Annotated in this window: 32 protein-coding genes (1 of these 32 running past the window's edge); 27 read left to right on the plus strand and 5 right to left on the minus strand. The window is 58.5% G+C overall.

Annotated features, from left to right (window positions below; all coding sequences use genetic code 11):
- Positions 1–44, minus strand: the beginning of a protein-coding gene (locus ABIB48_RS13885) for a helix-turn-helix transcriptional regulator (protein WP_354213360.1). 175 nt of this gene lie to the left of the window's left edge; only the first 44 of its 219 coding nucleotides appear in the window; it begins with the start codon at positions 42–44; the stop codon falls past the left edge of the window.
- A 420-nt stretch (positions 45–464) separates the two neighbouring features.
- Between ABIB48_RS13885 and ABIB48_RS13890 the strand changes: the two genes are divergently transcribed.
- From ABIB48_RS13890 to ABIB48_RS13905, 4 genes are all read left to right on the plus strand, one after another.
- Positions 465–1,106: a CpaB family protein gene (locus ABIB48_RS13890; protein ID WP_354213361.1), complete on the plus strand. Its 642-nt coding sequence runs from the start codon at positions 465–467 to the stop codon at positions 1,104–1,106.
- The gene (locus tag ABIB48_RS13895) at positions 1,103–2,893 is read left to right on the plus strand and encodes a CpaE/TadZ family protein (RefSeq protein WP_354213362.1); all 1,791 of its coding nucleotides are present in this window, start codon (positions 1,103–1,105) and stop codon (positions 2,891–2,893) included. The genes ABIB48_RS13890 and ABIB48_RS13895 overlap by 4 nt, the downstream gene beginning before the upstream one ends.
- Positions 2,894–2,949: 56 nt before the next feature.
- Positions 2,950–7,824 (plus strand): NAD-glutamate dehydrogenase, encoded by a 4,875-nt coding sequence (locus tag ABIB48_RS13900; protein ID WP_354213363.1) that lies wholly within the window; start codon positions 2,950–2,952, stop codon positions 7,822–7,824.
- A 102-nt stretch (positions 7,825–7,926) separates the two neighbouring features.
- Complete coding sequence (locus ABIB48_RS13905) at positions 7,927–9,405, plus strand: sensor histidine kinase (RefSeq protein ID WP_110106541.1); 1,479 nt, start codon at positions 7,927–7,929, stop codon at positions 9,403–9,405.
- A 66-nt stretch (positions 9,406–9,471) separates the two neighbouring features.
- Here the strand turns inward: ABIB48_RS13905 and ABIB48_RS13910 are convergent, their stop codons facing one another.
- On the minus strand, positions 9,472–9,720 hold the full coding sequence (locus tag ABIB48_RS13910) for a WhiB family transcriptional regulator (protein ID WP_038469266.1): 249 nt from the start codon (positions 9,718–9,720) through the stop codon (positions 9,472–9,474).
- A 231-nt stretch (positions 9,721–9,951) separates the two neighbouring features.
- Here ABIB48_RS13910 and ABIB48_RS13915 point away from each other — a divergent pair, with 231 nt between their 5' ends.
- Complete coding sequence (locus ABIB48_RS13915) at positions 9,952–10,431, plus strand: hypothetical protein (protein ID WP_110106542.1); 480 nt, start codon at positions 9,952–9,954, stop codon at positions 10,429–10,431.
- Between the two features lie 2 nt (positions 10,432–10,433).
- Here ABIB48_RS13915 and ABIB48_RS13920 read toward each other — a convergent pair whose 3' ends face one another.
- The gene (locus tag ABIB48_RS13920) at positions 10,434–14,936 is read right to left on the minus strand and encodes an FtsK/SpoIIIE domain-containing protein (protein ID WP_354213364.1); all 4,503 of its coding nucleotides are present in this window, start codon (positions 14,934–14,936) and stop codon (positions 10,434–10,436) included.
- A gap of 314 nt (positions 14,937–15,250) precedes the next feature.
- On the opposite strand from ABIB48_RS13920, the gene glf reads away from it, so the two are divergent.
- The 12 genes from glf to ABIB48_RS13980 all read left to right on the plus strand — a co-directional run bounded on the left by glf (position 15,251) and on the right by ABIB48_RS13980 (position 30,705).
- Entirely contained in the window at positions 15,251–16,435 is a 1,185-nt protein-coding gene (glf, locus tag ABIB48_RS13925; RefSeq protein ID WP_354213365.1) for a UDP-galactopyranose mutase, read from the plus strand.
- Positions 16,432–18,486 carry a glycosyltransferase gene (locus ABIB48_RS13930; RefSeq protein WP_354213366.1) on the plus strand — a complete coding sequence of 685 codons (2,055 nt, stop codon included), beginning with the start codon at positions 16,432–16,434 and terminating at the stop codon, positions 18,484–18,486. The genes glf and ABIB48_RS13930 overlap by 4 nt, the downstream gene beginning before the upstream one ends.
- The gene (locus ABIB48_RS13935) at positions 18,483–19,388 is read left to right on the plus strand and encodes an ABC transporter permease (protein WP_354213367.1); all 906 of its coding nucleotides are present in this window, start codon (positions 18,483–18,485) and stop codon (positions 19,386–19,388) included. The genes ABIB48_RS13930 and ABIB48_RS13935 overlap by 4 nt, the downstream gene beginning before the upstream one ends.
- Positions 19,388–20,116, plus strand: coding sequence for an ABC transporter ATP-binding protein (locus ABIB48_RS13940; RefSeq protein WP_354213368.1), 729 nt, complete (start codon positions 19,388–19,390; stop codon positions 20,114–20,116). Before ABIB48_RS13935 ends, ABIB48_RS13940 begins: the two co-directional genes overlap by 1 nt.
- A gap of 127 nt (positions 20,117–20,243) precedes the next feature.
- The gene (locus tag ABIB48_RS13945; protein ID WP_354213391.1) at positions 20,244–22,208 is read left to right on the plus strand and encodes a DUF6541 family protein; all 1,965 of its coding nucleotides are present in this window, start codon (positions 20,244–20,246) and stop codon (positions 22,206–22,208) included.
- Positions 22,209–22,230: 22 nt separating this feature from the next.
- Positions 22,231–24,348, plus strand: coding sequence for an acyltransferase family protein (locus ABIB48_RS13950; protein WP_354213369.1), 2,118 nt, complete (start codon positions 22,231–22,233; stop codon positions 24,346–24,348).
- A 149-nt stretch (positions 24,349–24,497) separates the two neighbouring features.
- Positions 24,498–25,787 (plus strand): nucleotide sugar dehydrogenase, encoded by a 1,290-nt coding sequence (locus tag ABIB48_RS13955; protein WP_354213370.1) that lies wholly within the window; start codon positions 24,498–24,500, stop codon positions 25,785–25,787.
- A 29-nt stretch (positions 25,788–25,816) separates the two neighbouring features.
- Positions 25,817–26,413: an acyltransferase gene (locus ABIB48_RS13960; protein WP_354213371.1), complete on the plus strand. Its 597-nt coding sequence runs from the start codon at positions 25,817–25,819 to the stop codon at positions 26,411–26,413.
- Positions 26,410–27,501 (plus strand): DegT/DnrJ/EryC1/StrS family aminotransferase, encoded by a 1,092-nt coding sequence (locus ABIB48_RS13965; protein WP_354213372.1) that lies wholly within the window; start codon positions 26,410–26,412, stop codon positions 27,499–27,501. Before ABIB48_RS13960 ends, ABIB48_RS13965 begins: the two co-directional genes overlap by 4 nt.
- Positions 27,502–27,503: 2 nt before the next feature.
- On the plus strand, positions 27,504–28,496 hold the full coding sequence (locus ABIB48_RS13970) for a Gfo/Idh/MocA family protein (RefSeq protein ID WP_354213373.1): 993 nt from the start codon (positions 27,504–27,506) through the stop codon (positions 28,494–28,496).
- Positions 28,496–29,668: a glycosyltransferase family 4 protein gene (locus tag ABIB48_RS13975; RefSeq protein WP_354213374.1), complete on the plus strand. Its 1,173-nt coding sequence runs from the start codon at positions 28,496–28,498 to the stop codon at positions 29,666–29,668. Before ABIB48_RS13970 ends, ABIB48_RS13975 begins: the two co-directional genes overlap by 1 nt.
- A complete protein-coding gene (locus ABIB48_RS13980; protein ID WP_354213375.1) occupies positions 29,665–30,705 on the plus strand; it encodes a D-glucuronyl C5-epimerase family protein in 1,041 nt (346 codons plus the stop codon). Before ABIB48_RS13975 ends, ABIB48_RS13980 begins: the two co-directional genes overlap by 4 nt.
- A gap of 146 nt (positions 30,706–30,851) precedes the next feature.
- Here ABIB48_RS13980 and wecB read toward each other — a convergent pair whose 3' ends face one another.
- A complete protein-coding gene (gene wecB / locus ABIB48_RS13985; protein WP_354213376.1) occupies positions 30,852–31,916 on the minus strand; it encodes a non-hydrolyzing UDP-N-acetylglucosamine 2-epimerase in 1,065 nt (354 codons plus the stop codon).
- Positions 31,917–32,009: 93 nt separating this feature from the next.
- Between wecB and ABIB48_RS13990 the strand changes: the two genes are divergently transcribed.
- Genes ABIB48_RS13990 through ABIB48_RS14000 form a run of 3 tightly spaced genes read left to right on the plus strand, consistent with a single transcriptional unit; the run spans position 32,010 to position 35,327 of the window.
- Positions 32,010–33,119 carry a glycosyltransferase family 2 protein gene (locus ABIB48_RS13990; protein ID WP_354213377.1) on the plus strand — a complete coding sequence of 370 codons (1,110 nt, stop codon included), beginning with the start codon at positions 32,010–32,012 and terminating at the stop codon, positions 33,117–33,119.
- 34 nt (positions 33,120–33,153) lie between these two features.
- Positions 33,154–34,275 carry a glycosyltransferase gene (locus ABIB48_RS13995; protein WP_354213378.1) on the plus strand — a complete coding sequence of 374 codons (1,122 nt, stop codon included), beginning with the start codon at positions 33,154–33,156 and terminating at the stop codon, positions 34,273–34,275.
- 53 nt (positions 34,276–34,328) lie between these two features.
- Positions 34,329–35,327: a glycosyltransferase family protein gene (locus ABIB48_RS14000; protein ID WP_354213379.1), complete on the plus strand. Its 999-nt coding sequence runs from the start codon at positions 34,329–34,331 to the stop codon at positions 35,325–35,327.
- Here the strand turns inward: ABIB48_RS14000 and ABIB48_RS14005 are convergent.
- Positions 35,324–37,183, minus strand: a complete 1,860-nt coding sequence (locus ABIB48_RS14005) for an ABC transporter ATP-binding protein (protein ID WP_354213380.1) — start codon at positions 37,181–37,183, stop codon at positions 35,324–35,326. The two genes, ABIB48_RS14000 and ABIB48_RS14005, sit on opposite strands and share 4 nt — an antisense overlap.
- A gap of 146 nt (positions 37,184–37,329) precedes the next feature.
- Between ABIB48_RS14005 and ABIB48_RS14010 the strand changes: the two genes are divergently transcribed.
- The 7 genes from ABIB48_RS14010 to ABIB48_RS14040 all read left to right on the plus strand — a co-directional run bounded on the left by ABIB48_RS14010 (position 37,330) and on the right by ABIB48_RS14040 (position 44,748).
- Positions 37,330–38,292, plus strand: coding sequence for a hypothetical protein (locus ABIB48_RS14010; RefSeq protein WP_354213381.1), 963 nt, complete (start codon positions 37,330–37,332; stop codon positions 38,290–38,292).
- Between the two features lie 77 nt (positions 38,293–38,369).
- On the plus strand, positions 38,370–39,638 hold the full coding sequence (locus ABIB48_RS14015; RefSeq protein ID WP_354213382.1) for a glycosyltransferase: 1,269 nt from the start codon (positions 38,370–38,372) through the stop codon (positions 39,636–39,638).
- Between the two features lie 538 nt (positions 39,639–40,176).
- Positions 40,177–41,301: a glycosyltransferase family protein gene (locus tag ABIB48_RS14020; RefSeq protein WP_354213383.1), complete on the plus strand. Its 1,125-nt coding sequence runs from the start codon at positions 40,177–40,179 to the stop codon at positions 41,299–41,301.
- Positions 41,302–41,375: 74 nt separating this feature from the next.
- Positions 41,376–42,041, plus strand: a complete 666-nt coding sequence (locus ABIB48_RS14025; RefSeq protein WP_354213384.1) for a glycosyltransferase family 2 protein — start codon at positions 41,376–41,378, stop codon at positions 42,039–42,041.
- A 4-nt stretch (positions 42,042–42,045) separates the two neighbouring features.
- Positions 42,046–42,462, plus strand: coding sequence for a DUF2304 domain-containing protein (locus ABIB48_RS14030; protein ID WP_354213385.1), 417 nt, complete (start codon positions 42,046–42,048; stop codon positions 42,460–42,462).
- Positions 42,459–43,568: an acyltransferase gene (locus ABIB48_RS14035; protein ID WP_354213386.1), complete on the plus strand. Its 1,110-nt coding sequence runs from the start codon at positions 42,459–42,461 to the stop codon at positions 43,566–43,568. Before ABIB48_RS14030 ends, ABIB48_RS14035 begins: the two co-directional genes overlap by 4 nt.
- 31 nt (positions 43,569–43,599) lie before the next feature.
- Positions 43,600–44,748, plus strand: a complete 1,149-nt coding sequence (locus tag ABIB48_RS14040) for a glycosyltransferase (RefSeq protein ID WP_354213387.1) — start codon at positions 43,600–43,602, stop codon at positions 44,746–44,748.
- Positions 44,749–44,887: the final 139 nt, after the last annotated feature.

Below are 44,887 nucleotides of genomic sequence, written 5' to 3' on the forward strand. Positions count from 1 at the left end.
TGCAGCTGTTCGGCCACATCGGCCAAGGTTAAGAATCTGGGCATGCACTCATTATCCCCCCTTTGATGTGCTTTGACGAGCTTAATCATCCTTATCCACAGCCTAGGAGGCCTTGCCGGTCACTACGAGGTGCTGGTGCATGACTCCACGCTGCTTGTCACCGCGGATGGCTTGCCTTATGCAGCGCGAGCATGCCCGCTACCTGCACTCACGGCTAAGTTCGTCGCTATAGGGCTGGCCAGGCTCTTATCCAGAAGCCCAGGTGTCAACGATCAAAGCACGAGCGGGACAACGCAGACCAACGTGAGGAGGTAGTGGCAACTTGTTCCATCGCTGCTGAAGTTGTCCACAGTTTTAGTCGGTTTTTGAGGAAGCCCTTTCAACCGTGGCCAATCAGCGGTAGAAAGAGTAGACGGCAGCGTGGCTCGCACCATCGCTGCCAGATTCCTGAAGGGGGCGGGGCTATGGCGATGGAAATGCCGGGGCAAGCACCACGGCTGAGCAAACCGTCGTGGAAGGATCCACGTCTGCTCATTGGCATTCTTTTAGTGCTGGCGTCCGTGGCCGGGGTGGTGGCATTGGTGGGCAACGCAGCCAAGACAGTGCCCATGTATGTGGCCAAGGATGCGCTGGTGGTAGGTCAGAAGATCACTCCGGATTCCTTCACCATTGTGGATGTCCAGCTTGGAGACGTTGATGGGAAATATCTTGATCCGGCCGACGCGCTGGATGCGAACGCCGTCGCCATTCGCATGGTTCCCAAGGGTGAACTGGTCTCCCGTAGCAGCATTGGGCGGATCGATGCGCTGAACCGAAAACCAGCTCCTGTCACTATCACTGAACCCTTGCCCAAAGAGGTAGTGGTGGGCGCTTATGTTGACGTTTGGGTGGCCCTGCCCGATGACCGCAACGGCTTTGCTGAGCCGGTGCTGATGCTCCCGGGAGCCGAAGTTGCGTCCCTGGCGTCAGCCTCGGGCTCCTTGGGATCGAGCAAGAACACAGCCCTCATGGTTCTGGTCAGTGACGCTCAAATGCCAAAATTTCTTGGTGCTGTGGCCAACAATGCCAAAGTTTCCGTGGTGTGGAATCCCGGTGCGGCGCCATGAGCCCAGTGACAGTGGTTGCGGTGGGGGACACCCCGGCAGCGGTGATTGCTGAGCTGGAAAACAACAGAGGCGCACTTCATATTGTCCGCCGCTGTCCTGAGCTGGCCGAGCTTCTGGCAGCGTGCCAAAATGGGCTGGCCCAAGCGGCTGTTGTAGCCGAGGGGGCGGATGAACTCAGCGCAACGCTTGTGGACAGGCTGGCCGCGGTTGGTGTCAGCGTGGTGGCCGTTGCCACCACGGCAGAAGCGGCTCAGCGCCTACGTTCGATCGGTGCCGGCGTTGTCACGGAACACGTGAGCGCGGAACTGCTCGCTCAGGTAGTCACAGCCGCCGTGCAATCACGCAAGCAGTTGGATGGGGTAGGTGGGTACGCCGTCCCTGCGCGAGCCCCCACAGATGTGGCAGCTTCGCGGGGCGCGCACGCTAGCACTCCCACGAAGTTGCAAGCAGCTGCACTGGAGCTCACTGGCGCGCCGGAGCCCACAGTTCCAGTCACCGCGGGGCATTCAGACACCACCGGCGAAGAAGCGGGCCACAACGCTGTCAAGCACAACACTGTCAAGCACAACACTGCGGACGCCACGGATCCAGCGCAGCACGCGAGTCTGTGGGAGCGGACGCGGCGCCGATTACGGCGTCGCGACTGGACCCAGGAAGACGAAACAAAGCCCGAAACCACTAAAGAAACCGAAACGGATCCTAGCCCCGGATCCACGCCGCTGCCAAGACCAACTCCGGACCCGCCGAAGTCAGCTCTGCACAAGCCGGACCCGTTAAAGCCGGCACTGTCCAGACCTTCGCAGTCCAAGCCGGCCCTGTCCAGAGCTGCACCGTCAGCGCCAGAACCAGCAACGGCTCCCGCTGCCCTGTCTTCACCTGCGGCGGCACCTGCGGTCACAGCTGAAGCAACACCGGCACTGCCCGGCCGCACAGGCATGCTCGTGGCGTTGTGGGGTCCCATTGGATCGCCCGGGCGCACCACAGTGGCCATAAATCTGGCAGCCGAACAGGCGGCTGCCGGCCGCAGTGTCTTGGTGATAGACGCAGATAGCTACGGAGCCAGCATTGGTGCCGCGCTGGGCCTGCTGGAGGAATCCGCGTCCTTTGCCCAGGCATGCCGGGCAGCTGACCAGGGAACCTTATCCGCAGTTCACTTCACGAACATCTTGACTAAGGTTGTTTTTTCAGCAGGCACGTTTTCCCTCTTGACGGGCCTGACCAGGGCCGATCGCTGGCCGGAGTTGCGGGCGGCCGCCGTGGCCAGGGTTGTAGCTCTGGCACGGGAATCGGCAGACTTGGTGGTGGTGGATTGCGGATTCTCGCTAGAGAACGATGAGGAACTCAGCTATGACACCGTAGCTCCGCGGCGCAACGGCGCAACGCTGACTGTGCTGGCCCAGGCGGACATCATCTACGCGGTGGGCAGCGGGGACCCGGTGGGGATCCCGAGACTGATCCGAGGCATGAACGAACTCCAAGCGGCCTTCCCTGCTGCACGGATAGATGTGGTGGTGAATAAGGTGCGCCGTCAAGCTGCCGGGCGGGCACCGGAAAAGGCACTGGCACAGGCTTGGGAACGGTTTGGCCCCACCGCGCCGATCAGGCATTTTCTCCCCTGGGACCCGGAAATAACTGATAGGGCGTTGCTGGAAGGGCGGCTCCTGCTGGAGGTGGCTCCGGACTCGCCGCTGCGCCGGGGCATTAGCCGGATCGATTGTGCAGCTGTCCAAGAGAACTCTGAATCCGCTGTCACAAGCACCACAGCAGCCCTGCAGAATCAGGGCTAGGCTCAGAACAGGCCTGCAAAGAAGCGGTCTCATCTCTTTGACGGAGGCGTTAATTCATGTCATCGCACACTTCAAGCCACGAGCCTGTGCAGGAGCACCCACAGTTTGGTGGACAGTCATTCCATAATGACTACTTTGTGCAATTGTCCGTAGAGGACGCCGCTCGCTATGACCCGGACGTACTTAATGCGCGGGCCCTGCTCCACCAGCAGATTGCAGCCATTAGAACTCCCGGCCATTCCACGGTGGATATCCGCGACGAACGCGATGCCAGCGTGGTTTACATTGTTTCCGATGACATGCCCTTCTTGGTTGACTCGGTCAGTGCCGAATTGGTGCGCCAAGATCTCGCCATCCATTTGGTCACGCACCCCGTTTTTGTGGTCTCCCGGGATAAAAAATCCAACGTCTTGAGCGCTGTCACGAAGGTTCCTTCCCACGCGGGCATCGCCAGCGGGGACACCTCAGCAATGCCCAACATTGCCCACCTGCTGGGGGATGGGGAGAATTCCTCCTTCCTGGAATCATGGATTGCCATTGAAATTCCCAAGATCGACGACGAGCGCAAGTTGGCGCTCTACTCAGGCCTCGCCAAGGTGCTGGCCAATGTACGGGCAGCGGTTGAAGATTGGCCTGCCATGCGTGAGAAGGCGCTGAGCCGGGCAGAAATTCTGGCCACCGTGCTGGCAGGGGAAGATCTTGTGGACCTGCGCGAAGCCGAAGATTTACTGCACTGGATGGAGGCAGATAACTTCACTTTCCTTGGCTACCGCGAATACGATCTTGAAAAGCGTGACGGTGAAGACGTACTCGTCAATCGTGAGGGCAGCGGCCTGGGCCTGATGCGGGATGGCTCCAGCCACCCTACCGTTCAGCACCTGACTACAACGGGGCAGCGCAAGGCCCGTGAAAAACGTGTCCTTGTCATTACCAAGGCCAACTCACGCTCCACAGTGCACCGCGGCGCGTACTTTGACTACATTGGTGTGAAGTCTTTCGATTCCCAGGGCAATGTCAACGGTGAGCAGCGTTTCATCGGCTTGTTTTCCTCTGGGGTTTACACCGGTTCCGTGCGTAACATCCCTGTGGTTCGGGAAAAGGTTGAGGCTGTGCTGCGGCACTTCGGTTTCCCGCCCAACTCACACTCCGGCAAAGACTTGTTTGCGGTTCTGGAGACCTACCCCCGCGATGAGCTGTTCCAGATTGAGGTTTCGGACCTAATCGAGATCGCGGAAGGGATCCTCAGGCTGGCCGAACGACGCCGCACGCGGTTGTTCTTGCGCCCTGACATCTATGGACGCTTCATGTCCGCGTTGGTCTACATCCCGCGTGATCGCTACACTACCGCTGTCCGGCACCGCATTGAGGATGAACTCACCCGCACCTTCAGCGCCGTGTCCATTGATTTTGAGGCGCGCATGAGCGAATCGGCGCTGGCCCGGCTGTTCTTCCGCATTCGCCTGCCCAAGGCCTACATGGTTCCGGCGGATCTGCAGGCTGCCGAACTGGAGCAGCGGCTGGTGCGTGCGGCGAGGTCCTGGCCCGAGGGGATCGCCCAGGTGTTGCGCGATTCGGAGCAGCGCGAGGTGGCGGACCGTTTGGAAGCCAAGTGGGCTCATGCATTCCCGCAGAGCTACCGGGTGGACTTTGAGGTTGAGGACGCTCTGGCGGACATTGCCCGCTTTGAGGAATTTGATGCCCGTTACAAGGCTGCAACAGCGGCCGGGCTAAGCCCCGATAAGTGTGCCCCCGGCATGCACGTCTACCTGCCCAAGGGCAGCGGCGGGCTCCTTGAAGGAGATGCCCGCGTCAAGCTGTATATGGCACATCCGCAAAGCCTGAGCAAGATCCTGCCCTTTTTCCACAGCTTGGGACTCGAGGTGCTGGATGAGCGGCCCTTTGACATTGAAACTGCTGATAAGCGTGACTTCTTCCTCTACGATCTTGGCCTGAAGTACCCTGCCGGAGTTGACCCGTTGACAACGGCGGACCTGCTGACGGAGGCGTTTGGTGCAGCGATTACGGGCCGCAGCGAGTCGGATAACTTTGATCGCTTGGTGCTGACCGAGGGTATGCATGCACGCCAGGTAGTCATTCTGCGCGCCTATGCCAAGTACACGCGCCAGATGGGCAATACCAACTCCTACGGGTTCATTGCCAACACGCTTTTGGAAAATGTGGATGTTACCCGCGGGTTGGTGGAGCTTTTTGAGGCCCGCTTCAACCCTGCCATTGAGGAGGGGGCCCGCCCGGCCTTGCAGGATGAGATCCACGCCAGGCTCAATGCGGCGCTGGAAAGCGTCCCAACACTTGATGCCGATCGGGTCCTGCGCACTTTCACCAACTTAGTTGATGCCACCTTGCGCACCAACTACTACCGTGAACGGGATTACCTCAGTCTGAAGCTGGATCCGCTAGCCATTGAGGGTTTGCCGGCGCCGAAGCCCATGTTTGAGATTTGGGTTTACTCCCCGCGCGTGGAAGGCACGCACCTGCGCTTCGGTAAGGTGGCCCGCGGCGGGCTGCGTTGGTCTGACCGGCGTGAAGATTTCCGCACCGAGGTGTTGGGCTTGGTCAAGGCGCAGACCGTCAAGAACGCTGTGATTGTGCCCACCGGGGCCAAGGGCGGCTTCTTCGCCAAGCAACTGCCCAACCCGGCAGTGGACCGCGGCGCCTGGATGGAGGAAGGGCGGGAAAGCTATAAGACCTTCATCCGCGGGCTGCTGGACGTCACGGATAACCTGGTGGCTACCGACGCCGGTGAAGTGGTGGTGCCGCCGGTGAATGTGGTCCGCCATGACGGTGATGACACGTACATGGTGGTAGCGGCAGACAAGGGTACGGCGTCCTTCTCGGACACGGCCAACGCCATTTCCGCGGAGTACGGATTCTGGCTCGGTGACGCCTTCGCCTCGGGTGGTTCCGTGGGCTATGACCATAAGGCCATGGCCATTACCGCCCGTGGCGCGTGGGAGTCCGTCAAAGCGCACTTCAGCGAGTTTGGTGTAGACACCCAGACCCAGGAGTTCACCGCCGTGGGCGTTGGAGACATGTCAGGGGACGTGTTTGGCAACGGGATGCTGCGTACCCGCCACGTCAATCTGGTGGCAGCTTTTGACCACCGTGATATTTTCCTTGACCCCAACCCTGTGGCAGGTGTGGCGTTCGATGAGCGCCAGCGCCTATACGATCTTCCGCGATCATCATGGCAGGACTACAACAAGGAGCTCATCAGTGCCGGTGGCGGGGTGTACTCACGCACACTGAAATCGATCCCGATCTCACCGGAAGTTGGCGTGGCGCTCGGCCTGGCCGCCGGAACCACGAAGCTCAGCCCGCCGGAGCTGCTCCGGGCAGTGCTGCTGGCCCCCACCGATCTGCTGTACAACGGTGGCATTGGCACCTACATCAAAGCCAGCTACGAAAGCAATGCCTCGGTGGGAGATAAAGCCAACGATCCCATTCGTGTTGATGGTGCGGATCTTCGGGTCAAAATCATTGGCGAAGGCGGCAACTTGGGCATGACCCAGCATGGCCGTGTGGAGGCTGCTCTGCATGGGGTCATTCTGAACACTGACGCCATTGACAACTCTGCCGGCGTGGATTGCTCCGATCATGAAGTGAACATTAAGATCTTCGTTGATCGCATGGTGGCCGCAGGCAAGCTGGACCCCGCCGAACGCACCGATTTCCTGATGTCCATGACCGATGAAATTGGACAGCTGGTGCTCGAGGACAACATTGCACAGAACATCTTGTTGCTCAACGATCGTCAACGAGTGGTTGAGTGGAGCCCCAGCTATGAGCGCTTCATGGACTGGCTGGAAGATCACGGGGACCTGAACCGTGAGCTTGAGGCGCTGCCCAGCAACGCCGAACTGCAAGAACGCCTGGCAACCGGGCAGGGACTGACCTCCCCGGAACTTGCCGTGCTGCTGGCCTACGCCAAGATGGAACTGGCCAAGTCACTCACCAACAGTGACTTGGCCGATGATCCGTGGTTCAAGACAACACTGCGCCGTTACTTCCCCGCCCAGGTGGCGGCACGTTTCGATGCGGAACTGGACACGCACCCGCTACGCCGGGAAATCATTGCCACCGTGGTTGCCAATGACATGGTGAACCTGGGCGGCATCACCTTTGCCTTCCGGGCCATGGAAGAATCCTCGGCCAGCGAAGTGGTTGTTGCCAAGGCCTTTGTAGCCCTGCATGAGATCTTTGATCTGAAGTCCATGACCACCATGCTGGGCGAACTCCCGCCCAGCTTCCCCACGGAGCAGTGGAGCACGGTTCACCTGGACATGCGCCGCCTGCTGGATAGGGCCGTGCGATGGCTGGTCAATGAGGGGATTGGGCAGCAGAGCATTGCGGAGCTGGTGCAGCGCTTCAAGCCTGGGGTCAGCAACCTGGCCCCACGCCTGAGTGAGTTCGTCCAAGGTGTGGATGTGGAGCGGGTGGAGAACTGGTACAGCCAGGCCACATCCTTTAACATGCCGCTGGCCTTGGGCCGCCGCTGGGCGGAACTCTTTGAGACGTTCCCGCTGCTGGATGTTGCCAAGGTCAGTGAAGCATTGGCCGAACCACAGGACACGGTGGCGAGCGTGTACTACACGCTTTACAACCGCTACGGGGTGGACTCACTGCTGGAACGGATCACGGCGTTGCCACGTAATGACAGGTGGCAGGCGCTGGCGCGTGCAGCCTTACGTGATGACCTTTACGCCACCACGGCGGACATGACCAGTAATGTCCTGGACCGGACCGAGAAAGGCGCCTCCACCCTGGCGCGCATTGAAGCCTGGGAGGCACAGAACGCGGAGCAGCTGGAGAGGGCTGTTCGGATGTTTGCCGAAGTCAACGAGCTCGAACAGGACGACATGGCGTCCTTGTCGGTAGCATTGAGGCTCTTGCGTTCAATTGTGCGGCGGTAACCGCAGCACACCATCTGTGTAACTGGCGCCCTCGAATGCGCCAGCTAGTGCGGTGCCCGCTGTTCGCAGCGGGCACCGCCACCCATTTTTAAAAGGAGCCCGATGGCAATTTTTGCCGACATGATCAGGGACAATCCCGGGCTGGCCCCGGGCGACGCCGAATGGCTGCACCTTTTGGTGGGGGACTGGCAGATGATTGCTGACCTTTCCTTCGCCGACCTGGTCCTGTGGTTCCCGGCCAAAACCGGCACGGGGCATGTGGCGCTGGCCCATGTGCGGCCTTCCACTTCTCACACCATGTTCCACGCAGACTTTGTGGGCGAACAGATTCAGCCTTCTCTGGAGCCGTTGGTGAAGGCGGCCTGGAAGAGTCAAAACATTGAGCGCTCGCATGAAACCAAAATCTGGAGCCCGGACATGGCCATGCGGGTTGAAGCCATCCCCATGGTGCGCAACGGGCGCACACTGGCTGTTATCACCACACATATGGACCTCTCCAGCTCGCGGATGCCCTCCCGGCTGGAACTGACGTACCGGCAGTGCGCCTACGATTTGCTGAAGATGGGCACCTTGGGTTTGTGGCCCGATTTTGCCTCGCCCACAGGATCCCGCCGCGGTGCGCCGCGTGTTGGTGATGGTTTGCTGCGTCTGGACGTTGACGGGATTGTGCAATACGCCAGCCCCAACGGCGTCTCGGCTTTCCGCCGGCTAGGAGATGGCGAGTCCTTGGAAGGCCGGTCCCTGGCCGAGGTGACCACGGGGCTGCTCAAGGACCGGCGCATGGTGGATGAATCGCTGCCACTGGTTGTCACGGGCCGCATGCCGTGGCGCACCGAGATTGAATCACGGGGCGTCAGCTTGTCATTGCGGGCCATTCCGTTGCGTGATGGTGTGGAACGCTTTGGAGCACTGGTACTGTGCCGCGATGTTTCCGAGCTGCGGCGCAGGGAGCAGGAGCTGGTGACCAAGGACGCCACCATCCGCGAGATCCACCACCGGGTGAAGAACAATTTGCAGACAGTGGCGGCTTTGCTGCGGATGCAGTCGCGCCGCATGCACAGTGAAGAGGGAAAGCAGGGGCTGGAACAGGCCATGCGCCGGGTCGCCACCATTGCGTTGGTGCATGAGACGCTGTCCCAGGGCCTGGCTCAGAACGTTGACTTTGATGAGCTGATTGACCGGCAGTTCCGGCTCTCCGCCGAGGTTGCCTCCCCGTCCCAGCGGGTGCGCACCGAACGCGAGGGTGCCTTCGGTGAGCTGCCCAGCGATTTCGCCACCCCGCTGGCACTGGTGATCAACGAGCTGGTGACCAACGCCGTCGAACATGGTTTGCAGGACCGGGAGGGGACGGTGTGGCTGATGGCGCACCGGTTCAAGAATGATTCAGGTGATGACGCGCTGACCGTGAAGATCGCGGACGACGGCGTGGGGTTGCCGCCGGGGAACATTGCTGAGGGTCTGGGGTTGCAAATTGTGCGGACCCTGGTGACCAGTGAATTAGGCGGCACCATTGACTGGTCTGTGCGTGAGGGTGGCGGCACGGTGGTTGAGATGCAGATGGCGCTCATTTCCCGGCATTAAAAAACTGACCCGCAGCAATCTGTGATTGCTGCGGGTCAGTTGCCTATGCGCTTAGCTTGCGTGCGCTTAGCTTGCGCGGCGGGCGCGGGCTGCGCGGCGCTTCATAGCGCGACGCTCGTCCTCGCTAAGACCGCCCCACACGCCTGCGTCCTGTCCGGATTCGATGGCCCACTTCAAGCAGGTGTCAATCACGGGGCAGCGGCGGCATACGCTCTTTGCTTCCTCGATCTGCAGCAAGGCCGGACCTGTGTTTCCCACGGGGAAAAACAATTCCGGGTCCTTGTCGAGGCAGGCTGCGCGACTACGCCAGTCCATGCTGATCACTCACTCCTTTTAAAACGGGGGCGTCTTGTGAAAAAATTCACTTTAGGCCACATAAGAAAAGGCCCACAATGGGCCCTTCAGGTCATTTACTTAAGATTGTCATGTTAACTCAACGTAAACAAGGGGTAATGGCGGAAATAATTGTCTCTAACCGTGAGCGATGCGTCACAATGCCCCGCGGGTTCCCGGCCCCCACCCGGCAAACTCCGATAAGGTGCTCTTGTGCAAAACGATCCCCAAACCCCAGCTGACATGCCCCGCCCAGAGGACGCTGATGCGTTGGAAGCGAGCCTTAAACGCGGTGAGTTAGTCCGCCCGGCAGGCGTTTTTGTCATTGCGGGCGTGGTGGGATCAGAAGCGTTGGCATTGGCCGTGTTCGGCATCTGGTCGATCTTTTCATTGCTCACACAGCCGAGTAATTCCTTTGCGAGCGCCATATTTTTGACTCTCTTGCTCTTGGGACTGTCCGCAGGCTTGGGTGCGGTAGCGTTCAAGGCTTTCCATGGTTTCAGGTGGACACGCTCGGCTGCGTTTGTGTGGCAATTGCTTATGGTGGCCATCGCTACGCCGGCCTTGTTGGAAGGTGAGCTGATGCTGGGCTTGCTGCTCCTCTTGCCGCCGCTGGCGGTTGTTTACTTCCTCTTCACCCCCAAAGTGGTGGCCTTTTCATTGCGTACGGCGGCGGAGGAAACGGTCCTTTAGCTTCACAGTCCCGGGAACTGAAACCATTCCCGGTGGCCGCCGTTGATCAAGACTGCCCGCCCCGGTGGTTCTGAGCCGGCAGTGTCTAGGCGGATGCCGAACATCTCCGCGTCCATGGCCCGCTGGGGTCGCACAACCACTCCTTGGCTGGAGGTTCGTAAACCCCACTCCAAGGGCAGCCGTGACAGTGCGGGACCTGGATACGGCACTGCCACAATGAGGACAGCGCCGGCAGCCAGTAATTCATCCGCTGTATGAATCTGCTCGGCAGTGGTGGATAAGGGATTATCCAGCAACACCACGGAGCTCTCCGCGCACCGCACTGAAGGGGGGGTGCTTGATTCAAGCCAGCTTGCGCCATTGAGGTGAGCCAAGGTCTGCAGGAAAATACTCTTGCCCGTTTGGGGCCCGCCAAAAACGGGCAGAACCGTTCCGGGAGGGAGGCAGACGCTCACGGGGTCGCTGCCGTCGCCGCCCAAGCCCAGGATCAACGGCGCGGCTGGGCCGTTGCCGGGCTGTGCCAGCTGAGCCTTCCGTTCCTGCCGGGCCAGAAGCGCCCAGTCAACTAGTTCATGCCTCTGTTGCGCTGAGATGGACACTGGTAACGTGCCAACGCGCAGGATCCCCGCCGCGAACCCTTCCGATTCAGGGGAGTCTGGCCCGGACCAGCGTTGGGTGCTCAGTTGCAGTGTGCTCGTCCCCAACTGGGCCACGTGCATGAGATTCACCGGTAGGTGGTTCCCCTGTTCTGGGTTCGCCGGGGGTGTGCCTGAGACTGTGGAGGCGCTGGCGTTGATGGGTCCATCCAAAGCACCCCGCCCGGGCATCGGGGAGAAGTGCGGAATGCGGGGCCACAGCATGGTGGTTTCGGCAGGGCTCCCATGACTGAGATAAATCCTGTTGGGGATGGCAGCCATGAACCCGGTGGTGAGCAGGTCACGGCTACCGCCTATAACAACTATGAGATTTTTTCCGCCGAAGCGGATCAGCTCGGACACGGCGTCTTCACCCTCGTGCCATGGCCCGGATCTGAAGGCCGTGGACCAGCGGCCCCAATCTGTCATGCACAAAATCAAAGGGCGAACACTACTGGGGGCAGCCTCGGCCAGCCTTTGCATAAGATGCGCCACAGTGCGCAAATCCGTGGGCGTTAAATAGCTGCCCACCCACGGGTTGTCCGCAAGATCCTTCAGGGAACCATCGGCATCGAGGAGGTACAGCACAGGGGCCGTGGAAAAATTTGCTGTTGCTGTTGCTGTGTGCGCTAGAACCCTGGTGGCCACAAGGGCCACGGCGCAAGAAGATTCCGTTACCGTCCCAAAGCACGCCAGATGTGAATGATCGCGGGGGTGCCATACAAGGACTTTCAAGCATTGCTGTTCCGGCAGATCAACTATGCCCAGCACCACAGTTCCTGGTTGCCTTGCAGGATCTTCGCCAGATAGCTGAACGCTGTCCCTGCCTGGCTCAGCTTCGCCAAGGCCATCAAGGGCTATCTCGGTGGGTAGTTCAGGTGCCACTACGGCAGGGGCGCAGACTAGCGCGGGTTGGAGGGTGCAAGCATTGCGCCAGGCCTGATTCATGACTGCCACCACGGCCTCAACATTGCTGGTCACTGCTGAGCTGGTCATTCCTGACTTGGTCACTGAAGCGGCGATTGGTGGTTCGCCCTGTTCTAGCTGCATCAGCACAGGCACCACGGCCTCTCCTGACGGTGGCACACCCAGAACAGCACTTTGAAATTCCGTGGGAGTCCCGCCTGCCCTGCTGATGTAGGCGCGGCCGGGAGTCTCCACAGCGATCTCAGCGGCGGCCGCAGTGCCAATGACGTCAATGGAATCAAAACTTGACTGCACCCGTAGACAAATTGAACTGGTCACATTGGCGCGGATGTCCGCATTGATGGCGCCTTGCGGACGCTGGGTGGACAGGATCAGGTGAATGCCCAAAGATCTGCCCACAGCGGCGATCCGCATGAGTTCTGCCATGGCGTCAGGGAATTGGTCAACAAGAACCCTGAATTCATCAACAACAATCACCAGGTGCGCCATACCGTAGCGTGTGGGCTCGTGGGTGTTGGTTTCTCTGCGAGTGGCACGGGCGCGGTAGGCCAAGCTGTCGGCAACATCTGCGGCAGAAAGCGCTGCTTCACGCCGGTGCAGTTCGGCACGCAGGGATGCCAACGTTCTTGCTACCCCATGCCCTCCCAGATCGGTGACCAGTGAACTGGTGTGAGGGAGCTTGACCAACGCGCCCAACCCGGCACCGCCCTTGAAATCAATGAACAGAAATTGGAGATCGGCGGGGGAGTGTGAGGCGGCCAAGCTGCCCACCAGGGCCTTCAGGAACTCGGACTTCCCGGAGCCAGTGGTGCCACCCACCAGCAGGTGCGGTCCGTCATGCACCAAGCTGAACAAGGTGGGGCCCGTTGCTGAGCTGCCAATAGGGATGGCAAGTAGCGGCCCTCCGCCCGAGGCTTCCCATGCTGCTGCCACGGACGATGCCGTGGACTGCCCCGGCCGCGGCACAAAATTGGTGGAGAGAGTTCCGGGAGCCTCTGATAGAGCAGAAGCGGCTGCCATCGCACGGCGGCGGGCATGGCTTGCAAATACTTGCGGCGGCACCCCGTCGGGAATGAAGTCATGCCCCGCGCAGTGCCCCACAATCCGTAGGCCTTGGGCGTGAAGGTGCACACTGCTCGGGTCTGCGCTCGCATTGGCGCCGGGCTCGGTGGCGTCCACCATGACGTGGATGGTTCTGGTAGGGGAGGGAAGGGAAAGTTTGGTGCTGCCAACACCTCCCAGCATGATCAGCACGTTAGTCGCTGGAGCGGCACCAACTCCGGGATCGGTACCAGCTGCGGTGGGCCATTGCATGGCAGCAAGTGCGTTCTGCGCAGCCGCAGTGCATTGAACAATTTTGGTTCGGGGTAGAAACCTTGCTGCCCAGGGAACGTCCTCCGGTGACCCCAGCACAACAACGGGAATGGCTGCAGCATCCAACTGCACTAAGAGAAAGTTCAGCAAAGCCTGCACAGCCCCGGAAGGCCCCCTAATGGTCATTCCCGCCGGTCCCAGTGGGACAGTAAAGGGCTGCGCCTGCACCACAGGAGCTATGAACCCCGGGGCAGGGGGAGCGGGGGCCACTTGTGCGCTGCGAGAAGCGGTTCCTAAACGAAGCGCCAAGTCCCTAGGCGGCGACGCTGTAGATTCGCCTGCGCTGGTAAGTGTGCCCGTGAACGCCACAGCGGGTGCATTCGCGGGTACCTCCAGGAGCAATGTTGCAGCATCAGGAAAAGAACTGGCTGCCCGCTCGGCGTCCTGGACAACCGCACGCGCCACGTCATCACGGAATTGTCTGCGCCGTTTGGCACCGCCAAGTAGCGGAACCAAAACGGTGACGGCCCCCATGGCGGCAAAGGCCAAGAACATCATAGAACCGGTAAAAACTGCCAACGCGGTGCCCATCAGGAGAGGGAGCAGCCCGGTCAGCACCATAGCTAGGGAGGCGCGGGTGGAACCGGCCGGCTGTGGCACCACTAGGGGAGCAGAGTCAGCAAGGAACAACGGAGACGTGGCGGATGCCCGGGCTGATTCCAGATTATGACGAAGTGCGGACAGTGGAGCAGAGCCAGTACCAAGAACCAGGCCAGTGCCAGAAACTAAGCCAGTGCCAGAAACAAAGCCGCGGGCAGAAAAAGAACCGGGGGCAGGAACCCCGCTAAGGTACTGCCCGGGCAGTCGCAGCTCCAGTACACTATTCCCGCAGATAATGCGCTTGCCGGTATCAACGGTGATGGTCCCCTTGAACGGTTGGGCGCTCACCGTAGGGCCCTCTTTGATCCGGTGAATCAGGAATCCTGAGGAGCCGGGGGATGCCGTCAAGGTGATGCTCTGGGATCCAACAATCAAGGTTCCGTGATGCCTGGACAACGCAGGATCGGGCACAGGCAATCGGCACTTCCCGCGGCCTAGGCTGTAGTTTCCGCGATGAAGTGTGAAGATGGTCCCTGCCGCAGGGCCAGCGGAAACACACAACAGTGCCACAACCCCGGATCCGGAAACTAAGGAACCAGCAACTACGGAACCGGAAGCCCAAGGATCAGCAGGATCTGGCGCTTCGCCTACGGATGCGTCGCCGGCGGAAGCGCCGGACGCAGCGCCGGTCCAAGCGCCGGAAGAAGCACCACGCGCGGGGACGGGTTGAGATCCGGCTCGGCAGGCAACCACTACCGCTCCGTCGCAGAGTGGGGCGCAGCCGGGACGCAACGTGTTCAGTGCTTCTCCGGAGACCGCAAATGCAAGCCCTGGCCATTTGGTTGCCAGTGCCCGAGCCAGGGAAGCCCCCGTGCAGCTCTCGAGGCCCACACCCGGTGGCCACAGAGCGCTGAGTTCAATAGGCGGGAACCAGCAACTACTCGGCTCACCTATTTCAGGTACTGCACTCCCCGTGGAGGCAGACGCAGTTGAGGAAGGTCCCGCAACCAGCGTGAATTCCAGCCGCATGGCACCTCCCCTCCAGCCTCTCTGGCTCTCCTACGCTTCCGGCGCTCCCCAGGCTGACTTAGCGGGCACTGGCGCATCGGTCCAAAACTGCTCTCACACGGCCGAGCCTAGGTGAGTTGGCAGCTATGGAGGGGCCCGGTGCCGTACTTTGTGGGCAGGCTAGGGGCGGGTGCACGCTGTGGGGGAAGAGCGGCGGGCTCTTGTGAGCATTGCCACGTATGCAGTGCCCTGAGATAACACTCAGGTAACCTAGGGAGGTAGACCATGGCACTGCTGTGCCCAATACATCGCTACCAAGCACCGCAGGAGAGTTTGTGAACGCTGACTTAGTTGTCGTTGGTTCGGGTTTCTTTGGCCTGACCATTGCAGAACGTGCCGCCACCGAGTTGGGGTTGAAGGTTGCTGTCCTTGACCGCCGTCACCACATCGGCGGAAACGCCTACAGCGAGAACGAGGCCCAGACCGGGATCGAGGTGCACCGCTACGGTGCGCACCTGTTCCACACCTCCAACGAGCGCGTCTGGGAGTACGTGAACCGTTTTACCGCGTTCACCAGCTACCAGCACAAGGTGTATACCTCCCACAACGGTGAGGTTTACCAGATGCCCATCAACCTGGGCACCATCAACCAGTTCTTCCGTTCCTCCATGGGCCCCGGTGAAGCGCGTGCGCTGATCCAGGAACAGGCGGGCGAGCTTGCTGGAACCGATCCGTCCAACTTGAACGATAAAGGCATTCAGCTGATCGGCCGCCCGCTCTATGAGGCGTTCATCAAGCACTACACGGGCAAGCAGTGGCAGACGGACCCCAAGGACCTGCCGGCCGAGATCATCTCCCGCCTGCCTGTCCGCTACAACTATGACAACCGCTACTTCTCCGACACCCACGAGGGCCTGCCGGTAGATGGTTACACCGCGTGGATTGAGCGCATGGCGGACCACCCGAACATTGAAGTGGTGCTGAACACCGACTTCTTTGACGATGGAGTGTACGGCCGCAAGGCTGTCACCGGCCAGGTCCCGGTCATTTACACCGGCGCCGTGGACCGCTATTTTGACTACGCCGAAGGCGATCTGTCCTGGCGCACCATTGACTTGGAGCAGGAAGTTCTGCCCATCGAGGACTTCCAGGGCTGCTCGGTCATGAACTACCCGGATGAGGCGCAGAAGTACACGCGCATCCACGAGTTCCGCCACTTCCACCCGGAGCGTGCTTACACCAAGGACGCCACGGTCATCATGCGCGAGTACAGCCGCTTCGCCGAGAAGGGCGATGAGCCGTACTACCCGGTCAATACCAGCGATGACCGCAGCAAGCTGCTGGCCTACCGCGATCTTGCCCGCGGTGAGAAGGACGTACTGTTCGGGGGCCGTCTGGGCACTTACAAGTACTTGGACATGCACATGGCCATTGGTTCAGCCCTGAACATGTATGACAACAAGATTAAGCCCCACTTCACCGGTGGTGCGAAGCTGCAAAGCGGAGGAGTTGACGCGTGAGCGTAGCGAAGAAGACTAAGAAAAGTGAAACCGAAGTGGATGCCACCGTCTGGAAGACTGTTCACCGAGTAGTTTTTCCAATTGACGGGGACACTGACACACTGCCCCTTTATGTGGACTTCAATGCCGCGCAACGTGTGGTTTCCACCGAAGAGTCGACCGCTAAGTCAGGGGCCAAGTCTGGCGCTAACGCTACAACTGCAGCAGCTTCATCAAATGTTTCCGGTTCACGCCAGCGCACCGACTACATCAAGGGCCGTCGCGAAATTCGTCTTCCGGCGTTCCGCAGGGTTTCCCTTGGTACCTACTTCAACGCCTTTCCGGCCAGCTACTGGCGCGCCCACACCGACGTGGAGCAGGTTCGCCTGACGGTCGAAACCGACGGCGATGCCACGGTGATCGTGTACCGTTCCACCCCCCGCGGCACGGCAAACCGTGTGGAGAGCCTGCAAGTTAGCCAGGGTTCCCCCGTCACTATTGACCTGTCCATCATGAACTTTGCCGACGGTGGCTGGTACTGGTTTGATCTGGCAACGAGTGAAACCGCAATCACCCTGACCAATGCGCACTGGTCTGTTCCGCAGCCTGAGGGCTTCCAAGCGGGCACGCTTTCTGTAGGCGTCACCACGTTCAACCGTCCCGACTTCTGTGTCAAGCATCTGCGTACTTTTGCCGAATCACCGGACCTTACCGAGGTCCTGGATGAATTAATCGTTACTGACCAAGGCAACCAGCGTGTGCGCGATGAGGAGGGTTTCGAAGAAGCTGCGGCGAATCTGGGCCACCGCTTCAGGCTCGTGGAGCAGGCCAACCTTGGTGGGTCAGGCGGCTTTGCCCGCGGTATGCAGGAGACAGTCAAGGCTGGCAAGAGCAAGTACGTCATGTTGCTCGATGATGATGTCTTGATTGAAACTGAGGGCATCTTGCGTGCGGTACAGTTCGCCGATTTTACGCGCCGTCCCACTATTGTTGGTGGACACATGTTCAATCTGTACGAGCGTTCGGTAGTGCACAACTTTGGCGAAACGATTAACGAATACCGTTTCCGATACGAATCGGCAGGCGCCAGCCAGGAAGTTCATGATTTTGGTGCCAGTAACCTGCGCACCACGCCGTGGATGCATCGTCGCATTGACGTCGACTACAACGGCTGGTGGATGTGCTTAATCCCCACCTCCATCATCGAGGAAATCGGCCTATCGCTGCCCGTCTTCATCAAATGGGACGACGTCGAATACGGCATCCGCGCGAAAGCGCACGGCTTCACAACTGTCACACTTCCCGGCGCGGCTGTCTGGCACATGCCCTGGACCGAGAAAGATGACACCATTGACTGGCAGGCATACTTCCACCAGCGAAACCGCTGGCTTGCCACGATGCTGCACTCCCCTTACAGTCGCGGAGGACGCATGCCTATTGAAAGCATGATGGTGGATCTACGCCACCTGCTCTCCATGCAGTATTCCGCCGTTGAACTGCGCCTGCAGGCCCTCGAAGATTTGCTCGATGGACCCGACCACTTGCACCGGAACATTGGCACTAAACTCCCTGAAATTCGCAGAGTTCGCAGCACCTTTTCTGATGCGCAGGTCAGCAAGGATCTTGCCAAATTCCCTCCGGTCAAACGAGTCAAACCACCGAAATTCGGACATATCCCCTCTGCGCCAGCCACTATGCCTGCCATTGTGACTCAGGCCTTATCAGCAGTGATCAATGCTGCGCGCGATCAACGCGAAGGTGCGGTAGATTTCCCTGAGGCCGTTGTCCCCGCGATGGATGCCCGCTGGTGGCGTTTGGCGAAGCTGAACTCGGCGCTCGTCTCGGCATCTGATGGCGCCGGCGCCTCTTGGTATAAGCGAGATGCCAAAACCTTCCGCAAGTACATGATCCGTAGTGTTAGCTTGCATCAGAAGCTAATGCGCCGCTGGGACGAGCTATCCAAGACCTATCAGGATGAATTGCCCAACTTCACCTCGCCTGAGGTGTGGGAGAAGACTTTCGCAGCTAACCCCGCGCCAGTGCTCCCCGTAGAAACGGTGACAGATAAGTGACCCTCCGTGTAGGAGGTGACGGCAATTCAAATGCCGTCCCGCCACTGACAAGTCCAGGCCATGGCAGCGGCCTTCTGGATGTTTTCCGGTCGCGGTACCTCTTGAACTTATTGGTCCAGAAGGAACTGAAGGTTCGTTATCGAGGATCAGTGCTTGGCATCCTTTGGTCCTATGTGAAGCCGGGAATGCAGTTCGTGGTTTTCTACATTGCTTTGGGCGTTTTTCTGGGCCTGGAGCAAAGCCCCACCAACAGAAGCGGCGTGCCCAACTACGCCATCTATCTGTTCTCCGGTATTGCTTTGATAAATTTCTTTACCGAAGCGTTGGGTAATGCAGCACGCTCGGTGGTTGGAAACTCGGGCCTCATTCAAAAGATCTACCTGCCACGGCAGCTGTTCCCCGTGGCGTCCGTTTGGGTTTCCGCTGTCCATTTCCTGCCGCAGGTGCTGATCCTCGCTGCTGTGTGCTTGTTCAACGGCTGGCGACCGGGATTTATTGAGATTGGTGTGGCCCTGGCATCCTTTCTCATGGTGGCCTTGCTGGCTACCGGACTGGGCCTGTTTTTTGGTGCTGTCAACGTGTACTTCCGTGACGCGGAGAACTTTGTTGACATGCTGTTGCTTGTTGCCACCTGGGCGTCTCCGGTTCTCTACTCCTGGGACATGGTCTCCAACAAACTGGGCTCCACCTGGTTCACCGTGTACCAGTTGAACCCGTTGACGGTTGCCGTTGAGGGTTTCCACCTAGCCTTTTGGTACCCCACCACTGCTGAAAACGTGGCCATGGTGCCGAACCTGATTTCGTTGTGGATTCCCGTAGGATTGTCCATTTCGGTTGCAGTCCTTCTCCTTGGCCAGCTGGTCTTTCGACGGCTTGAAGGCCGTTTTGCGCAGGAGCTCTAATGACAACTAATTCAATTGAAGTCAGGGACATCAGCAAGAGGTTTGTGCTCCGCCATACTCGTTCTCTGAAGGAAGCGTTTGTTTGGATCATGAAGGGGCGCAAAGGCGATCTTTCCAAGAAGTTCTTTGCGTTGAACGGCGTCACACTGGACGTTGCAGCGGGGGAATCCGTGGCCCTGCTTGGTCTCAACGGATCAGGTAAATCAACTTTATTGAAACACATTTCCGGTGTCATGTTGCCTGACACCGGGAGCGTGCAGACTCGAGGAAGGGTGGCGGGCCTGATTGAGGTCGGGGCTGGATTCCACCCAGACCTCAGTGGTCGGGACAACGTCTATCTCAACGGTGCCATCCTTGGAATGAGCAAGGATGAAATCGATGCCGCATTTGATTCCATCGTTGAGTTCTCGGAGATCGAGGATTTTATCGACACTGAGGTGAAGTTCTATTCGTCGGGGATGTACCTGAGATTGGCGTTTTCCGTTGCTGTTCACACGGATCCGGATGTGTTCCTCATTGACGAGATTCTTGCCGTGGGCGACGAGCCGTTTCAAAAGAAGTGCTTGGCTAAGATCAAAGAATTGCACGCCGCGGGGAAGACCCTGATTGTTGTCAGTCACGACTTGGATGTTGTGGCTAAGGTTTGCGATCGAGGAATCCTGATGGAACAGGGCCATACCGTCATGGATGGTCCAGTAGCCGATGTGATTGCCAAGCTTCGCAGCTGATGATTATGAAAAACCCTTAGAATCAATATCGCCGCGGTCCAATTGAGGACGTGGATAGTGTGGCGGGCGGAGGCGCAGCCAATACGTAGGCATTAACTTGGAGGAAATCGTGTCCTGGTGGGTAGCTGTGCCAGTAATATTTGTATGCATTAGCTTGGTCCTTGTCCCTGGGGCCATATTGGCATTTTCCATGGGGTTTCGCCGCATCACGCTTCTGGGGCTGGCGCCAGTGCTCTCCCTGGCTTTGGTGGGAGTTGCCGCAGTTGTTGCGCCCTTTGTCGGCGTCGGTTGGAATATTTGGGGACTGATTGTCCTCTGTATCTTGGCATCGGCAGTGGTATGGTTCGCCACCAACTTCAGACAAAGGGAATCGAACAAGAAGTCCTTCCATCATGATTCATGGTTGGCACTCGGGGCAACTGTCATAGGTGTTGCATCAGGCGCCTTCCTGATCGGGCGGCGCATCATGCAATTGGTGGGAGCGCCCGATAACATCTCCCAACGCTATGATAACGTGTTTCAGCTCAACGCCGTCAGGCACATCCTGGACACGGGGAACGGCTCAACGCTTACTCTGGGGAAGATGGCTGGCGGTCAGGGACTTGGCGCCGTCTATCCTGCTGTTTGGCACGACCTAGCGGCTTTGCTTGTCCAGCTCACCGGTGTGTCCATCCCGGTGGCCGAAAATGCCGTCAACATGACCATTGGCGCTGTGATTTGGCCCATCTCTATAATTTTCCTCACCCGTGTAGTTGTTGGATCCAAGCCTGTTGCCTTGATCGCGGCCGGCATCGTGTCAGCGGGCCTTGCAGCGTTCCCTTTCCTGCTTTTGGTGTGGGGGCCATTGTTCCCCAACATGCTCTCGGTGGCTGTGGTTCCGGCAGCCCTGGCCGTTGTCATCATGTTGTGCAAGCTCGCCGACCATCAGGAACGCCCTTTGCGGCTGTGGCTGGCATTGATGCTGTTGTTGCCAGGACTGGCATTCTCACATATGAGTGGCATTGGAGCCTTGCTTGCCTTCAGCGCCCCCATCATCGCCTGGACCGTTGTGCGGTACGTGGCATCTCTAGTGCGGGCCAAGGCTCCCTTGTGGAAGTTCGCGGTTGTCGTGGTGGCCTCCGGCGCTGGTGCAGTTGTGACCTTATTGGTGTGGGTCAAGCTTCGCCCTGGCGACTACAGCGGTTGGCGCCCTCACCAGATCATGGGTGGCGCGGTTGGTGAGGTGCTCACTAACTCGCCCATGGGTACCCGGGTAGCCTGGGGCATTTCGATTCTTGCCATTGTTGGCATCTTCACAATGGTCCGTGGGCGCCGCCAGATTTGGTGGCTTCTGAGCTACGCAGTTGCTGCGGGGCTGTACATCGTTGACGCAGCTATCGATCCGGGCTTCATCCGGACCTTCATGACGGGGATCTGGTACGCAGACTCCAACCGTCTCGCCGCCTACCTGCCCTTGTTTGCTGTGGTGCTTGCGGCTCTTGGATTCAACAGGATTGTGGAGACCGTTGTTGGCTGGTGGAATCGAGGCGGTGGCGCCCCCTTCGAACTGGGTGAGATGTCTGCTGCATGGACCAAAGCAGCCAGTGGGGCAGTAGTGTTTGCCTTGCTCGGAACGTTGGCGGTCGCCACCCAATTGGGAGCCATCCAAACATATATTGGTGCCAACAAGCAGTTTTATGAGCGAAACACGGGAACCTCTATCCTTTCGGATGACGAGTACAGGCTTCTCTCGAGGATCGACAGCGAAGTCCCTGCGGATGCCGTCATCGTAGGAAACCCCTGGAACGGGTCCAGCCTTGTGTACGCCTTTGCGGACAGGCCGGTGCTACGGTACCACTTGTCCCAGCGCAAGACGTTGCAAGAATCGATTGTGGAGCAGAAGCTGAACATAGCGGCGTCGGACCCCGCAGTGTGCAAGGCGATCCGCGAACTGAACGTGCGTTATGTCCTTGATTTTGGTTCTCAGTACCTACTTAACCATCCGGACCGCCTCAACTACGAGGGACTGCAAGGACTGGCTAGCTCCGACGCAGTGACGCTGGTGGATCAGGAAGGCGCGGCCAAGCTTTACCGTGTGAAGGCCTGCTGGTAGTGCCTGACGCAGCGGCAGCCACGTGACCGAAACTCAAGAGCTGGACCTGAAATCTGGAGAACATCGGGCAGGCCCAACCATTCTTCGCAGGCCTCGACGAAAGCCCCTGCGCAAAGACATTCAAGCCCTGCGGGCCGTGGCCGTCGGGTTGGTGGTGCTGAACCACTTATGGCCCAACAGAGCCACGGGCGGCTACGTTGGCGTGGACATTTTCTTTGTGATATCCGGGTTCCTGATTACTTCGCACTTAGCCAAGGAACTAACCTCAACATCAGGATTGGCTATTGCGCGTTTCTACGCGCGACGGATCAAACGGCTGTTGCCAGCGGCCTTCTTGGTTCTGATTCTCGGCTCCGTCGCTGTTGCAGTGTGGGTTCCCTATTCCGAGTGGACACGCACAGCTCGTGAGGTAATGATGAGCGCATTGTACGTAGGTAACTGGTCATTGGCGGCTCAATCGGTGGACTATTCGGCACTGACGAACAACGCCACCATTGCCCAACACTATTGGTCTCTGTCGGTGGAGGAGCAATTTTACCTCCTGTGGCCGTTGGTCTTGCTGGGACTGTACAAACTCGGCCAGCGATGGTCTTCGCCACGCACAGTTCTGCTGGCTGGAGTAGCGCTGGCAGCGCTGGCCAGTCTGGCATATTCGGTCTATTTCACCGCAGTGGCGCCAAATCCTGCGTACTTTGTGACACCCGTTCGGGTCTGGGAATTTGCTGCCGGTGCGATCGTGGCCCTGTTGGCGGCCAAGATATCGCTATCCCGGTTTTGGGCCATGGTTGCCGCGGCTGCCGGATGGCTGGCCGTAGCTGTTGCCGCGATTTCGTTCAACCAAGATACACAGTTTCCAGGCTGGGCGGCACTGCTTCCCGTGCTGGGAACAGTCGCCGTCATCGTTGCCGGAATTGGAATGGCCAATGCCCCGTTTAGTCGGGTGCTGGCGGTAAGGCCTGTCCAGCTGATGGGAAACATCTCATACTCAATCTACTTATGGCATTGGCCCATGATTGTGGTGGCTCCGTACCTGTTAGGCAGCGAACTCAATTCCTGGCATAAGCTGGGCATTATCCTGGTGTGTATTCCGCTGGCGTGGCTAACAAAGGTTCTGGTCGAAGATCAGGGGAAGTCATGGAAAATGCTGGGCAAAGTCCCGCGTTCCACCTTCGGGGCCATGATCGTGGGAATGATGGTCCTCGCCCTGGTCTCAGGCGGGCTTGCATGGGGAGGCCACATGCAGGAGGCCCAAGCGGAGGCTGTGCAATCCGCCGAGTATGGCGGCCCCTGCCACGGGCCAGCGGCGCTCACCGCAAAGAAAGCCTGTCCGGATCCTCTGGGCCCTGCCGCCGTCACAGTCATGGCCGATGCCAACAAGTACTATGCAGGGGCGCATGAATGCGCAGTGGACCCCACCCGCAACCCGCCGGGCGTCGGTGCTGTCGCAGTCTGCGACTATTCGGATGGAGATGCGGACGCCACCACCGTTTGGCTAACTGGAGATTCCCACGCCGAACAGTGGAAGCTGCCACTGCTAGATCTTGCCAGAAAAAACCATTGGAAGCTCACTTACTCCCTGGTGGGTGGGTGCCCCATCGGAGACGTTACCTTGGATAGTTTTGAGGGCAAAAAGAACCCCTCCGCCAGTGCTGCCTGCCGGACTGCGGGGCAGTCAATTGCTGCCATGATTGAACACGATCGTCCCGATAAGGTTTTTTATTCGACTTTTGCCCGGCAGGAGCTTCTCGAGGACGGCAGCGGGCGCTCCCAACAGGTGCAGTACAGTGAGGGCCTGGCAGCGTTTTGGCAACGCTGGGCCGATGCTGGGAGCACGGTCTACGTCCTCGCTGACCCGCCTCTAAACGGGCTCGTGCGCGATTCCAAATGTGTTGCCATGAACCCAAATGAACCGCTAGAGTGTGCCGTTGATAGGTCAACGGCCCAGCCTGTTGATCCACTGCTTGGAGCTGTGGCGGCCATGGCCAACCCTCACGTGCGGCTCATTGATTTGACCGATCACTTTTGTGACACCTTGCGCTGCTACGGAGTGGTGGGCAATGTGGCGGTCTACTACGATGCAAACCATCTCAATGGCGTATTTTCCAAGCTCATGGCACCCTTCATTGAGCGAAAACTCTAGTCTGAAAATGGCCTGGCGAACTGAGAATAACGTGGCATAGCTCTCATGTGAAACTAAGTTGGTGCAAAGCTCGATATTCTAGTATCAAAACCCCGGCGTGGACATGCTATCCGTGTGGCACTCCAGTTCGAAAGAAAAGGCTCCTAAAAGTGAAGATTGCTGTCATTGCACTCGGCAAGATCGGCCTGCCCCTGGCTGTCCAGTTCGCCTCCAAAGGACACGACGTTGTTGGTGTGGACGTCAACCAGACAGTCGTAGACCTGGTCAACGCAGGCACCGAGCCGTTCCCAGGTGAAGCTCACCTGCAGGAACTGCTCTCTGAACTGGTACCTGCCGGTAAGCTGCGCGCTACAACGGACTATGCCGACGCTGTACCCGGAGCCGACGCAGTGGTGCTTGTTGTGCCGCTGTTCGTTGACAAAGATGCCAACCCGGACTTCGGCTGGATGGATACCGCAACTGCAGAGCTGGCCCGCCACCTCACTCCGGAAACTTTGGTCGCCTACGAGACCACCCTCCCCGTAGGAACCACACGTTCACGTTGGAAGCCCGCTCTGGAAGCAGGCTCCGGCCTGGTTGAAGGAAGGGACTTCCACCTGGTGTTCTCCCCTGAACGAGTCCTCACCGGCCGCGTCTTTGAGGATCTGCGCAAATACCCCAAGCTGATTGGTGGCCTTTCTGAAGCGGGTGCTGCCAAGGCCGTGGAATTCTACGAGTCCGTCCTGGACTTTGATGAGCGCCCCGATCTGAACCGCGCCAACGGCGTCTGGGACTTGGGCTCTGCAGAAGCATCAGAACTGGCCAAGCTTGCCGAGACCACCTACCGCGACGTGAACATTGGCCTGGCAAACCAGTTCGCTCGTTTCGCGGCAAAAACCGGCATAGACATCTACCAGGTCATTGCTGCCTCAAACTCACAGCCTTTTAGTCACATCCACCAGCCTGGAATCGCCGTCGGTGGACACTGCATCCCCGTCTATCCGCGCCTCTATCTGTGGAACGATCCCGACGCAACGGTTGTTCGTGCCGCCCGGGCCGCAAACGCTGATATGCCTGACTACACCATTGGTCTGCTTGAAGGTGCCTATGGAGACCTGACGGGGGCACGCGTCGTTGTTCTTGGTGCTGCCTACCGTGGGGGAGTGAAGGAGACTGCGTTCTCCGGTGTTTTCGACGCTGTCGAGGCTATCAACCGGCGCGGTGGTACGGCCCTAGTCCACGATCCCATGTACACGGATGCCGAGCTGGAGAAGCTTGGGTTCCTCCCCTATCACTTGGGAGAAACCGTTGATGCGGCCGTCGTACAAGCGGACCACAACGAGTACCGTGAAATTACGCCCGCAGATCTGCCCGGGGTCAAGGCATTTATCGATGGACGCCGAGTAAGCTCTGCAGAGAAGTGGCCCAGCGTGACCTACCGAGTCATCGGCAAAGCCTAAGCGAAGAACCGCATCCGAACAGGAGTAGCATGAGTTACATAGCACCCAGTGCCGACGTCGCCGATCAGGCAACCCTCGGCGAAGGAACCAAAGTCTGGCACCTCGCCCAAGTCCGTGAGGACGCTGTACTCGGCAAAAACTGCATCGTCGGCCGCGGCGCCTATGTTGGTACGGGCGTGAAGATTGGTGACAACACCAAGATTCAAAATTATGCGCTTGTCTATGAGCCGGCAGTCTTGGGCCACGGAGTTTTCATTGGCCCGGCCGTGGTACTGACCAATGACACCTACCCACGGGCAGTCAGCCCGGACGGTTCACTTAAGAGCGCGCACGACTGGACCCCTGTTGGTGTCACTATCGAAGACGGCGCATCGATTGGTGCGCGCGCTGTCTGTATAGCTCCGTTGACGATCGGGCGTTGGGCCACTATTGCGGCCGGTTCGGTCGTCACCAAAGACGTTCCCGCATTCGCCCTGATGGCTGGTGTGCCTGCCAAGCGGCTGGGGTGGGTTGGCAAAGCAGGATTCCCTCTCAAAGAAGAGGACGGTTTCTGGGTTTGCCCAGAAACCGGAGCAAAATACATTGAAGATTCAAACTTCCTAAAAGAGGCAGAGGACAACTCATGAGCCAGGATTTCATCCCCGCAGCAAAACCGATTATTGGCGCTGAAGAACGTGCAGCGGTAGACGCCGTCATGGCCACGGGAATGCTGGCCCAGGGCAAGCAGGTGGCTGACTTCGAGATTGAGTTCTCGGACGTCTTGCTCGACGGCCGTGCCAGCGTAGCTGTTAACTCGGGCACCTCCGGATTGCATTTAGGGCTTTTGGCCTCGGGTGTTGGCCCTGGCGATGAGGTCATCGTTCCATCCTTCACCTTCGCGGCTACTGGCAATTCCGTTGCGTTGACCGGAGCAACACCAGTTTTTGCTGACATCGAGTTGGACTACTATGCACTGGATGTAGCTCATGTTGAGTCACTGATCACGGATAAGACCAAGGGCATCATGCCCGTTCACTTGTATGGACACCCGTTTGCGGCGGAAGCTTTTGCTGCATTGGCTGAAAAGCATGGCATTGACCTGTACGAGGACGCTGCGCAAGCCCATGGAGCTGCGCTCAATGGTAAAAAGGTGGGTACGTTCGGCAAATTTGGCATGTTCAGCCTTTACCCCACGAAGAACATGACATCTGGTGAAGGTGGCATGGTTTCAACCTCAGACGCCACAGTGGAGCGGAATCTGCGCCTGTTGCGTAACCAGGGCATGGAAACCCAGTACCAGAACGAATTGGTTGGCTTCAATGCTCGCATGACTGATCTACACGCTGCCATTGGCCGTGTTCAGTTGACCAAGGTCGAAGGCTGGACGAAGCAGCGCCAGGCCAACGCCGCGTTCCTGACCGCCAATTTGGAGGGTGTGGGAACGCCTAAGGTTGCGACGGGTGCCGAGCACGTCTACCACCAGTACACCATTCGTGTCCCCGAAGGCCGCGATGAGCTGCACGCCCGCCTGCGCTCGGAGTTCAACATTGGCTCCGGTGTCTACTACCCGGTTCCTAACCACCGACTTCCGTCGTTTAACCGTGTTGAGGACTTGCCGAACACTGAAATTGCGGCCAAGGAAGTTCTCTCATTGCCCGTTCATCCGTCATTGACGCAGAACGATCTTGAACGGATCGTTGCTGCCGTGAACACCATCGTGAAGGCTGGTGCCTAAGCATGGCTAATTTGCGAGTCGGCCTTATTGGTCTCGGCATGATGGGCCGCCACCACGCGCGGGTCATTCGTGAAGTCGAGGGCGTAGATCTCGTTGCCGTGGCCGACGCCTACGGTGACCCCCACGGCGTCGCCAAGGAACTCCCTGTGCTTCACAGCGTTGAGGAACTCATTGCTGCCGGCATAGATATGGCCGTCGCGGCCGTGCCAACGGGCATGCACGAGGAAGTCGGCCTGGCCCTGGCGGCCGCCGGCATCCATACCCTGGTGGAAAAACCCATCGCGGCCAGCGCACCGGCCGGCCAGCGCCTCGTTGACGCGTTCGCGGCCCAGGGACTGGTTGGCGCCGTCGGGCACATTGAACGGTTTAATCCCGCACTGCAGTCGCTGCGCCAGCGCATCGCCAACGGTGAATTGGGTGAGGTTTACCAGATTGCAACCCGCCGCCAAGGTCCATTCCCTGCCCGTATCGCCGATGTGGGCGTGGTCAAGGACCTGGGCACGCACGACATTGACCTGACAGCTTGGCTCGCCCAGAGCCGCTTCGAGTCCATCTTCGCTCAGACCACTACCCGCAGCGGCCGGCCGCACGAGGACATGGTAGCCGCCACCGGCAAGCTCGCCAACGGAGTCATCACGAACCACCTGGTGAACTGGCTTTCCCCCATGAAAGAACGCCTGACCATCGTCACCGGTGAAAAGGGTGCTTTCGTTGCCGACACCGTGACCGCGGACCTCACGTTCTTCGAAAATGGGACCGTGGCCACCGAATGGGACTCCATGGCAGCATTCCGTGGCGTCTCCGAAGGCAATGTTACCCGTCTGGCCATCGCCAAACCGGAACCGCTGCGCACAGAACATGAAGCGTTCCGCGACGCCGTGCTCGGTTTACGTAACGACGTCGTGACCATGGCAGAAGGCCAAGACACGCTCGTCGTCGCCGAAGCTGTGCTGGAATCATCTCGCACCGGTGCGCCCGTCAGGATCCTGTCTTAGTGGCAGCACAAAAACCGCTGAAAGTCGTCGTCACCACCAGGCTGTTTACACCGGAAGTGGGGGCGGCGGCTTTCCGCTTGAAAGCACTTGTTGACGGGCTCGCTGCCCTTGGTGCCGAGGTGCAGGTTATCACCACCACCCCGCCCAAGGGTTCCGGGCTCTTCAAGCCAGCCTATACGCTCAGCCGTTGGCCGGTGCTCCGCGACGCTGGCGGAAATGTGCGGGGCTACATTCAGTACCTGAGCTTCGATATTCCGGCGTTCTTCCGGCTCCTTGCGGCGAAAGCCGACGTGGTGGTTTCCGAACCACCGCCCACCACTGGGGTGGTCGTGGCCCTCTCATCGATGCTGCTCCGGCGGCCGTTTGTGTACTACGCCGCGGACGTCTGGACCGAGGCGCTATCCGCCATGGAGGTGCCCAGCATCGTGAAGAAAGTCATGGGCGCCGTGGAGGGCTTCGTGCTCCGCCGTGCGGCGGCGGTCATTGCCGTGTCTGAACCGGTGGCTGAACAGGTTGCCAAGTTCCGGGTACCCCTGGACCGTATCCAGGTGGTCGGCAACGGGGTGGACACCAGCGTGTTCACACCTCTGGGGCTGGCCGCGTCAGCGGAGCATCCCTATTTTGTCTACACCGGCACTATGAGTGAGTGGCAGGGGGCTGAGATCTTCATCCGTGCATTGCCCATGGTGCGTGAGAAGTTCCCCGAGGTCGAGATCAGGTTCTTTGGCCAAGGAACCGATGAAACGCACTTGCAGGACACGGCCGATGTGCTGGTGTCAGGGAGCGTCCACTTCGGTGGCGTGGTCCCCCCAGCGGAGGCTGCGGAGTGGATTCGTGCTGCGGCAGGGGCGTTGGTGAGCATCAAGCCGGAGCAGGGATACGACTTTGCCAAACCCACCAAGATTTATGCCGCTGCTGGCTGCGGGACGCCTGTCATCTTTGCAGGCCGGGGCGACGGCGCAGCGATTGTCGCCGAAGGTGGGTTGGGCGTTGCGGCATCGTACGATGCACGAAGCGTTGCCGAGGCCATGATCGCCGTCTTGACCGACGCGACTGTGGACGGGTCCCAGACACGCGAGTCAAGGATCCGATGGGTGGCGGCCAATGCGTCTCTCGCTGCGTCAGGCCGGGTCGCTGCAGCGGCCGTACTGAATGTGGGAAAAGTAGAATGACGCAAGAAACCCTGTCGACCAATGATGCAGGAACTGAATTTCAGTTTCGACGAGGCCAACGGCGCCGCACAATACGTCGACGGCGCATGGCCGTGAGCATATTGGCCATAATTACGATTACCGCTATTTGCGGCGGTTTATTCGTCTTTAGAGATGCCATTTGGGGCCCAAGGTTCAACCATTCGGGTTACGAACTGAGCCGTGACGGACAGTCACCCTACATTGGGGATTACAGTGTTCCGCTGGAAAGTGAAATTTGGGGTAAGACGGGTGCAGATAACGTCCTCGTTACCGTACTCCATGGCGAGGCTGTTTATCATCCGGTGAATTCTTCCTGGTACATCAGCCAAATGATCTCTTCTTATTTGAACACAGGGAATCAGGAATACTTGGACCGAGCTGTTGCAACGACAGAATACTTGATCAAGTGGTCCACAGTAGATGCCAATGGTGCTATTTGGTTTCCGTACCGGTTTTCTCATGATGTTAAAACTTTACGGTTAGGGATTCCTTGGTATTCAGGCATGGCCCAAGGCATGATGACATCGGTCTTCGTGAACCTCTATGAGGCCACAGACGATGTCTATTGGAAAAATATGGCGGCCAAGGTGGTGAAGTCATATGATCAGCCGAAGGTTGAAAATGGGCCTTGGTTTCAGAACGTAAAGCTATTGGATGGCAAGAAATTCGTCTTTTACGAGGAGTATCCAGCGTTGTTGGACGAGCAAAATGCTCATGTTGTCAACGGGGATATCTATGCCTTGTACGGGTTGTATGACTACTACCGCATAACGGGCGACAAGCATGTGAAGTGGTTGTTCGATGTGGGGGCTTCGAGTATCCGCGATTCCTTTGGTGCTTATAGAAATCCTGGGCAGCCAAGCTGGTACGCACCAACTTACTATGGGCGTACCGTGTGGGGAAACCCTGAGAGCTATCATAAGGGCGTCGTGAAGCAGCTGCGAAAACTGGCTGAATTGACCGGCGACTCAGAATTCACCAAACAAGCTGACGTTTTGTATGAAGATTTCCACTAATTGAATGCTGGAGGCCAGCAGCGGAGTGCATGATCCGCGTTGTAAGTGGGATAGTGTGCCTAGACATCTTCCGGAGCGAGCCCTGGCGGCCCTGCAAAGTAGGAGGGGTTCGGGCAGCTGTCCGAACCCCTCCTACTTTGTTGTTGCTACTTGCCGAAAGCCGCCAGGAGGGCCTCTACCGTGCGCTGGGCGGCATGCCCGTCGCCATAGGGTGTGGCATCCGTGGCCTGCGGGGTCGGCCGTTCAACCGCGGGGGCAAGCTTACCTAGGTCATCGTTGACCAGAACATTCCAGCCTAGGTTCACGGTTTCCACCCACTCGGTTTCCGGGCGGATGGTGGTGCATGGGACGCGCAGCAGGAAAGCCTCTTTCTGGAGGCCACCCGAGTCGGTCACTACACCGGCGCTGTTAGCCACGGCATTGACCAGCTGCGGGTAGGCCAACGGCTCATTCTGGACGATGGAGCCAGATGCCAAATCGATGCCGTGGGTCTTGGCTAGGGCCTTCAAACGGGGATGGGCCAGAAGTAGCACCGGCTTGTTGAGTATGGCCAGCGAATCAACAATGGCCCGCAGGCGCTCTGGGGCGTCGGTGTTGTCCGGGCGGTGGATAGTGCACACATAGTAGTTGCCGGCCTCAAGGCCAGCCGGCAGTGGCTGTTCCTGTTCGGTCAGCTGCTCGCGCACCGAGTAAAGCACGTCGGTCATGACGTCGCCGACCATGACAGACCGCTCGGCCAGCCCTTCGTTGGCGAGGTGCTCCATGCCCACCTCGGTGGGGGAGAGGAGGAGGTCGGAAGCGTGGTCTGTCAGTACCCGGTTGTGCTCCTCGGGCATGCGCCGGTTGAAAGAGCGCAGGCCGGCTTCCAAGTGGGCAACTGGAATATGGATCTTCACGGCTGCCACTGCCGCCGCCAGTGTGGAGTTGGTATCTCCATAGACCAGCACAACGTCGGGTTTTGCCTCCTCAAACACTTGCTCCAGACCGGCCAGCATGGCGCCCGTCTGCTCACCGTGCTTGCCGGAGCCTACACCCAGGTTGTAGTCGGGTGCCGGGATACCCAGATCCTTGAAGAAAACATCTGACATTAGTTCGTCGTAGTGCTGGCCTGTGTGGACGATGATGTGTTCTGCTCGGCCTTCCATGGCCTTCGCTATGGGGGCAAGCTTTACAAACTGGGGGCGCGCGCCCACAACACTCAAAATTCGCATGGTTCAAGCTTAACCGGCGCAGGTGGCCGAGCCAGCATATGGGCAATGCGGACGGACGCGCGGGTTTCCCAGTTTCAGCGATAAACTAGAGTTGTGGAAACTAACATTCAGGGCTCTGTCCTCGTTGACGTTGTCATTGCCGTGCACACAGCGGACAGGCCCATTGAACGCGCCGTGGCATCACTGATGAATGCCGGGCTGCCCACCGCTACTGATTTCAACGGACGACTGCGGGTCACAGTGGTTTGCCACAACACTGCAATCGAGCCGATCCGTGCCCGAGTGTCCCCGAAACACCGGGACGAGGTTCGCTTTGTGCAGTTACTGGACGGGATTGGCAGTCCCGCCGGGCCGTTCAACCAAGGGATCGCCCTGGCGGGTGCGCCATGGGTGGCCATCATGGGCAGTGACGATTCGTTGGAGCCGGACGCGCTGGCCCGCTGGGTGGAAGCTGCGGAAGCGGATCAGCTCGACGTCCTGCTCGCGCCCATGGCCCACTTCGAGGGTGCCACCATTCATACCCCTGTGGTGCGCAGAACCCGTCGAACAGCGTTGGACCCTGTTGCTGACAGGCTCACCTACCGCACGGCGCCACTTGGGTTGATGCGACTTGAAACCATCAGGCGTCTTGGACTTGAATTTCCCACAAAATACGCAACCGGGGAAGACCAATCCTTCTCTGCTCGGCTCTGGTTCTCTGGATCGACCATTGGCTATGGGCGAGGGCTTCCCCGCTATCTGGTGCACGACGACGCAACTGTTCGGGTCACTTCTACCCAGCGCAGCGTCACCGAGGATTTGGCCTTTGCCACGGACTTGGTGCAATCGGAGTGGTTCGCAGGCCTGACGGATCCACAACGGGCATCGATCGTCACCAAACTCATCCGTGTCCATGTTTTTTCCCACACAATGATGCGGGCAGTGTCAGGGACTTGGGGCACTTTGGACGCGGCGCACATGGCGGATGTGGTCCGCACGCTGCTCTTCGCTGCCCCGCGTGCCATCAGGCCGCTGTCCGGAGCTGATCGTGACGTGTTGGACGCTATCTTGCACGTGGAAATTGATCCTGCCGTTATGAAGCGGCTCACAACCAGGAGGCGGAAGTTTACCAATCCGCACACGTGGATGCCTCGAAATATTTCCCAGTGGTTGCATCCTGAGGCGCCGATAAGGTTCATGAGCGCGTCGGCGCTGGTCCGCTGAAGCTCACTTTCACCCATGACATCCGAAGGAACGCATGAAGATTCTTGTCATTGCCACGTGGTACCCACATGAGGAAAATCCCGCCGAGGCCCCGTTCAATGCCGAACATGTAGAGGCGATTCGGGGGCAGGGTCACGAAGTCCGCGTAGTTCATGTCAGGCTCGGCGCCACCCTCGCAATGCCCCTGACCACGAGTGAGGTATGGGAAGGGGTGCCCGTGCACCGGATTGCCGCAGACCCACGGCGACCGAGCACGCTGGTGATGTGCCACCGGCTTTTGGTGCACGAAATGAAGTGGGCGGATGTCATACACACCATGGCCTTTTCCAGCATCATGACCGCGCTGCCAGCATGGGTGATTGGAAGTGCTACATGCCGCGGGCGGGCTTGGGTGCACACGGAACATTGGAACGGAGTGGTCAACCCGGCCAGTGTGTCACCCTTGTGGGAGAAGCTGTCCGGACTGCGACGTGTCCTGACATTCCCACACGTAGTGACGGGCGTCACGCACCAGTTGGCTACTGAAATGCAGCGATTCGCCCGCCCCCGCGCCGCCAAAGTGGTTCCGTGTGTAATCAAGGGACGTGGTGCGGTGGTTCCTGCGCGCTTTGGCAGCCCTCTTCAGCTGGTAGCTGTGGGGGGACTGGTCGCCAGAAAACGCCCCTTTGTCGCGATTGAAACGATTGCCTGGCTGCGCAGCCAAGGTGTTGCCGTTCAGTTGACGTGGGTGGGGGACGGGCCCCTGTACAGTGAATGCGAGCAACTGGTCGCAAGGCTGGGGCTGGAAGGCAATGTCAACTTAGCCGGATCCGTGCGCCCCTCAGAAGTTGCAGCCCACCTATCAGCATCAGATTTATTTTTCCTGCCCACAGCGCAGGAGAACTTCTTTACCTCGGCTGCGGAAGCCTTAGCGTCCGGCCGGGCCGTGGTTGCAACTAGGGTGGGCGGATTCAGTGACTACGTTAATGATTCCAACAGCCGGTTGGTGGACGATGCGCTTCCGGAAACCCTCGGCCGTGCAGTCATGGACGCCGTGGAGGCATTCCGGAGCGTGTCCGCCGACGACATAGCCGCACCCATTCGCAGCCGATTCTCTCCGTCAACCATCGGCGGTCTTATGGATGAGGCCTACGCTGAGGCGCTGATCCGCGCATAGCCGTCCGTGTCCAGATACTATTGGCGACCCGTCGCTGCCAGAGGAGCACTTTCATGAGACCAGAGCCCAAAGTCCTTCAGTTCAACGACTGCGCTTTCGTTGCCAGATCCATGGTCAGCGCGGCTAAGAGGGTCGGCATCAGCTGGGATTACCTGCCACCGGAACAAGTCAGACCCATGACGGCGGCACCGAAGAATCCGCTGCTGGCCAAAGCCCGATTTGTTCCCTATGTGATTCGCAGGATGTCCCGGCTCCACGCCGCCGAGATTGTGCATGTCCACTACGGGACCAGCGTCAGGCTCATCAGGGAACGCGCAATGCCCAAGCGTCCGTATGTCCTTACCTTGCACGGTTCTGACATTCGCCGGCAGTGGAAGGATCCCAGGTTCCATGATGAAATTCAGCGGGCCATCGACGGTGCCGCTCAGGTGTTGTACGCCAACACGGACAACGAAATTGACGCCCGGATGGCGCGCTCCGACGCCGAATTTTTTCCGTCCGTGGTGGATCTTGCTCAGCTGCCACAATGGACCCCCTCGGCGCAGCCCCAAGTCATGTTCATTTCACGCTGGGATGATGACAAAGGCATGGAACGGCAATTGGGTCTGGCAGCGGAATTGTTCAGAGCGCTCAAGGGCAAGGCAGACCTGGTGGGACTCAACTGGGGACCAGGTGCTCAAGAGGCTCAATCACGGGGCGTACGCTTGCTGGAGAAGATGCCACAACCTAGGTATCATGAACTGCTTGGACGCGCAGCCATTGGCATCGGCCAAGCTTCCAACTACTTTTCCACTAGTGAATTTGAAGCGTTGTGCATGGGCGTCCCGGTCGCAGCATTGGGTTCCCGGTTGCCCCGACCCGACGACGGTACCGTGCCACCCGTCATGGAAGGCACAGTGGCTGAGGTGGTACAGCAGGTCCTCGAGGCGGTGAGTGATCCCCTTGAAGCTAGTTCCCGGTTGGCCGGACGGGACTGGGCGGTGCCGAGATACAGTGCCGACAACTATGTTGGGCGTCTGCAGGAGATCTACCGACGCGCGGCCTCCGCCTAGTTACGAATGACGAGGGGTGCAGTGTTGTTGCTGTGCAGTCCGGCCAACGCGGCTTGCTCCGCAAAATCAGAATTTTCCGCGACTACGTCTTCGAACGATCCACGTGTAACGATGGTACCTTCCTTCATGAAGCACACTTGGTCATTGTTTCGAATTGTTGACAGCCTGTGAGCAACTGAAATAACGGTCATTTCACCGTGGAGACTGTTGATGGCGGCGGCAACGGCCGCTTCTGTGGCTGTGTCCAAGGCACTTGTTGCCTCATCCATGACTAGAATCAGTGGGTCCGAATATAGGGCGCGGGCAATTCCCAGGCGTTGGCGTTGACCTCCGGACAAGGCAAGGCCACGTTCTCCAACGCGTCCGCGTATGCCGTCCTTCCTAGCTTCAATGGTTTCGAGTAACTGGGCGCGTTCGAGTGCAGCCCGAACACGGACCTCATCCACTTCATCGCCCCACGACAAAGCAACATTTTGTGCCACGGTGCCATCGAAGATTGATACGTCTTGGGGCACATAGCCCACATGCTTTCTCCAATCGAAGAGCACGTCTTCCAGTGGCACCCCGTCGAGTGTCATGGTGCCAGCGGATGGTGTGAGCAAGCCAAGGAAGATGTCGATGAGTGTTGACTTGCCGGCGCCGGACTGGCCAACGACACCCAGAGAGGTTCCCAGAGGCAATGACAGGTTGATGGCGCGGATGGCGGGCTGCACCGAGCCTGGATAGGTGAACTCGACGTCCTTGAGTTCCAGCATTTTGGGCTTGCCCACAATCGGTTGCCGGCCCAACTTCTCAGCGTTCTCACGGTATGCCTGAGCATCACGAATGTCGCCGATGACTGTCTCGGTGTAGGCAAGGGTGGACTGGACTGTAGTCAGTGAGGACTGCATTGCAGTCAGCGCAGGCACCATCTTGAACCCGGCCAAACCGAAAATGGCCACGGACGAGAGTGCTCCGGTCATGCCTCCAACGAGGTAGCCGGCGGTGCCGATGAGCAAGAATCCGCCGATGAGGGCCATGTCAACCACAAATTTTGGCACAGTGCCCATGAAGCGAATGTTTGAGCGTGAGCGTGCCGTCCGTTCTCGGCTGATCATGACAACGTCACCAACCTCCTCAGCTTTATCCCGTAACGTGATTTCCTTCAAGGCGCCAAGCATTTCAGTGACCAGCTTGGCCATTTTGCTGCTGGCATCACGGTTGATGCGGCCGGCGACATAAGACTTTTTCGTCAACCAAAGGTACAAGAACGCGGCAATGATGCTCAGATAAATGACGGTGACCAATGCCGTCTGCCAGGATGCGCCAATGAGAACTAAAAGTACTGAGACGAACGTCAACGCTTGGGCCGGCAGTGCAACGGCCGGGAACAGAACCCCGGAAACAGTGTTTGCGATCCCGACGTCAATCATACGGACGAGTTCCGAGGAGGAACGTTTCATTCGCTCCGTCCAGGGAGCTCGGATGTAGCTTTGGAAAAGTATGGTGCCGATCTCGAGTTCGTAGTCTGCGAATTTGCGTGTTGAGATCCACTGCAGCCAGATATTGAGGAAAGATTTGAGGATCATCACAAGTGCGGCGCCGACCAGCACGAACACACCCACCTCCTGGGAGAACGTGCCCAGAACAGGCAATGTCATCTCACCGCCGGATGTGGTTTGCAGGATCTGGTTCAGCACCAGTGCAAACACACCGAGTGCAGCCGAGTCGAGCAGGGCCAAAACAGCGGAAAGTACAGCGAAAAGAATGAGAAAGCGCCGTGCGTTGGCTGGCAGGAGTGGCAGCAACTCACGCATGGTACGTCGCAGGTGATTCAATGGAGGCTCCAGTACGGCAGAGGGGGTGGTTAATTCCATTCTACGTGGTTGGGCATTTGGTCCACGAACCGAAAGAGGAGGTCCGGCCACGGGCCCCTGACTGTTCGCCCAGTTGCTGGACTCTCTGATAAGCACCATGCCCAGGAATCTGCCTCCAGGGGTCTGTCAATGAGAAGATTACAATCATGACTACGAAAATTCGCGCAACACATCTTTTCGATTGCGCAGATGTTGGCAGGGCAATCGTCGCGGTTGGGCGGAAACAGGGTGAACCTTGGAAGCAAATTCAAGGGCCGTGGACTAGGGGCGGAAGCAAGCTCGACTACTACCGCTTTAGATTGGAACAAGCCACGGCGTTCCCGAGAACTCAGCTGTGGCATGTGCACATGGGTGGCCGTGCAAAGTGGGCACGTGGCGCCTTCAACCGGCCCTACGCGCTCACCCTGCATGGGACAGATATTCGGCAGAGCTATTGGCAGGCTGGGAGTCATGACGCTATAAAGGCCGACATCGACCTGGCCGGCCACGTGTGGTATACAACACCGGATTTACGAGAAAAGGCAGAGAGTGCTCGGGCCGATGCGGAGTACTTCCCGGTTCCTTTGAACATGGACGAGCTCCCAATGTGGGTTCCAGCGCAGAAGCCACGGGTCTTTTTCGCATCGAGGTGGGACGAATCCAAGGGTGGCGACGCTTGGCTGAAAACGGCTGCCGACGTGGTTGCAGCCCTGTCACCCAACGATGTTGACATTCTGGGGCTTCGCTGGGGTGACCGTGCGTCGGAAGCAGAGGCATTAGGAGTTCGGCTCCTGCCCCAAATGTCGAAGGCAAAATTTTTGCAGGAACTGGCAACCGCCCACGTCGTAGTTGGCCAAGTTGCGGGAATTCTTGCTGCAAGTGAATTGCAGGCGATTGGCATTGGTGTGCCTACCATTTTCGCCGACCAGGTCCAAGGATATCCCGATGACGTGGCAGCTGTCAGAGTTCAGCGGGCCGATGTTGGCCAAGCAGTCCTGGAGTCCTTGGCGGATCCGCTGGCGCTTTCAGCCAAACTTGACGGCCCAGGCTACATCCTGCGAAATCATGCGGCCACGGCGCTGCTTCCCAGGATCAACGCCGGATATGCCAAGACATTGGGGGCATCGTGAGACATAAGCCGCACCTGCTATACATTGCTTTTTCTTTCCCTCCCAGCACAGCTTCATCCGTTTACCGTTGCACGGCGGTGGCCAATAGATTTGTTGAAAAAGGCTGGGACGTAACGGTGTTGACTCTCTCCGAGGAAATTTGGTCGGAGATATCCGGAACCGACCAAGGGTTGGTCGGGGCCATTGACCCTCGCGTGCAGGTGGTCCGCGTGGGCGATGGCGGTTCCGAGGAGCCCAACAGACGTGACCTTAGACGCTTTAGCCGCTTCAGGATTGAGGCACCATACCTGTGGAAGGAATTGTTCCGCCGACGCCACCGGGGAGACTTTCCGGAAGACTTTCACAGCCTGTGGTTCGATCCCGCTATTGAGGCGGCCCGTTCTATCCATGCAGCGCATCCTGCGGACTTGGTCATGGCGTCGGCCAGCCCGTACACATCCTTCAAAGTGGCCCGTAGTTTGGGTGGCGTGCCGTATGTACTTGACTACCGCGACGCGTGGGCCTTCAATACGTTCACTGGGGCGCAGAATTTTGCCGCGGAGTCCAGTCAGGGACTTCTCGAAGCAGACTACATTCGGAATGCGGTGCAAGTCTGGTTTGTCAATGAACCCATTAGCGCAGAATATGCACGTAGGTATCCGGACGTGGCCCAGCTCATGAGGGTTGTCCCCAACGGATTCGACCCCCAGCGGGGTCATGCCCGCCCCCGGGTGGGCAGCCGCCCTGGCCCGCCACGTTTCGGATATCTGGGAACACTGCAATATACAGCGGTGCCCCTCCAAGAATTTCTTGCCGGCTGGGACTTGGCCTGCGGCACTTGGACCGAGCCAGGGCCGGAAGCAGTGTTCCGTGGGAAGCTGAGCCCAACCGGTCTGGTCCCGGCGGACGTGCTGGCGACGTTTAATTCCGGTGTGCACCTGGGACTTGCCTACGAGGGCCCCATTTCCAAACGGGATGTGGGGGAGTTCTACCGCAGCGTTGATGCACTGCTGCTGATCCTGCCTCCCGGCAAATTTGTCACCGGCGGCAAAACCGCAGAGTACCTGGCCACAGGACAGCCAATTGTGTCCATCCACGACCTTGATAGTGCCGCCACCGAGATGCTTAAAGAGTACCCACTCTGGTTTCCCGCTGCAGACCTGCGGCCAGAGAGCATTGCCGCGGCGCTCCTCCAATGCGCCAATGCGATGGCGACCCCCGACGCGCAGTTGTGGGAAAAGGCGTGGCAGTTCGGACAAACCTTCGCCCGAAACAGGGCACTTGACCCTGTGGTTGAGGAACTGGAAGTCATGATGGCCGCCGAGACCCAGACAAGTCCGCCAAAAATCGCAAAGGAATTGGAATGACACCGGTGAATGTTATCGACCTAGGCATCGTTATCGGCTTGGCATCACATCCACAGACGGCCTTGGATGGATTGTGGAATCAGGCCTTGGTAGCCCTAGACGGAGACGCGACACGCTTGCGCGCTGTAGTGCTGTTCGTGGATGATGGCTCTCAACCGGTAGTCTCACCGAGCCCCTTCGTCACCCTAATGTCGTTGACGCCCGGCTCGGGGGGGACCCTCCACAGACTTACTACTCCCTTGAGTCGGAGGAAGGGGGTCTTTGGCGTGGTTGGCCGGTTGCTGCGGGACAACTTATATTCCCGGCGGGTCGCCAAATCTGTCGCGGTGCAACGCGACGCGGTGAGGCTTCTGTGCGCCGCTGACGTCGTCGTTTCTGCTGACACTGCCGCGGACCGGGCCGTGTGGAATCTCAGGCAGCATTCCTGCGCGGAGCTTATGCATGGTCCTTTTGCCATGATGGCTGCGTTGCGCAAAAGAGGCCCGGCAGCAGCATTGCCAGAATCCCGCACGAATGACCGTAGCCGAGGAAAACGCAGATGAATCACAGTTCAAGCATCCCTGACGCTGACATCATCATCGCAGTTCACCAGTTGAATCGCCCCATAAAACGGGCTGTGCTCTCAGCCTTGGCGGCTGGAAAACCCGGTCAAGTCCGAGTCATCGTGGTGGGCCATGGCCTTGAGGTTGAGGACCTGCGGCAGCTGTTGGTCGGATGCCCAGCCGAGCTGGTGGAGGTAGTCAAATACGTAGATGGAATCCGTTCTCCGGCCGGTCCATTCAATGCAGGTCTCAAACTCGCCCACGCCGAATTTGTCGGTGTCATGGGCTCGGACGACATGTTGGAATCTGAGGCCGTGAGTGCCTGGGTGGACCAGGCAAGAACTAGCTCCGCGGATGCCGTCTTGGCTCCGTTGAAGTTTCAAAGCGGTCGTTCCGTGCGAACGCCTCGTATTCGTGGGCTCCGCAGGTTTGTGCTGGATCCTGTGCGGGACCGTGTTGCCTACAGGACCGCCCCGTTGGGGCTGCTTCGACGTACAACGCTGCACCAGCAGGCGCTGGCGTTCACGGAAGGGTTGACAACCGGGGAGGATGTTTCCTTCTCTCTGCGTTTGTGGTTCGGGGGAAACCGTATTTCGATGGGAAGACCTGGCCGGCACTACATCATTGGTGAGGACGCCCAGGAACGGGTCACTCAACGGATGCTGCCACTTCACCAAGAATTCGAGGCATTTTTCGGTGTACTCAAAGAGTCTTGGTTCGCGGCGTTCCCGCTGGCGTCACGCCGCTCAATCGCCATCAAGATGGCACGCATTCATGTCATTCCCGCCATGTCCACGAGAGGAACGGCGTGGGACTGGGCGGGACCGGACGGAGTTGCAGTGCAAGAAATTCTGGTTGCCCTCGAAAACGCCGCCCCCCGGTTTTCGACGGCGCTGTGCCGGGCGGACCATTCGCTGCTCGCTGCCGTGCCGAAAATGTCAGGCGATACGACGGGGTTTATTTTAGAACTTGAAAACTTTGCCCGGGCCCGCCATTTGGACAGGCTGCTTACCAAGAAATTCCGGGACAACTTTCGGGTGGAAAGCAATGTCCGATATTTCTTGGACTTGAAGGTGGAGCGAGTCCTTCAACACTGGAGACCATCGTTGGCTGCCCAATAGCGCCTGTGCTAGGTGGGCCGCGCCTGGCACAGGCCGATTCACCGTGCCTGAGGAGGCTATGGGATACTTGTGAGGTGAGTCGAACTTGGATAGTTATCCCCATGTATAACGAGGCGTCAGTTGTTGGCACCGTCATTACGGGGCTGCGAGAGGTTTTCCCGTACGTCGTCTGTGTCGACGACGGCAGCACCGACGGTTCCCAAAAAGTAGCCCGTGCTGCCGGGGCTGTTGTGGTTCAGCACCCAGTTAATCTTGGCCAGGGTGCGTCCCTACAAACCGGAATCGAGTACGCACTCACAGACCCCGAGTTGGAGTGCATCGTCACTTTCGATGCCGACGGACAGCACCGGGTGGTCGATGCGCAGGCGATGGCTGAGCGCATCAAGTCAGGTGAAGCCGAAATAGTGTTGGGATCCCGTTTCTTGGACAAGCGTACGAAATTGTCCCTGGCCAAGCGACTGGTGCTTCGTACCGCAGCTGTGCAGTCGCGGATGGCTACTGGATTGGCGCTGACAGACGCCCACAACGGACTCCGGGCGTTCAGTCCAAATGTCGCCCAAGGGATCCACCTAACGCAAAACCGCATGGCACACGCCTCCGAGCTGGTTCACCAGATTGCCGAGATGAAGCCCAGATGGGTGGAGCATCCTGTGGAGATCATCTACACCGATTATTCCAAGGCCAAGGGGCAATCCCTGTTGAATTCAGTCAATATTATCGCCGACCTTTTGTTTAGGTGACATTGTGCAAATAGTTGTTCAGATAGTTCTTGTCCTTGCAGTAATCATCGTTTCACTGGCGCTTATGCGGGGTGGATCGAATGCACGTCATTTGGCGATCCGACGGATGATGCTGGTGTTGTTTGCCTGCGTTGCAGCGTTCTCGATTTTCTTCCCCGGGTTGCTGTCGCAGCTCGCGCGGGTGTTTGGCATTGGTCGAGGCACAGACTTGGTCTTGTACGGGCTCATCGTTAGTTTCTTAGTCTTCATGGCTACCACCTACCAGCGCTTCCGCCATATGGAAACTACGATGACCAAGCTATCGCGCAGGATTGCCCTGGATGACGTCAGCATGGCACAGGCACCGAGTACAATTGCCCAGCAGCTTGATTCCCACAACGTCGCGTCAAAGTCGGGGCCCGCCGGGGCTCCCGCCGAATGAGCAAACCTGCCGGAATTGAAACTTCCAAATCCGTGGCAATCGCTGACGGTACGGGAACTCCTCCGCGCAACTACGGGCTGGACATACTGCGCATCGTCAGCATTTGCGGTGTGGTGGGGATTCACGTTTTTGGCTTGCGGGTGGGCGCCAACCCGAAATCGGGGACTACCTGGTGGATTGTTACCACGATAGATATTGCTGCCATCTGGGTCGTTCCGGTATTTATCATGATTTCTGGCGCGTTGTTGCTCGGTTCCCGGCAGGTCGCTGAAAAGCCCATGGAGTTTTACCGGAAGCGGGCCACGAGGATCATACCGGCCCTGATTGTTTGGAATCTGGTTTATATTGTTGGCGTAAGAATCTGGATGCGACACGAAACATTGCCCACGGGGCGTGTTCTGCAAATGTTGTATGACAGTTCAGTTTTTACCCAGCTTTACTTCCTGTGGATCGTCCTTGGCCTCTATGCCGTAGCGCCCATCCTCAGTACGTTTTTGCGCAGCGGCGGTCAGGGCCGCTCTTGGGCGACAGCCGGAGTTTTGGTCGGCGTCACCACCCTTGCCTACATGATGCCAGGAATTCTGGGCCACTATGGCGTTTCCCGTTCTGTGAGCCTAAATTTTCTCACAATGTGGATCCCGTACGTTGGCTACTTCGTCGCAGGGTACGCGCTCAGGAATGTCCGGCTCAAGGGACTTGGCTTGCTGTCCGTTACTGCTTTGACGTGTGCCCTGACGGCGTTCACTGTGTGGCACTATGGCAACAGGAATTTACTGCCACTGCTGGACATATTCGTCAACGAGTCTTATTTTGGTTTGTTGGTTTCCTTGATGTCATTCGGCGTATTTGTCATCGCGCTGTCGCTCATGGAGGGCGTGAATGTTCCACGCAGAACCGGAGTGCTTCTGCGGGCATTGTCCAACGCCACATTCGGCGTCTTTTTGGTGCACCTGGTCTTCTTCGAAGCAATCCGCCTGAACGTGCCGTCGGTGTCCACGGAGAATTCGCTGCGTGAGTTGACGGTGGCGTATTTTGTGACGCTGGCCGCAAGTTTCGCCGTGGCGCTGGCGGGCCTGCGCGTGCCCCTGCTCAGAAGGATTTTCTAAGGCCATCCCTCCATCGGACATAATGGATTACATGACGAAACTCCCTTCACTGCTGATCCTGTCTTTCTCACCCATCCGATCGGACCCTAGGGTGCTCAAGCAGGTCGAATTGTTCAAGGGAAAATACGCAGTGAGTACCTGTGCCTATGGGGCGGCCCCGGACGGGGTCGCTGAGCACTTTGAGCTTTCGGCTGATGTTCGCGGGTGGTCCTCCGACAAGGTGGGACTCATCAGTCGGCATTATACCCGGGTGTACAACGGAATGACTGCCGTGCAGGAGGCCCGCAAACTCCTTCCCCGCCGGCATTTCGATATTGTCATTGCCAACGACTTGAACACGCTCCCGTTGGCCTTGGACCTGGAACCGTTGTTGGGCGTTCATTCTGATCTGCATGAGTATGCGCCCAGTGAAAAGGAATCCGACAAAAAGTGGCGGCTTTTCGTGGCTCCATTTATGCGATGGATTTGTCGCCGATATCTACCTGCAGCCCGTTCCGTTACAACCGTGTCCCAAGGCATTGCCGATGAATACCACAAGAAATTCGGCGTGGACGTTGACGTGGTGACTAATGCTGCCCCGTATTCGGCATCGGAGGTGACCCCGACAGGGCCCGCAATTAAAATCATCTATAGTGGTGCCGGACAGCGCTATCGCAAAATCGAGTTAATCATCGAGGCCATGAGGGGTGTTCGCGATGAAATTCAACTTGATTTTGTTGTCATGCCCAACGAGCCTGACTATGTCAACGAGCTTAAAAGACTGGCCGACACGGTTCCCAACGTCAAATTTTTGGAAACCGTCCCCTACGAACAGCTCGTTCCGCTCATGCGAAATTACGATGTTGGCATGTGTTTTCTGCCAAACTCGACCTTCAATCTGCAAAATGCGCTCCCCAATAAATTCTTTGAATCTGTCCAGGCACGCAATGGACTTATTATCGGACCTTCACCGGCCATGGTGAGTATTGTGGAGCAGTATGGGATTGGTACGGTTGCCGCGGACTTCACCGTGGAGTCCTTACACGCCACCCTCGAGTCACTCACGCCGGAAATAGTATCCGGGTGGAAAAGTGCAGCCGACGCGGCGGCCAAGCCGCTGTCCGCCGAATCACAACTTGTGGTTTGGCAGGAAGCGATTGCCCGGATCGCCAATCGGCGGAGATCTCCAAAAGTAGCCTAGGCTGCCTTTTGGTTCCAGTTACCTTACATACAGGGCAAGCTCACTTTGGACGGTGTTGTTGAGGGCGCCGGTGCCGCCGAGGATGATGATTCGTTTGGGTTTGAGGCGGGAGAGTTCGGTCTTTGTGGCGGCGGGGAGT

Origin of the sequence: Arthrobacter sp. UYCu511 (assembly GCF_040547105.1) — a bacterium.
GTDB lineage: Bacteria > Actinomycetota > Actinomycetes > Actinomycetales > Micrococcaceae > Specibacter > Specibacter psychrochitiniphilus.

What these genes read in the sequence shown, in the direction of transcription:
- ABIB48_RS13890 (WP_354213361.1), top strand. Translation starts at nt 465, where the DNA reads ATGGCGATGGAAATGCCGGGGCAAGCACCACGGCTGAGCAAACCGTCG.
- ABIB48_RS13895 (WP_354213362.1), top strand. Translation starts at nt 1,103, where the DNA reads ATGAGCCCAGTGACAGTGGTTGCGGTGGGGGACACCCCGGCAGCGGTG.
- ABIB48_RS13900 (WP_354213363.1), top strand. Translation starts at nt 2,950, where the DNA reads ATGTCATCGCACACTTCAAGCCACGAGCCTGTGCAGGAGCACCCACAG.
- ABIB48_RS13905 (WP_110106541.1), top strand. Translation starts at nt 7,927, where the DNA reads ATGGCAATTTTTGCCGACATGATCAGGGACAATCCCGGGCTGGCCCCG.
- ABIB48_RS13910 (WP_038469266.1), bottom strand. Translation starts at nt 9,720, where the DNA reads ATGGACTGGCGTAGTCGCGCAGCCTGCCTCGACAAGGACCCGGAATTG.
- ABIB48_RS13920 (WP_354213364.1), bottom strand. Translation starts at nt 14,936, where the DNA reads ATGCGGCTGGAATTCACGCTGGTTGCGGGACCTTCCTCAACTGCGTCT.
- ABIB48_RS13940 (WP_354213368.1), top strand. Translation starts at nt 19,388, where the DNA reads ATGACAACTAATTCAATTGAAGTCAGGGACATCAGCAAGAGGTTTGTG.
- ABIB48_RS13960 (WP_354213371.1), top strand. Translation starts at nt 25,817, where the DNA reads ATGAGTTACATAGCACCCAGTGCCGACGTCGCCGATCAGGCAACCCTC.
- ABIB48_RS13965 (WP_354213372.1), top strand. Translation starts at nt 26,410, where the DNA reads ATGAGCCAGGATTTCATCCCCGCAGCAAAACCGATTATTGGCGCTGAA.
- ABIB48_RS13970 (WP_354213373.1), top strand. Translation starts at nt 27,504, where the DNA reads ATGGCTAATTTGCGAGTCGGCCTTATTGGTCTCGGCATGATGGGCCGC.
- ABIB48_RS13980 (WP_354213375.1), top strand. Translation starts at nt 29,665, where the DNA reads ATGACGCAAGAAACCCTGTCGACCAATGATGCAGGAACTGAATTTCAG.
- wecB (WP_354213376.1), bottom strand. Translation starts at nt 31,916, where the DNA reads ATGCGAATTTTGAGTGTTGTGGGCGCGCGCCCCCAGTTTGTAAAGCTT.
- ABIB48_RS13995 (WP_354213378.1), top strand. Translation starts at nt 33,154, where the DNA reads ATGAAGATTCTTGTCATTGCCACGTGGTACCCACATGAGGAAAATCCC.
- ABIB48_RS14000 (WP_354213379.1), top strand. Translation starts at nt 34,329, where the DNA reads ATGAGACCAGAGCCCAAAGTCCTTCAGTTCAACGACTGCGCTTTCGTT.
- ABIB48_RS14005 (WP_354213380.1), bottom strand. Translation starts at nt 37,183, where the DNA reads ATGGAATTAACCACCCCCTCTGCCGTACTGGAGCCTCCATTGAATCAC.
- ABIB48_RS14010 (WP_354213381.1), top strand. Translation starts at nt 37,330, where the DNA reads ATGACTACGAAAATTCGCGCAACACATCTTTTCGATTGCGCAGATGTT.
- ABIB48_RS14020 (WP_354213383.1), top strand. Translation starts at nt 40,177, where the DNA reads ATGAATCACAGTTCAAGCATCCCTGACGCTGACATCATCATCGCAGTT.
- ABIB48_RS14035 (WP_354213386.1), top strand. Translation starts at nt 42,459, where the DNA reads ATGAGCAAACCTGCCGGAATTGAAACTTCCAAATCCGTGGCAATCGCT.
- ABIB48_RS14040 (WP_354213387.1), top strand. Translation starts at nt 43,600, where the DNA reads ATGACGAAACTCCCTTCACTGCTGATCCTGTCTTTCTCACCCATCCGA.